Source organism: Paenibacillus sp. FSL R7-0189 (genome assembly GCF_037969925.1).
Classification (GTDB): Bacteria; Bacillota; Bacilli; order Paenibacillales; family Paenibacillaceae; genus Paenibacillus_AQ; species Paenibacillus_AQ odorifer.
In genome coordinates this window covers 5,305,776-5,363,446 of sequence record NZ_CP150223.1, presented here as the reverse complement: position 1 = coordinate 5,363,446, position 57,671 = coordinate 5,305,776, and the positions used below count along the sequence as shown (strand labels likewise).

52 protein-coding genes (2 of these 52 cut by a window edge) are annotated in these 57,671 nt (G+C 43.5%); 6 read left to right on the top strand and 46 right to left on the bottom strand.

All coding sequences use genetic code 11. The features are described 5' to 3' along the window. The 11 genes from MKY63_RS23500 to MKY63_RS23450 all read right to left on the bottom strand — a co-directional run. A protein-coding gene (locus MKY63_RS23500; protein WP_339809920.1) for an LCP family protein crosses the window boundary here: on the bottom strand, positions 1-1,009 show its 5' portion. Its footprint begins 110 nt before the window's first position; 1,009 of the gene's 1,119 nt are visible here — the first part of the coding sequence; its start codon is at positions 1,007-1,009; its stop codon lies beyond the left edge, outside the window. A gap of 3 nt (positions 1,010-1,012) precedes the next feature. After that, on the bottom strand, positions 1,013-2,923 hold the full coding sequence (locus MKY63_RS23495) for a nucleoside-diphosphate sugar epimerase/dehydratase (RefSeq protein WP_076098954.1): 1,911 nt from the start codon (positions 2,921-2,923) through the stop codon (positions 1,013-1,015). A gap of 66 nt (positions 2,924-2,989) precedes the next feature. Continuing rightward, a complete protein-coding gene (locus tag MKY63_RS23490) occupies positions 2,990-4,300 on the bottom strand; it encodes a glycosyltransferase family 4 protein (RefSeq protein WP_081389304.1) in 1,311 nt (436 codons plus the stop codon). Continuing rightward, positions 4,248-5,474, bottom strand: a complete 1,227-nt coding sequence (locus MKY63_RS23485) for an O-antigen ligase family protein (RefSeq protein WP_076146451.1) — start codon at positions 5,472-5,474, stop codon at positions 4,248-4,250. Before MKY63_RS23485 ends, MKY63_RS23490 begins: the two co-directional genes overlap by 53 nt. A gap of 75 nt (positions 5,475-5,549) precedes the next feature. Then, entirely contained in the window at positions 5,550-6,785 is a 1,236-nt protein-coding gene (locus tag MKY63_RS23480) for an oligosaccharide flippase family protein (protein WP_076106248.1), read from the bottom strand. A 5-nt stretch (positions 6,786-6,790) separates the two neighbouring features. Beyond that, positions 6,791-7,498, bottom strand: a complete 708-nt coding sequence (locus MKY63_RS23475; RefSeq protein ID WP_339809917.1) for a CpsD/CapB family tyrosine-protein kinase — start codon at positions 7,496-7,498, stop codon at positions 6,791-6,793. After that, positions 7,446-8,204, bottom strand: coding sequence for a Wzz/FepE/Etk N-terminal domain-containing protein (locus MKY63_RS23470; RefSeq protein WP_076098952.1), 759 nt, complete (start codon positions 8,202-8,204; stop codon positions 7,446-7,448). Before MKY63_RS23470 ends, MKY63_RS23475 begins: the two co-directional genes overlap by 53 nt. 250 nt (positions 8,205-8,454) lie before the next feature. Next, positions 8,455-8,820, bottom strand: a complete 366-nt coding sequence (locus MKY63_RS23465) for a hypothetical protein (RefSeq protein WP_339809915.1) — start codon at positions 8,818-8,820, stop codon at positions 8,455-8,457. Further along, a complete protein-coding gene (locus MKY63_RS23460) occupies positions 8,789-9,418 on the bottom strand; it encodes a permease prefix domain 1-containing protein (protein ID WP_339809913.1) in 630 nt (209 codons plus the stop codon). The genes MKY63_RS23465 and MKY63_RS23460 overlap by 32 nt, the downstream gene beginning before the upstream one ends. Before the next feature lie 6 nt (positions 9,419-9,424). Continuing rightward, positions 9,425-9,751, bottom strand: a complete 327-nt coding sequence (locus tag MKY63_RS23455; RefSeq protein WP_036688249.1) for a PadR family transcriptional regulator — start codon at positions 9,749-9,751, stop codon at positions 9,425-9,427. A gap of 830 nt (positions 9,752-10,581) precedes the next feature. Continuing rightward, positions 10,582-11,367 carry an SDR family oxidoreductase gene (locus MKY63_RS23450; protein WP_339809911.1) on the bottom strand — a complete coding sequence of 262 codons (786 nt, stop codon included), beginning with the start codon at positions 11,365-11,367 and terminating at the stop codon, positions 10,582-10,584. 197 nt (positions 11,368-11,564) lie between these two features. Between MKY63_RS23450 and MKY63_RS23445 the strand changes: the two genes are divergently transcribed. Next, positions 11,565-12,218 (top strand): TetR/AcrR family transcriptional regulator, encoded by a 654-nt coding sequence (locus MKY63_RS23445; RefSeq protein WP_036688255.1) that lies wholly within the window; start codon positions 11,565-11,567, stop codon positions 12,216-12,218. A 133-nt stretch (positions 12,219-12,351) separates the two neighbouring features. Here MKY63_RS23445 and MKY63_RS23440 read toward each other — a convergent pair whose 3' ends face one another. The 24 genes from MKY63_RS23440 to MKY63_RS23325 all read right to left on the bottom strand — a co-directional run bounded on the left by MKY63_RS23440 (position 12,352) and on the right by MKY63_RS23325 (position 42,835). Beyond that, positions 12,352-13,167: an ABC transporter permease gene (locus tag MKY63_RS23440; RefSeq protein ID WP_036689061.1), complete on the bottom strand. Its 816-nt coding sequence runs from the start codon at positions 13,165-13,167 to the stop codon at positions 12,352-12,354. A gap of 2 nt (positions 13,168-13,169) precedes the next feature. Then, a complete protein-coding gene (locus MKY63_RS23435) occupies positions 13,170-14,201 on the bottom strand; it encodes an ATP-binding cassette domain-containing protein (RefSeq protein WP_076098950.1) in 1,032 nt (343 codons plus the stop codon). 109 nt (positions 14,202-14,310) lie between these two features. Next, on the bottom strand, positions 14,311-14,643 hold the full coding sequence (locus tag MKY63_RS23430; RefSeq protein ID WP_036688259.1) for a metalloregulator ArsR/SmtB family transcription factor: 333 nt from the start codon (positions 14,641-14,643) through the stop codon (positions 14,311-14,313). A 1-nt stretch (position 14,644) separates the two neighbouring features. Continuing rightward, entirely contained in the window at positions 14,645-15,067 is a 423-nt protein-coding gene (locus tag MKY63_RS23425; protein ID WP_036688260.1) for an SRPBCC domain-containing protein, read from the bottom strand. Between the two features lie 193 nt (positions 15,068-15,260). Beyond that, positions 15,261-20,780 (bottom strand): discoidin domain-containing protein, encoded by a 5,520-nt coding sequence (locus MKY63_RS23420; protein WP_339809909.1) that lies wholly within the window; start codon positions 20,778-20,780, stop codon positions 15,261-15,263. Between the two features lie 31 nt (positions 20,781-20,811). After that, positions 20,812-21,048 carry a hypothetical protein gene (locus MKY63_RS23415; RefSeq protein ID WP_339809908.1) on the bottom strand — a complete coding sequence of 79 codons (237 nt, stop codon included), beginning with the start codon at positions 21,046-21,048 and terminating at the stop codon, positions 20,812-20,814. A gap of 23 nt (positions 21,049-21,071) precedes the next feature. Next, the gene (locus MKY63_RS23410) at positions 21,072-22,247 is read right to left on the bottom strand and encodes a glycosyl hydrolase family 28 protein (protein ID WP_339809907.1); all 1,176 of its coding nucleotides are present in this window, start codon (positions 22,245-22,247) and stop codon (positions 21,072-21,074) included. Positions 22,248-22,353: 106 nt separating this feature from the next. Further along, positions 22,354-23,940 carry an extracellular solute-binding protein gene (locus MKY63_RS23405; protein ID WP_339809905.1) on the bottom strand — a complete coding sequence of 529 codons (1,587 nt, stop codon included), beginning with the start codon at positions 23,938-23,940 and terminating at the stop codon, positions 22,354-22,356. A gap of 87 nt (positions 23,941-24,027) precedes the next feature. Beyond that, positions 24,028-24,891: a carbohydrate ABC transporter permease gene (locus MKY63_RS23400; protein WP_076146465.1), complete on the bottom strand. Its 864-nt coding sequence runs from the start codon at positions 24,889-24,891 to the stop codon at positions 24,028-24,030. Positions 24,892-24,921: 30 nt separating this feature from the next. Further along, positions 24,922-25,896 carry an ABC transporter permease subunit gene (locus MKY63_RS23395; RefSeq protein ID WP_036688267.1) on the bottom strand — a complete coding sequence of 325 codons (975 nt, stop codon included), beginning with the start codon at positions 25,894-25,896 and terminating at the stop codon, positions 24,922-24,924. Between the two features lie 195 nt (positions 25,897-26,091). Next, on the bottom strand, positions 26,092-28,323 hold the full coding sequence (locus MKY63_RS23390) for a helix-turn-helix domain-containing protein (RefSeq protein WP_339809901.1): 2,232 nt from the start codon (positions 28,321-28,323) through the stop codon (positions 26,092-26,094). Between the two features lie 208 nt (positions 28,324-28,531). Beyond that, on the bottom strand, positions 28,532-29,149 hold the full coding sequence (locus tag MKY63_RS23385) for a glycerol-3-phosphate acyltransferase (RefSeq protein ID WP_339809900.1): 618 nt from the start codon (positions 29,147-29,149) through the stop codon (positions 28,532-28,534). Further along, the gene (locus MKY63_RS23380) at positions 29,149-30,240 is read right to left on the bottom strand and encodes a glycosyltransferase family 2 protein (RefSeq protein ID WP_339809899.1); all 1,092 of its coding nucleotides are present in this window, start codon (positions 30,238-30,240) and stop codon (positions 29,149-29,151) included. The genes MKY63_RS23385 and MKY63_RS23380 overlap by 1 nt, the downstream gene beginning before the upstream one ends. Positions 30,241-30,305: 65 nt before the next feature. Next, positions 30,306-31,508 carry an MFS transporter gene (locus tag MKY63_RS23375; protein ID WP_111504491.1) on the bottom strand — a complete coding sequence of 401 codons (1,203 nt, stop codon included), beginning with the start codon at positions 31,506-31,508 and terminating at the stop codon, positions 30,306-30,308. A gap of 10 nt (positions 31,509-31,518) precedes the next feature. Continuing rightward, the gene (locus MKY63_RS23370) at positions 31,519-32,556 is read right to left on the bottom strand and encodes an ROK family protein (RefSeq protein ID WP_111504493.1); all 1,038 of its coding nucleotides are present in this window, start codon (positions 32,554-32,556) and stop codon (positions 31,519-31,521) included. Positions 32,557-32,742: 186 nt separating this feature from the next. Next, a complete protein-coding gene (locus MKY63_RS23365; protein WP_339813601.1) occupies positions 32,743-33,258 on the bottom strand; it encodes a GNAT family N-acetyltransferase in 516 nt (171 codons plus the stop codon). A 2-nt stretch (positions 33,259-33,260) separates the two neighbouring features. Next, positions 33,261-34,463 carry a Gfo/Idh/MocA family oxidoreductase gene (locus MKY63_RS23360; protein ID WP_076182471.1) on the bottom strand — a complete coding sequence of 401 codons (1,203 nt, stop codon included), beginning with the start codon at positions 34,461-34,463 and terminating at the stop codon, positions 33,261-33,263. After that, complete coding sequence (locus MKY63_RS23355; RefSeq protein ID WP_339809898.1) at positions 34,460-35,320, bottom strand: metallophosphoesterase family protein; 861 nt, start codon at positions 35,318-35,320, stop codon at positions 34,460-34,462. Before MKY63_RS23355 ends, MKY63_RS23360 begins: the two co-directional genes overlap by 4 nt. Before the next feature lie 12 nt (positions 35,321-35,332). Further along, entirely contained in the window at positions 35,333-36,241 is a 909-nt protein-coding gene (locus MKY63_RS23350; protein WP_232061393.1) for a carbohydrate ABC transporter permease, read from the bottom strand. Between the two features lie 12 nt (positions 36,242-36,253). After that, positions 36,254-37,144: a sugar ABC transporter permease gene (locus tag MKY63_RS23345; RefSeq protein WP_111504501.1), complete on the bottom strand. Its 891-nt coding sequence runs from the start codon at positions 37,142-37,144 to the stop codon at positions 36,254-36,256. 103 nt (positions 37,145-37,247) lie between these two features. Further along, positions 37,248-38,624, bottom strand: a complete 1,377-nt coding sequence (locus MKY63_RS23340) for an ABC transporter substrate-binding protein (RefSeq protein WP_339809895.1) — start codon at positions 38,622-38,624, stop codon at positions 37,248-37,250. Positions 38,625-38,657: 33 nt separating this feature from the next. After that, a complete protein-coding gene (locus MKY63_RS23335) occupies positions 38,658-39,545 on the bottom strand; it encodes a hypothetical protein (RefSeq protein ID WP_076201791.1) in 888 nt (295 codons plus the stop codon). 138 nt (positions 39,546-39,683) lie between these two features. Next, positions 39,684-40,538: an AraC family transcriptional regulator gene (locus tag MKY63_RS23330; RefSeq protein WP_076138525.1), complete on the bottom strand. Its 855-nt coding sequence runs from the start codon at positions 40,536-40,538 to the stop codon at positions 39,684-39,686. Between the two features lie 185 nt (positions 40,539-40,723). After that, the gene (locus MKY63_RS23325; protein ID WP_339809891.1) at positions 40,724-42,835 is read right to left on the bottom strand and encodes a glycoside hydrolase family 52 protein; all 2,112 of its coding nucleotides are present in this window, start codon (positions 42,833-42,835) and stop codon (positions 40,724-40,726) included. Between the two features lie 173 nt (positions 42,836-43,008). On the opposite strand from MKY63_RS23325, the gene MKY63_RS23320 reads away from it, so the two are divergent. Next, entirely contained in the window at positions 43,009-43,923 is a 915-nt protein-coding gene (locus tag MKY63_RS23320) for a helix-turn-helix domain-containing protein (RefSeq protein WP_076274957.1), read from the top strand. Between the two features lie 76 nt (positions 43,924-43,999). On the opposite strand, the gene MKY63_RS23315 is transcribed toward MKY63_RS23320, so the two are convergent. The 5 genes from MKY63_RS23315 to MKY63_RS23295 all read right to left on the bottom strand — a co-directional run bounded on the left by MKY63_RS23315 (position 44,000) and on the right by MKY63_RS23295 (position 50,828). Continuing rightward, positions 44,000-44,836 (bottom strand): carbohydrate ABC transporter permease, encoded by an 837-nt coding sequence (locus MKY63_RS23315; RefSeq protein WP_170914270.1) that lies wholly within the window; start codon positions 44,834-44,836, stop codon positions 44,000-44,002. Between the two features lies 1 nt (position 44,837). Then, a complete protein-coding gene (locus MKY63_RS23310; protein WP_076098942.1) occupies positions 44,838-45,776 on the bottom strand; it encodes a sugar ABC transporter permease in 939 nt (312 codons plus the stop codon). Positions 45,777-45,859: 83 nt separating this feature from the next. Beyond that, complete coding sequence (locus tag MKY63_RS23305) at positions 45,860-47,209, bottom strand: extracellular solute-binding protein (RefSeq protein ID WP_076190970.1); 1,350 nt, start codon at positions 47,207-47,209, stop codon at positions 45,860-45,862. A 203-nt stretch (positions 47,210-47,412) separates the two neighbouring features. Then, a complete protein-coding gene (locus tag MKY63_RS23300) occupies positions 47,413-49,194 on the bottom strand; it encodes a sensor histidine kinase (RefSeq protein ID WP_339809888.1) in 1,782 nt (593 codons plus the stop codon). Positions 49,195-49,226: 32 nt separating this feature from the next. Continuing rightward, entirely contained in the window at positions 49,227-50,828 is a 1,602-nt protein-coding gene (locus tag MKY63_RS23295) for a response regulator (protein WP_076098939.1), read from the bottom strand. Between the two features lie 324 nt (positions 50,829-51,152). Here MKY63_RS23295 and MKY63_RS23290 point away from each other — a divergent pair, with 324 nt between their 5' ends. From MKY63_RS23290 to MKY63_RS23280, 3 genes are all read left to right on the top strand, one after another. Next, positions 51,153-51,635 carry a MarR family transcriptional regulator gene (locus MKY63_RS23290; RefSeq protein WP_076304451.1) on the top strand — a complete coding sequence of 161 codons (483 nt, stop codon included), beginning with the start codon at positions 51,153-51,155 and terminating at the stop codon, positions 51,633-51,635. Between the two features lie 156 nt (positions 51,636-51,791). Next, the gene (locus tag MKY63_RS23285; RefSeq protein WP_339809886.1) at positions 51,792-53,027 is read left to right on the top strand and encodes an MFS transporter; all 1,236 of its coding nucleotides are present in this window, start codon (positions 51,792-51,794) and stop codon (positions 53,025-53,027) included. 61 nt (positions 53,028-53,088) lie between these two features. Continuing rightward, the gene (locus MKY63_RS23280; RefSeq protein ID WP_339809885.1) at positions 53,089-53,841 is read left to right on the top strand and encodes a YdcF family protein; all 753 of its coding nucleotides are present in this window, start codon (positions 53,089-53,091) and stop codon (positions 53,839-53,841) included. On the opposite strand, the gene ybaK is transcribed toward MKY63_RS23280, so the two are convergent. The 5 genes from ybaK to MKY63_RS23255 all read right to left on the bottom strand — a co-directional run bounded on the left by ybaK (position 53,830) and on the right by MKY63_RS23255 (position 56,699). Then, on the bottom strand, positions 53,830-54,303 hold the full coding sequence (ybaK, locus tag MKY63_RS23275; RefSeq protein WP_111504515.1) for a Cys-tRNA(Pro) deacylase: 474 nt from the start codon (positions 54,301-54,303) through the stop codon (positions 53,830-53,832). The two genes, MKY63_RS23280 and ybaK, sit on opposite strands and share 12 nt — an antisense overlap. A gap of 100 nt (positions 54,304-54,403) precedes the next feature. Further along, positions 54,404-54,655 carry a YolD-like family protein gene (locus MKY63_RS23270; RefSeq protein ID WP_036688306.1) on the bottom strand — a complete coding sequence of 84 codons (252 nt, stop codon included), beginning with the start codon at positions 54,653-54,655 and terminating at the stop codon, positions 54,404-54,406. Positions 54,656-54,740: 85 nt separating this feature from the next. Then, entirely contained in the window at positions 54,741-55,559 is an 819-nt protein-coding gene (locus MKY63_RS23265; protein ID WP_339809883.1) for a radical SAM protein, read from the bottom strand. Then, entirely contained in the window at positions 55,556-56,089 is a 534-nt protein-coding gene (locus MKY63_RS23260; protein WP_111504519.1) for a methylated-DNA--[protein]-cysteine S-methyltransferase, read from the bottom strand. Before MKY63_RS23260 ends, MKY63_RS23265 begins: the two co-directional genes overlap by 4 nt. Further along, the gene (locus MKY63_RS23255) at positions 56,079-56,699 is read right to left on the bottom strand and encodes a bifunctional transcriptional activator/DNA repair enzyme AdaA (protein ID WP_339809881.1); all 621 of its coding nucleotides are present in this window, start codon (positions 56,697-56,699) and stop codon (positions 56,079-56,081) included. Before MKY63_RS23255 ends, MKY63_RS23260 begins: the two co-directional genes overlap by 11 nt. 213 nt (positions 56,700-56,912) lie before the next feature. Here MKY63_RS23255 and MKY63_RS23250 point away from each other — a divergent pair, with 213 nt between their 5' ends. Beyond that, positions 56,913-57,455, top strand: coding sequence for a MerR family transcriptional regulator (locus MKY63_RS23250; RefSeq protein WP_339809880.1), 543 nt, complete (start codon positions 56,913-56,915; stop codon positions 57,453-57,455). Positions 57,456-57,602: 147 nt separating this feature from the next. Here MKY63_RS23250 and aspA read toward each other — a convergent pair whose 3' ends face one another. Further along, positions 57,603-57,671: the end of an aspartate ammonia-lyase gene (aspA, locus tag MKY63_RS23245; RefSeq protein WP_094903409.1), read on the bottom strand. Its footprint extends 1,362 nt past the window's final position; only the last 69 of its 1,431 coding nucleotides appear in the window; its start codon lies off the right edge, out of view; it ends in the stop codon at positions 57,603-57,605.

The window sequence follows — 57,671 nt, the reverse complement described above, 5'->3', positions numbered from 1 at the left end:
GAATCTGTTCGTAAGCAAAATCCGCGGAATCCATTCCCTTGAATAGCCAAGCTAAGCTCATCAAATCACTGTCACTAAAACTCGTATCAATAATGTCTTTCTTTTCACGCAGTAGCAGTCCAGCTAGATCAGGAATATGCTCCGGACTTAATAGCTTTTTGGCTACAGCCCGAACGATATTGAATTGCTCCCGTTGGCGGCTAAAGTCACCCTCCGGAGTCGAGTAGCGCTCCCTTGCTAAATAAAGCGTGTGGGCACCATCCAGATGCTGCTCACCTTTCTTGATGGTGATCTCCGGAGTGATGGTCACATCCTGATCAATTAGCATATCGATCCCGCCAATCGAATCGATGAAATCACGAACACCGGAGAAGTTCGTCTTGATGTAGTAATGAATAGGAATATTCATAAAATCACTAACGGCTTGAATCAGTGTCAGCGTACCCTGCTGATTCCCACCCTTTGTCTCACCAACGATATGTGCATGATTGATCTTGGTATAACCGACATTCTGCACATAAACCCGCGTGTCCCGCGGCACAGATACGATATTCACCTTCCGTTGATCCGGCATCACATGGGCAACCATGATCGTATCTGCCCGCGAGCTTTCTCCGCCCCAAGTGTCTGTTCCAATTAGCACTACATTAAAGGATGAGCTTTTCTTGTCTGCTGGGGATATCGCCGCAACTGGAGTTTGTGTAGGCGTTGTTAGGATAAGCTCATCCGTTTGCGCTTGTGGGGCTGGTGTGCTGAGCGACTGTACCATCTCTTCATTGTCCGTAACCACATTAGAGCTAGGGATCGTCAAGGGGTTAAGAATCGCCTTGTTAAAACGATGCTCTGGATTCAATATCCCTCCAATCCAGATCCCCCCTACTACAACCACAACAAGAATAACAATCAGGCTGTATCGTCCCACCCGCCGCATGCGTGAACGTTTACCTGTAATTGGCTTGTCGCGCTTGCCCCATAATCTTGTCCTCCATGAATGCTTAGTCGACTTCATAGGTCAGATTCCCGCATGAACTTCGGATTTAATGCGTTCAAGATCATGTGTGCCCACCTGCGTTTCTTCCTGAAAACCCGAATAGCTTGGAATTAGCTGCTTTAGCAGTTTTTTGATCTGATGACTGCTTGGCATCAGTTCATACCGTTTGCACAAGTTCTCCAGAACCCCCAACACCAAATTCAGTTCAGATCTGGAGACACTTTGCGGGCGGCTAATCATAATACGGTAGTTGTTAGTGACCAATAACCCTTCTTCTTCAGTCAAAAGCTCCTCAAACAATTTTTCTCCAGGACGAATGCCAGTGACCACAATGGGAATATCTTTGTCAGGCTCGAGACCCGACAAGCGGATTAAATCCCTCGCTAGATCGTATATACGAACTGGCTTACCCATATCCAGCACAAACACTTCTCCCCCTTGTGCCAGCACACTTGCTTGAATAACCAACTGTACCGCTTCGGGTATCGTCATGAAGTAACGCACCATATCCATATGTGTAACCGTCACCGGGCCGCCGTTTTCGATTTGTCTTTTGAATAACGGAATGACACTTCCCCTACTGCCCAGCACATTACCAAAACGTACAGCAGCAAAAACCGTCTTGCTTAAGGAATTCTGATCATTAATGATCATTTCCGCGGCTCGTTTCGTGGCACCCATAACACTGGTAGGATTAACCGCCTTATCCGATGAGATGAGGATGAACCGTTTAGCGCCATATTTAGCACTCGCTTCCGCTACATTCCTTGTGCCGATCACATTATTTTTAACTGCCTCTACTGGATTCATCTCCATAAGAGGAACATGCTTGTGAGCAGCGGCATGATACACAATGGAGGGGCGGAATTTTTGAAAAACGTTATCAATCCGCGATACATCCTGAATGTCCGCTATAATGGGATGAATGATCTGATCGGGATATAACTGCCGCAATTCTTGTTCAATAAGATAAATGCTATTTTCTCCATGCCCCAAAAGCAGCATTTCCTTCGGACGGTACGCAGCCAATTGCCGGCATAACTCCGAACCAATTGAACCGCCTGCACCGGTGATGAGAATACACTCGCTTCCCAAATTCTCACGAATCTCTTCCGTATTAATTTCTATTGGGCTTCTCCCCAGCAAATCATTTACGGATACTTCACGGATCATGTTAATGGCCATTTTCCCGTCCAAAATATCGGTCATACTGGGCATTAACTTGATCTGAGCTTTGGTAGATTTGCAGATTTCGATGATCTCCAGTAATTCCTTTTGTGGAGCCGTAGGCAAAGCGATGATAATGAACGAAATATCCAGCTGCTCGACTGCCTGGGGAATGAAGTTACGGTTACCGACAATCGGCAACCCCATAAGCTCCAGCTTGCGCTTTGAGATATCATCATCTATGAAGGCGACTGGGTTCATGAATTTAAATCTTGAATGCTTGATATCTTTGGTAACGAGGATGCCTGCTTTCCCTGCCCCTACGATTAGCAGATTGCCTTCGGATGAACCCTTTGCCCCCGCTGTTTCAAATCTATCGTTGATGAGACGGTTTACTAAACGTAAGCCGGCAATGCCGAGAAATACGTATCCCGCTGCAAAATAAATCGAAATCGGCAATCGATAAGAAGGGACGAATACATGCGTAGATACATTGACAGCGACCACTCCACAGAGTGTTAAAGCACTCACTTTTAGCAGCTGCAATAACTCACCTATACCGGTGTATCGCCAGATATTGTTATACACCTTGAATCCAAATGAGAACGCTGCGTACACCATAATGTGAATGAGTATCGCCCACGGAAGCATCCACATGTACTGCTCAGGGATTTGAAAATCAAACCGAAGTAAAAACACAAGCCACACTGAAGCCGCTATAATTCCCGCATCCAACATGACTAAACGTACGATCCGCATTTTCATCACTTCTTTCTCCCTAATTAACTAATTATTCGTTTATTCGTATGTTGTCTTATATGCGAGAATGAATTATCTATCTGCTGTCAGACCCGGTTGTAATTCAGACGGAAATGGCTTTATCCCTGGTTCATTCAGCGCTTCTATATAAATCGAGTCCATTTCACAAAGCACCGCAGGCAATCCATAGCGAATAATCCTGTCCTTATTCGCTTTCCCCATTGCTGCGGTCAAAGCTGCGTCCGCTCGCAGTTGAACCAGTGCTTTTGCCGTAGCAGCAATATCATCTACTGGAACCAACATGCCCGTTGACTCATGCTCAATCAAATCGCGAATGCCCCGAATATGTGTGCCGATCACGGGTTTACCTGCTGCCATCGCCTCCATAATCGCCCGGGGTAACCCCTCGCGATAGGACACGAGTGCCGCAACATCACACGCTTGTAGCAAATCCGGTATATCTCTTCGAAACCCCAGAAAATGCACCTGATCCCTAACCCCTAACCGAGTAGCAAGTTCTACAAGAGTTTGCTCGAAAGGACCTGTACCTGCGAATGCTAGATGAATATCGCTTGCTTGATCACCCAAATGATGTAGTGCTTGGATCAACTGTTTTTGGTTCTTGTTAGCATTTAACTCAGCGACGCAGAGAACAACGAATGAAGGATTATCATTGTATCTCTTAGGTAAATCAAATAGCTGGCGACGACTTTCCCCCTTCATTTTTGCAACTTCATTATCCCTCTCACCGCTACCGTATACCTGAAGATCAAGCCCGACTCCACTCACATAAGTTACTTTTTTTCGGACAGGGAATTTTTGAGCGCGCTCATAATCTTCACTATTGATAGTGATCAGCACATCCGTCCAACGGGCCATCAAATACTCCAACGGATAATAAAGCATCCAGTTCAGAAGAGGAGCACCTTTAAAAAAATGAAAACCATGAGCTGTATACAATAGGCTGGGGACACCTGTTCTATGGGCTGCAATCCGTCCGAGAATCGAAGCCACTGGTGTATGTACATGGACGAACTGAAATTTTTCCGCTTGGAAGCTTTTAGTTAAGATCCGCAGAGCCGTCCAATTCTTCAACTGTAAAGGACTTCGTTGTATAGGTACGTCGTGACATACAATTCCCCGCTGTTCCAAGCGCTGTCTGGCTTCGCCCGGCTGAGCGTAAGCATGGACTTCACACCCTTTTTGCTGTAATAACGCCATGTAAGGTAAATGAAAACTCTCGAAATGCCCATATATGGAGGCTACAAAAGCAACCTTTGCTTGTAAGCCTTCCTCAGCTGGAACACTCCCGATGTCCTTACTTGAGCTTTTATTGAGGTTGCTCTGCTCGTTGTCGAAGCTTGCGCCCAGTTGGCCTTTCAACGTGTTGGGTTCGATAGGGCATCTCTCCTTTCAGGTTTTTGTCTGTTAACCGGATGCAAGCTCCGTTCATCGCCATCATGAACCACCAATACCGCTGGAATAACGCCTCAATGCCCATCGATAACCCAATCATCGCCGCATGGGACAGCAGCAATGCCATAATAATTGGTCTATGAATCGGATCTGCTGCACGATAAGAACGGATACCCACAATGAAGAACCAAATCATAAATCCGCCATATACAATCAAGCCCAATAAGCCGAATTCAGTCAAAAACCATATAGGGGTGTTGTGGATAATAATGCGCAGTTCGTAATTATAGGAACCAAGCCCAATGCCTAATAACGGACTTTGTGCGATCCAATCCACCGCTTTGTCAATGATGTCAAGACGCGACTGAATCTGCGAAGGTCTGCTGGACATAGACTCCAGCACATTTAGATAAGCGGTGCCTTTATACAGCAGCAGAGCTATAAAAGCCACCCCAAACCCCATACCGATCTTGATCAGTCTGGACGGTTTGGTAATCAGAAGTGTAAGTAATACTAGGAACAGACCAATCCAAGACGAGCGCGAGAAGGTCATTATAATGCCCCCGGCTAAGCTTATCGTCGCTAGTACGCTGACCCATCCCCGCAGCAGCTTTATCTTCTCCCCACTCGTCATGATATGAATGGCAAAAGCCGTCACCAGCAATCCCCCGTATGCATTGGGATCAATTAACATGCCGGACAACCGCCCGTCTTGCACCATGAACGGAACCTTTACTCCGCTGAAAAAAGCGAATAGGGCAACACCATTTAAGAGCAGCACACTGATCAGGAAAAATCGGAGCATTTTATATAACCGTTCCCAGCTATCTGCTGCTTGCACAAGCATGATGTAGGTCAACAAAAGGAGAATAAATCCAATATCTTTTTGCAGCAGGGCGTATTGAGTAATGAAGCCGTTGCGCCAAATGGATACAAAGGAAGCTAAAACAAAAATGAACAGCATGCCCCAATGCCATGAACTGAATATCCTCCGGTCCAATTTGAGATGGAATCCAGCGGCAAATAAACCTAACATTAAGAAGAGATCCGACGGGGCGATACGGAAGGCTCCCCCAAAATCAATCTGCGCCGGAAGGCATATGATGTACCCCATGACCGCAAACAGAAATAAATTGTGCATGGTGTAGGGCTTCCCTACAACAGATACAGATGTCATACAAGTCCCTACTTTCCTACTTTCCTATAAAACAAGAACTTATGCTGCCGCTTCCGACTGTTCCCGATTTCTTGCCTTTCCGATGACACGATACAGCACAACTACACTGCCAATCATCTGTACAAATAACGACGAACTTGCCCCCATTGCAGCACCTACTACCCCGTAATGAGGTACGAAGATCAGACAACACAAGCCATTAGTGAATGCTGTGCACAGAAACAATGGAATCTGAGCTTTGTACCTTCCGGTAGCCGTTATGGCGTACCACAGGTAGGATGAAATAAATACCAGCATGGTGGACGCCAGCAGCCAATGAAACAACCCTAACTCTCCTGCCACGTCTGAACTGAATAATACGGTTAACAGCTTGTGGCCAAACAACCACCCTATCAAACAAGCGACCGCACTAAACCCCAAACCCATCGCTATCATTCGGCTGAGTAAAGTGACAAACTCCTTGTGTCTCCCGCCTGCGTGCCACCTGGCAAGACGTGGTGTTATGGCTTCACCAAGTGCGGTGACGACAACATTGCAGGCAACAATCATATATGAGAGTGAAGCATAAATACCTAAGTCATGCTCCCCTTTAAAATAGGAAATCGCATATAATGGGATATTCGTATTTAACGACATCAACGCCAATACCACGCCTAGCGGTGAACTGACGATCAGTAAACTCCATAGGCTTCTTTTGTTGAAGAGTGGCCTGAGAGAAGTGTATATTCTCGCTTTACGAGCATCATATCCAATCGTTATCGCTAACCATCCGATTATCATGACTAACAAGGCAAGAACAAGGCTCTGTGTAGGGATAAATACGAGGATGAAGATTAGAATGGAGAATAACCCTTTTGCCATTCTGGAGATTGAGATTTGATCTAATCTCTCCTCCTTTTGAACGATGCCTAATAAAATATCACTGATTGATTCAACGATTCTATACAGACCGATGAAGAAAATAACCAATACTGTATTCCAATCCAAACCACTTATTATGCAAAAACCTGCGGTAATCGTAAACGCAAGGGCGGTTGTTATCAGCCGTAAGCCCAGAAAGTCTCCAAAACTGTATTTCCCCGATGAATCAACGATTAATACGGAACGAAGATGTAGATGCGACAGCATAAAGATCGGAGCAGTAACTGCAAGCCCTAGCGAATATTGCCCCACGATTGCCGATGACCCGAATTTATTCAGCAGGATCACAATCACAAACTGAGCACCAGCGTAAGTGATATTCCCGAGCAAATAACGAAGAGAAGCAAATGACATAGACGTCAGACCATTCCAGAAGAAGAGGCCCACTCGGCAAAATCTTCACCACGAATCTTGGAACGCCTGCTCTTTTTCCGATAATTCAATACGGCTCCCAGCAAATGTGCTCCCTGCTGCTCTAGCAAGTGCTTGGCAGAACTCGTGTGCTTTAAGAGCACTTTTCCGGATTTCACAACTAGCAATACCCTCTCAGTCATCGTTGCCAAAATAAGGGCATCCGAAAATGGCATTAATACAGAGGATGAGTCGATAACAATCGTATCAAAACGCACGCTCAGCTCTGCAAACAATCGCTTCATTCCTTCAGAGCCTAGTAATTCAGCGGGATTTGGTGAAATCGGACCAGAGGTCAATACAGACAAACCTTCTGCTTCCTCAATAGAAATAATGCAATCCTCTAAGCGGGTATGATCCACTAAGATACTGCTAAGCCCGATCCAATTAGGCAGATCAAATGCCTTATGCACCGTTGGCGTACGTAGATCCCCATCAATGAGTAGAACTGTCTTACCAGCTTCCGCCATGGCAATCGCCAGGTTTATGGCTACCGTTGATTTTCCTTCATCCGGAAGCGAGCTTGTGACTAATAAAGAGCGGATCTCTCCACCAACGCGGGTATAACGAATATTGGAGCGTATGCTTCGGAATTGATCTCCGCTAGATGACTTCGGTTGTTCCAGGCAATATAATTTTGGCGTTTTCTTCTTCATAACTGATGGCTCCTTCTGCTGATTTGGTTTTCGCTTTATTCCGCCGTTTGCGTGGCTTTAATTTGCCCACGGTTCCCAGAAGCGGAAGCTGCAAATCAAGCTGAATATCTTTGGCACTTCTCACGGGTTTCTCCATCAATTCCCGGAGGATAGAGATTGCAATCCCGGTAATCAGCGCCAATCCGAAGGCAACAGCCATATTGAAGACGGGCTTAGGTGAGACAGGATCAGAAGGAACCTTGGCACGGTCGAGAAATACAACATTCTCCACTCCCATAATCGATTGAATATTCGCATTAAAGGCCTCTCCGAAGCCATTCGCGATATCTGTTGCCCGTTGAGCTTTTGAATCAGTCACAATTACCGTTGTTACGAGTGACTCGCTATTGGTTCTTGTCTTAACATTTTTGAGTAACTCTTCTGCTGTCATTTTTAGCTGCAGCTTTCTGACGACCTCTTCCGCTATCCTGCTGCTTCGAATGATCTCCCCGTAAGTAGTGACCAGCTTTTGTCCGGCCATAATGTCATTAATTGCTTTCTGCTGCCTGTCCCCTTGAATAAGTATAGAAGCTGTCGCTTCGTATTTCGGCTGTAAAACGTAATAGCTAACACTACCAGCGAGCCCGACTGCAGCGATACATAATACAATAATGAACAGCAGCCTACGTTTTACTAGTTTCAAAATGCTGCCCAGTTCGAATTCCATCGATCATTTCTCCTAACTAGTTAATGTATTGTCGCCTCTTTAACAAGATTATTGTTGTATATTCATATTCTCTTTCTCTCAACATATGTCCAAGTCCGTACTTAAAATTTAAATGTCAAAATATTAAAGAGCTCATTTAGCTCACCTGTTAAAATCCAACAAAAAAAGGTATTCTCCAGCCAAATCTACTGGTAGAATACCTTACATATAATCTATCTAGTTCAGGAATGTACAAGTGTAGTCAACACCATCAGGAGATATCTTTACGGTTCAGAACATGATTAACATTGCTTAACATGCCGGACAGGATACCCGCAATTGGGAATACTGCCCAATTGATGTCCCAGCGCCCACAGACAAAACCCGTGAACAGAAAAATCGCCGTCGCCAAAGGCCATAACACAGCCCCAACAACTCCAACAAATCGGTTCTCTTCCTGCTTCTCTGCAATGATATTCGGCTCCTCCAGCAACTTCGTATAAGTACCCTGGATATTCCCGTAATAGATGAACAGAAACACCGCTACAGCCGCAATAAACAGAAAAGCAGCGACTCCATAGGGAGCATAGTCATCGTTGACATAGCTAGTGGTGAAGATAAAAGCCGGCGACAGCACACACAGGCAGACTCCTGTAATCAGAGAAAGACGGTAAGTCGGAGCATAAAGACTTTGGCTCCGTTGAGAGCGCCATCTTTAGAGCGTAAGGCAGCTGAAAACCTTGCTCCAGACTCTTAAAGCGATCAAGCTTCATTCCGCTGTGTATAAACATCCCGACCGCGATAGCGACCAGCACGAACATTCCGACCAGCCCCAGCATAGAACCTTTATCACTCATAACAGCCTTATTTTCAAATATTGTATCCAGGGTGATCAAAAACGCCACTCCGCATGCGCAGAGAAAAACGCCGATACCCGTCCATAATCCAGCGCTTCGTCTGGCCGCCGCATAAGCGTAAACCTCTTCTTCCGTCAGCACCGGAATAGCCTGTTCCGGCGCAACTGGATCGATGCCAAGCTCCGCTGTCAGCTCTTCAATATTGCCGAATTCCGATATGACGATACCAATCGCCTCATTCTCCGACTTGCCAGCAAGCTTCAGCTCTAGGTACTTCTCCTCCATCCCGGATAGCAGCTCTTGCTTCAGATGTTCCAGTTCCTGAGTCTTTGGCAGACCCGCAAACATATTATCCAGATATACTATGATCGTCTCCATGCTCTATCACCACTCCTTGATAAATTGGTTTACAACTTGCTGCGTAACCTTCCATTCCTCACATTTTTCTCGGTAATAGGCGAGACCCAACGAGGTAATCCGGTAATACGTACGCCGCTTGCCAAGACTCTCATCCAGATAAAAGGATTCTATATATCCGTTTTTCTCCAGTCGGGTGAAGGCAGAATATAACGTTGTCTCCTTCATGACATATTTCTCCTGCGTTAACTGCCTGATATTTTTGGAAATCTCGTACCCGTAAGATTCCCCGTCCAGCAGCATGTAGAGGATCATCGTATCATTGTAGCCGCGTATAACATCACTGCTGATCAAGAATATCCCCCCATGATTACTTCATCTGTCGTAGTAGTTGCAGTATAACATAATTACTACGACAGATGAAGTAGTTGATGGAAAAATAGGCCAAAATAATTTTAGGACCGAACCTTCTTTGATTAAATCCAATTGCTTTCTGCGCATGACGTAGCTTCCAATACGGAGTTACGTGTACGAAGGTTCATGCCAGTAGTGTGTTTGCAACGTCGATGGTGTTTACTAGTAGGTTGTTTGCGAGGACGGGGGTGTTTACCTCCCCTTACTTTGGCGGACGAGGTACTATCGGACTCAGTTGACCTTATTCGCAGAAATTCCCCACTTTTCTGATCCTATCGGACCTCAATGCACCTATTGGCGCACAAAACATCATATTTAGAACCCTTTCTAGGGAATAACTGCACTGGAGTCCGAAACTACGCTGGAACTGCGAAAAACATACTAATAACACCATTGGGGTCCGTACCACAGTGGACAATTATGAGTCGGCGATGTGATTTAGAAGTCGATTGGTAATTTTGTTGATGTTGTTGTTGTAGATGTTGATGATGTTGGTGATGTTGATGTTGATGGTGACGTTGATGTTGACGTTGACGTTGATGGTGATGTTGATGGTGACGTTGACGTTGATGTTGTTGTTGGTGTTGGTGTTGGTGTTGGTGATGTTAGTGATGTTGATGTAAATTCAAGCGAACGGAGTCAAAGTCAGCAAGTCAAAACACAAAACAGCGGTTCTCCCATATTGGGGAGAACCGCTGTTTTGTTGTTTTTTTATAATTAAAATAGTTAATCATTGCTAAGGAATACACCAGCTTGAATACGTTGACCCATTAATGTCGCGTACGGAGCATCCGTCCAACAAAATAAAGCATTTGTTTACGTGTGAAAAAACGTGACATTTGAGCTGAAATATAGTTTGTAAATCCTGGGACAGCAAACACTTTTTTTGCCTGAAGCGACCGAAGAGCCACTTGAACGACATTTTCTGGCGTGTCTCGTTTCCCTACCGAAGCTTCATCGGCTCCCACGACATTAAAAAATTCTGTTTCCGTAGACCCCGGACATAACGCAAGAAATTGTACGCCCCGTTTCCGATTTTCCTCCCATAGCGCTTGTGTAAATGATAATACAAAAGCTTTTGTCGCTCCATATACAGCCATATTAGGAAGAGGTTGAAATGCTGCTGTTGATGCAACGTTTATAATCACTCCGCTTTTTCTTTTTAACATCTCTGGCAAAAACAAATGGGTCAGATCTACAACCGCCAATACATTTAGCATCACTTCTTCATGTTGTCTCGAACCAGATAGTTGTTCAAAAAGCCCATGCGTAGCAAAACCTGCATTATTAATAAGAATATCAACGTTCAAGCCACGTTCTACACATTGTTGATAGAGCCTGTCAGGGGAACCTTCTTGAGATAAATCAGCAACTAGAACCTCCGCTTGAATTTGAAATTCTCGTTGTAATTTTCCCGCTAAAGCAATCAATTTATCTTCAGAACGGGCGACTAAAATTAAGTGACTTCCTTTGGCTGCAAGTTCTCGAGCAAACGCTTCACCTATACCCGAAGAAGCTCCGGTAATCAACGCCCATTTATTTTGAATTGTAATCATTGCTATCATCTCTCCCTTTAATGACCATCTAGAAACACTGTTTCAATATGAATCATTGTATCCAAGTGAGGTTGCGTTGTCAAATAAAGTTCTACACATTTAATTATTGGCTATTTCTCTTCTACATCAGTAAAATAAGGTTTAGAAATAACGGCTATCTAAAAAGCTAAAGTAAAGTTCTAAGGAAGTGAAACTACATGCAAAAATCGTCCGAAATATCTTCTATAGATGCTCAATCTGTTACAACCTACCCAAAAGCAAAACAACAGCATGCGGAAACATTAAGACTGAACATTATCGAAGCCGCTGCGGCCATCATGCATGAATCCGGACCCGAAGGTGTAACTATTCGCAAGGTTGCTGAAAAAATGGAATGTCCCACAAAGATCATTTATAACTTGTTTGGAAACAAGGAAGGTTTAGCGAAGGAGCTTTTTTTGCAAGGGTGTAAATTATTAGCTGCTGCCTTTCAAGCGGTTCCAAAACAAGATAATCTAAATTTATATCTTCGCGAGCTTGGACAAGCTTATTGGGATTTCTCACGGAATCATACCAGCTATTATATGGTTATGTTCGGAGGGGCCTTTAGTGAATTCAAACCGGAGGAGGAAAGCTTACATGCTATCTTTACGGCACTACAACAAGTGATAGCCCTTATTACAGAAGCGATCGAACAAGGGTTTATTAATGAGAAAGACCCTCTCCTTGTTGTTAACCTGGTATGGGCGTCATTGCATGGCGTCATTCATCTGCATTTGGGTGGACATATTCAAAATGAGGAAACTGCTAAAATATTGTATGATAGATCGGTCTCCAATTTAATTCATACCTTCTTTAAAAAAGATAAGTAATTCTAAAAAGCCTCTTTGCAAGTCCCTCCTCAACAAATTTAAGCCGTAATCTTGGGATATCCTTTGATCACGGCTTTTTCAACATAATAAAAAACACAAAAAAACGGCATTTCTGCCGTTTCTTCATCTCTAATTATGTCCGGCGCATATATGCACGCACAGTAATAGGTGCAAAAATCGCAACAATCACAGCGGCTCCGATAAGTGAGATAGCGAAATCCCAGCCTACGGTTCCAGAGTTAGCAAGCTGCCGGACAGCTGACACAAGATGCGAGATTGGATTTACTTTGACAAACCATTGCAGCCAGTTAGGCATCGTATCTACAGGCACGAAGGCGTTGGATAGAAAAGTGAGTGGGAACAGCACAATCATTGATATCCCTTGTACGCTGGAAGCGGTTCGGGCAATCACACCAAAGAAAGCGAAAATCCAGCTAATCGACCAGGAGCAGACGATAACCAAAAGCGCAGCAATTGCGACATGCTCCAGACCGCCATCAGGTCGGTAACCCATAATATAGCCCATGACAAAAGTAAGCACAGTTGCGATCGTATATCGAATTGTATCTGCCAACAAAGCTCCGGCTAATGGGGCTATTCGGGCAATCGGCAATGACTTAAAGCGGTCAAACACCCCTTTATCCATGTCTTCCCGCAGTTGGACCCCAGTGACGATGGAGGTCGTGATTACAGTCTGCACTAGAATACCAGGAATAATAACGGGCAAATAGCTCACTACATCTCCTGATATGGCTCCACCAAAAATATAAGTAAACATTAGTGTGAAAATAATTGGCTGCAGCGTTACGTCGAACAATTGCTCGGGTGTGCGACGGATTTTCAATATCCCGCGATATGCCATCGTTAACGAGTTACGAACAGATTGTTTGAAGCTCGTATGGTTTTTCAATTGTCGGGTCGCACCTGGACTAATAGTAGAAGTTCTCATACTCATGCTCTTGCTGCCTCCTTATTAATTGATTCTTGTGACGCTTGGGACGCCTCATCCGTAACTCCATGGCCAGTGATCGTCAAAAACACTTCATCAAGCGTCGGTTTCTGCACACTCATCTCCGCAAGTGGAATCCCCGCTTCGCGGAGTGCAATAAGCAAATCAGTGACTAAATCAGCGTTCGCCATCGGTGCAGTAATTTTCCCAGCCTCATTCGGCACAATAGACTGGATATGCAGCACATGTTCCACAATCCGGCGCGCTTGAGCGATATCTTTAAGATTTTGGACTTTTAAGTGCAGCGAGGTGGTGCCCACTGAAGCTTTTAGCTCATCCACGGTGCCTTCTGCAACGACATGGCCATGATCAATAACTGCAATGCGATCTGCCAGCTGATCGGCTTCTTCAAGATACTGTGTAGTTAACAGCACTGTTGATCCTGTGTTCACCAACCGACGAATGGTATCCCACATTTGCGAACGTGTCCGTGGGTCCAGGCCTGTTGTTGGTTCATCCAAAAAGATAAGCGGAGGCTGGGCAATCAGACTCGCTGCAAGATCCAGACGTCGGCGCATACCGCCAGAGAAATTTCGAAGTGGCCGTTTCGCCGCCTCCGTCAGACCAAACTCTTCTAACAACTCCGCTGCCTTTTGCCGCGCCTCTACCCGCCCTAACCCTAAAAGACGTGAAAAGATAATCAGATTCTCTGTAGCACTAAGTGACTCATCCACAGAAGCATATTGTCCCGTAACCCCTATCAATTGCCGAACAATCTGCGACTCCTTTACCACATCATGCCCGAAGATTCGCGCCGACCCCGCATCCGGACGAAGTAACGTTGCCAGCATCCGAATTACCGTCGTCTTTCCAGCCCCATTGGGACCAAGAACACCGTAAATTGTGCCTGCCTTAACGTTTAGATTTACTTCATCAACTGCGCGATTGTCACCAAACGTTTTGACGAGCCCACGCGCTTCGACGGCCCAATCTCCAGGGTTGGGCTCAATTATTTTTTTGCGTTCATTTACCATTACAATTCCTCCAACGTTTTAGTTTGTATTGTGATGGTAACTCCCTTTTATAAACTGAATTTAAACAACACAAAAAACCGGGGAGCGCGATCTCACGCCTCCCGGTTTATTACTTCTCCTCTGAGTCAGCCTCAACATATTCTTTAAGCGCAAACAATTTATTAGCCCAATAACCTTCAAAAAAGGCAAGCCAATCTTGCAGCTCCAGCAAAGGTTCTGGCTGAAGCTTATACCGGGTCTCCCGTCCGACTTTCTGACTGCTAACAAGCTGCGCATCGGACAATACCTGTAAATGCTTATTAACAGCGGTTCGGCTGATCGGGTAGCAATCCGTAATAGATGCTATAGACATTTCCTTATTAGCGAGCAGCTTTAGCAGACTGCGGCGGGTAGGATCTGCTATCGCCTGAAATACATCATGTCCTGCTTCAGCAACCGGCATATTAAGCCTCGATATAAGCAGGAAGTTTTTCTTGGACGATTTTTTCCCAGCCGCTGTTCATAAAGCCGCGTACGATTGGATGTGGTTGTCCAAATTCAGTAACTTTTTCAGGGTCCCATCCAGAATGAATCAAGGTAAATTCAGTTTTCCCTTCGATTTCTTTCAGTTCAAAAGCAAGATGCCAATCCTTCCCCCAATTAAAACCAACACGATTCGGAGGATCAACTTCGGTTACTTTACAAGGAGAATCTCCGAATTGTCCAGCATGCAGGATGAATTCATGCCCAACAACAGGCTCGAATGTACTAGGCATCCACCAGGCTGCCATTCCTTCTGCCGTGGCAACAGCTTTCCAAACCTTTTCTATTGGCGCATCTAGTAAAATCGTTTGACGAATTTCTTGTAAGGGTTCTTGAGTTTGCATAATAAATAGCCTCCAGCATTCAATTAATATAACACCTTTTGGGTTCATTTTTGATTATAACACCTATAGGTGTTATGTCAATTTACAGAATTCCCTAATTCTCCGTTCGTTATTCAACGTCTCAATCCCTCTAAAAAAGCCCCTCCCTCGGTCATCCCGAAGAAAGGGCCTTCCTATTTCATCAGCTCTATGATCAGTTTCTTGGCTTGACAGTTACTGTGATTTTCTCACTAGATGTCTCGCCTGATGCATTGACTAATACTGCGTAATATTCATATACACCTGGTGCTTTATCTTTAAGTTTCGTAACTGTCATCTGAGCCGCAGGGGTAGCCGTGTTTAGTGTCTGGGTGTCGATCACTTCTCCATTCTCATACAAACGGTACTCAGTACCATTGGTTCCCCACCACATATTCATCATAACGTCATAAGTTCCATCCCCGCTCCAGTTGTCGTGGGATACTATAGGCTTACCCGGTGTTGCATCGGTAACAGTAAGGATAAGCGGATCGCAGGTTGTCGAACCGAAGCTGTTGACCAGCTCGCACGTGTACGTGTAGGTTCCATTTGATTTGCCCACAATATCCGTACTCATGGCTTGCGCATTCGGTGAGCTGTCCGTCAGCATCTGGTTACTGATCAGCACATCGTTTTCATAGAGCTTAAATTCGGTACCGTTGTTCCCCCACCAAAGATTCATGGTGACGGTATATCTGCCATCTCGAAGCCCGGTGTCGTGCCCATTATTGTCAGATAACACTGGCTTTCCAGGGGCTCCACCAGCAAGCGGAGTTGTATTCTGGAGCCATTGTGACCAACGGACTAGAACCTCTGCCTGCTCAGAAGTGAATACCTGATTACTCTGGAGGATCACTTCACTATTAAAAGCTTCCAGCAAGCTGTGAACTTCTGCGCCAGCATGCTGCTGAGCTTTTTCTTTGGCGTTAGCCAGCTGCTGCTTAAGTGAATTGGTTACATTTTCTAAATCTGGAGCATCTGTCTCAGCTGCAAAATTTTTGGTTAATGCCGACAAGCTGTCAAATGTCGCATATACACTATACGAATGTTTTGCCAACCCGACATTGCCCGCCGCATCCTCGGCTTTCGCAGTTACACTATGAGTTCCCGCTTCCAGCGTATACGCTTTAACATCTGCGAGCGTTGAATCACATGGCGAATAAGTGATGCCTGATACAGTATCAGCTGCACTACAGGTGATGTTTAATGTCTGCTCTATGGTATAGGAAATCTCTCCGTTAATTACCACCTGTGGTGCGGTCCGATCAATCTTCACCACAGCTGTCTTCTGCGGCTGTTCCACATTACCCTCTCTATCAACGCTCCAATAAACTAACTTATGTGTTCCTTCATTGGACAAAATAACTGAATTCCCGGTTTGCTGCTCGCCATCGTTTACAGTGAAATAGGTTGCCGCAACACCAGAGCCCGCATCTGTAGCTGTGAAGGTTACCAACGTATCCTTGTTGGTCCAACCTTGTGGTGCATCATCCATTGTCACCGGAGCTGTATGATCTGCCCCTTTCACTACACCATAAAAGCGTAATTCTGCCATGTTTCCAAACCAATTACTACTATTATAGATACGGATATAACGATAGGCTTCTGCGTTACTAATACTTAAGGTCTGCCAATCCATCGTTTTTCCTGCAGGAGAGGAGATTGTCGTCCAGCTTGTATTATCATTCGAACCCTGAACCACAGTCCCATTGATTCGTGTAAAATAATTATCTTGCCTGGAAAGCACCTCTGCCTTGAACAGCTGAACCCTATTCCCTTCTTTAAAATCAAACGTTATAAATCCTCCATATCCACTGCCATTTACCCGAAAATCCGTAATTGAGCCTGCATTTCCATCGAATAATAATCCCGCAACATTCCTGAGATCAGTTGGTGTTCTCCCACTGGAATCACTTAAATTAGTAATCGCAAGCACATTACTAATCAACTCGGTCTCATCGGGAATGTACAGAGATGAACCATCTGTAGTTGATGTTTTTTCCGGCCCCTCGATTCCCTCCTTTGACTTGTATTTAATACTAAAGTTCACAGGCCCAGGTTGTACGTTATTGCCCATGACCGCTTCAGCCGTCCAATTGATCTTATCGACAGTAGCAATGGTTGCGACTTGACCCTGAATATTGACATTCACTTGGTTAATTGCATCGCTTGCTTTAAAAGACAATTTCACCGTGTTCCCAGACACAATTCGTTTCTGGATACTTTGGTCGGAGCTAATGGATACCGCATCAAGCTTTGAATTGATTTTAACATCACCATACAAACGTAGTTCAGCCATGTTTCCATACCAGTTGTTTCCATTGGTGATGCGGATATAACGATAGGGTTCTGTGCTGTTAATCGTCAGCGTCTGCCATTCCGGCGTATTCCCGGCTGCATTAGAGATCGAAGTCCACGTCACATTATCGTTGGAGCCTTGCACCACTGTTCCATTAATTCTGCCCGCATAATTATCTTGCCTTCCGATTACTTCTACCCTAGACAGCAATGCCTGGCCGCCTTCTTTAAAGTCAAAGGTTAGATATGCACCATAACCACTGCCATTTAAACGAAAATCCGTGATAGAACCTAAATTATTATCAAATAAAACTTTTGCTGTTGCCAAAAGATCAGCCGGATTCCTTCCACTGGAATCGATTAGATTTGCTATCTCAAGCACATTAGCGACAAGCCCTGTCTGATCTGCAATGAATAAAGTAGAACCATCTGTTGTAAAAATAGTCTCTACAGCATCCTCTACAGCTGCCGTTTTATAATTGATTTTAAATTTCACAGTACCTGATGGAACATTTTCATTCACCACAAGCTTAGCTGTCCAGTTGATATTGTCCACAGAACTGACTGCAACAGGTTGACCCTGTATATTGGCCGTGACATTATGGATCATTTCTGTAGACTTAAAGGATAATTGAATCGTATCCCCTGGAATAATCCGATTTTTTAAGCTTTGATCTGAGTGAATGGACACGGACTCTAATTGATTTACTGTCTCATACCGCTGGCCAAAGATTCTAAATTCACCAATTTCCAGCATAGTACTCGAAGGCTTTATCATTTCCATTTTCAAAAATCGGAATTTTTCATGCTCCAGGCCTGCTTGAACCTCTAGTCTCTGCATATCTTCAGTAACTGTTGTCAAACCGGGGGTTAAGCGGGTCCAATTTTCTTTATCATTCGATCCGAACATTGCAACGCCGCCAATTCTCTCCGGAAAACTAGCTCTTACCTGAAGCTCAAAGCTTTCTGCTGATATTTGAAAATCCGGTCCTAAATCCATGTAATGCGCCCGATCCTGCGCTGTATAATACCCCACAAAACTATCATTTGTGTTGTCCAGCAGGTTCGGGACTGCATTACCAAAGGTTGAGCTAACAAACATATTCGTAAAATTAACACTTCCATCTTTCATTAATGGCGTCAATTCTTTAAGACTTTGCACTGCAAGATTCAGGTCTAATAACTTCTGATAGAAGACCTCATCAGTGGCATTAGTAATTACATCTATTACCTCAGCGTGCACTTGCTTATAGTGAGCTAACGTTGCCGAAATGTAAGACACATCAGCATGATAAGGAGAAATGACAGCGGTGACGGCAGAATGCCGATCATTCGCTACTACAACAGTAACATCCTTGGTTGTAACCGAAGTTCCGTCTGAGGCACTCACTACAAAGGAGTACGTTCCCGCATGTGCTCCAGACCAAGAGAAAACACCTGAAGTTTCATTGAACAGTGCGCCCTCAGGTAATTGATCCGCTTGATAGGCAACAACATCCGTTGCACCTGCATCTGTCGCAGAGAAATCAAATTGAATTGCAGCTGTAGATCCCTCATAGGTAAATAAAGATACTGGTGCTTTTCCTGATGTAAATACTGGAGGGGTAAGCTGTGCCCCAGCTTTTAAATTAATATGGTCAAAATCGACTGTTGTCCCATTTCCTTTTACATTAAAATAGACAAGATCGCTGAAGCCTTGGAACTCATTGAACGCATACTGGATATACCTCCATTGCCCCTTAGTATCAGGCAGCGTAACGGTATCGCCAAACACCTCCATGGTTGCTATGCCATTAGTCCGAATCTTAAAAGCAATGGTTCGTTCACCACTGCTTGCACCCACAAAAGCAATTTTACTGCCCTCATCTGTTGCGGTAATTTCAACGTAAGTAGTGTCTCCTTCTTGTTTTGTGGTGGAGTGACCATCAAGCTTCGTATACCGGTCTTCTAATTCTCTCAAATCTGGATTCGTTATCACCTTCGGCAAATTGAGCGTACCCTCGCCCTCAGCTTCTTTAGGAATGTACAGCCAATAATCCCCGCCTCCATCCGGAGACTCCCAATAGAAAGGCAATCGCTTAGCAAACATCTCGCTAAAATAAGGAGCTTCAACCTCCATATTTATTCCAGCTGTATATTTATAATAATAATAAAGGTCATAGACATTACCGCCAATTCTCCCCCTGTAACCGCCAGCCAAGTGTTTATAGATAATCGTTGGGTTTCCATTTACATCTGTATGTGCCGCCACTGGAATCCATGGTGTATCATGTCCAATCATATACTGCGCAAAGTAGTTGGCAGCTTTTAAAATCCGTTGATCTAAAAATTCATACGGCCCCACCGCATTTGGCGCACTAGAAACAGTACCCTCTACCGGATGAACCTTTGTTTCCTGAGCCAATAATAAACGTGATAAAATCTCTACATTCGTTATATCCCCAGCGCCATGCGCCTGATCTCTGCCCATTTCAACATGCTGAACTACGGGAGGGTTAACTTTTTCCCCTGTTACAATATTTGTGTCAACCCATCTGAATAAAGCTTTTATCGCACCATTTTGCCCCTGATCGACAGCGGTTTTATTGACGGTAAACCATTCAACTCCCTCATTGTATCTATCTTTATTTCCTGTAAAAATATAACCTGACATAGCTCCAAGCAGCGGATAAAGATGCTGGTTCATAAAACGATCATTTGTGTGTTGGAATGTTTCAATAACCGGATTAATAAGATTATTCGTAAAATCAGCGACATCTTGTTCCGTCCATTTCAGCTCTTCAGTTTGAGTACTTGTGTACCTTAAGATTTCCGCCGCAGTAACCATTCGATTAAGCGGAATTCCTGTATGAATATGTGCATCATTAAAATACACGTATTTCTCAGGGTCCATCTGTGACCAAATCCGGATAATATGCATGGCATTAGCTCTGTAAACCTCATCACCCGATATTACATACAATAGAGCTTGTGTATAAGCCTTCAACCCATCCGCTATAAATCTTGAATTAAAGCCTTGGCTATTAAAAGCATCGCTCGCTGGTTTCAACGGATCCGCACCACTTTGATTATTAGAAGTGACCGTCCTCGAAGCCGCCGGAGACAGGAGCATCTGATTGTAATAAGTGATCCAGGGTTCTTTTTGCGCCCGTACCTGTGTCCTAATATTCTCAAGAATATCCTTGGTCAGGCCAACACCCGGATGTTTGAATCCGCTTTCATCTATAACCTCATTAATGGCAGGTTGGTAATCCGTAATTATCGACAGCTCTGTCGATTCTGCTGCGGCTCCTTCTGCCGATAAAGGCACTAGCGTTACCAACAAACTTAAGGAAACTGTGATCCTAAAAATACGTTTAAGCGATTTTCCAAAGAGTAGCTGTTTAAATGAATTCATTGTTCTCCTCCATTCATTTACATCCTCTGATTTAATGCAAATAAATACCGCTGGCAAATTCATTCACTACAAAATGTTTGTTATTCAGGTCGACAATAACCTCTCCATTAATCTGGAGATTATAAAAATAAATGTCCTTCACACCTCTTTCCTCGTCATAGCCGAATATACCGGAAGGATTGGTATTCTTCCCATTGTAGGTGATATCGCTAAACTCTATATTTTCGATACAGCGTCCTGGCACCGGATTATAGGTTTTATTCCACACCACGCGGACATCAAACAGCTGACCTAGTTCGAAATCTCCACCCGGATATTTTTGAAAGTAACCTTACGAACGGTATTGTTGTCCCCTGCACAGATTGCCATAACCCCCCAATAATTTTCCTGCGGCTCGTGATGCTCAAGCACATCGATATTTTCAAACCAAATATTTTCTATAAAATCGCCATTATGTTGGTGATCACCATGAATACCGACATGCATGGCATGAGCAACGTCCGCCCAGAGTATGGAATCTTTAATCGTGATATGGCGTGAGTCTCCATAATACTCTCCACGGCTGCCGTAAATGGCAATGCAATCATCAGAAGTTCTCAAGAACACATCTTTAATATCCACATTTGAGCTAGCCATCATATCAATTCCATCACACCAGCCGCGTGTACTAAAAGCTTTGAAGTTATGAATGCGAATATGCTTAGACGCTCCGATATATATACTGTAATGCGGAGGATCAAGCGTGATGATCCCTTCGATCTCAATCTGTTCAGAATGCTGGATTTGAACGCCTCTTAAATAAGTGGTTTTCTCCATATCCGCCAAATACAGAACACCTCTGCCGCGAACAACAACATTCTCAGCATGGTCAATCATTATGGATCCGCAAAGGATCGCGCCTCCAGCAATATAAACGGTGGTCCCAGAAGGGATATGCAGCATTGGATTCTCGAATTGATGAAGCCCGGGCATAAAATATATCGTCTGACGCTCCCCATTAGCCCTTTCTGACAAACGCTGAACTTGTTCTGCGATAGCCGCAAATTGATGTATTCCTGGTTGGACAAGCACTACATTATCAGCGTCAAGTTTAGGTGGGGCTGTCTCCAAGGGGTTGGCAAAAAGATGCAAGTTACTAAAACGTTCTCCATTGATTTCAATGGAAAGCTTACACGGCTGCTCCAATGTGAACAAAAGGGTATTCTCTTCGATTTGAAAGGAGATTTGGGAGGCCAAAGGGCGAATAACCGCTTGTTCAATCTGTTGTTTTTTACAATGAACAGAGATCTCCACCGTGCCTTCCATATCAAAATAAACCATCGATGTCGACCGAACCTGATGCATATCCACCTTTGCTTCAAAAACAAAAAGAGATTGCCATACCCCACCAGGCTCTCGTACACTCACTGTAAAATCGTCTTTCCCCAGGGCTTCATTCGGCTGCTCATAAATAATTAATTCGCTCATTTCTACCTCCGTTATCTTAGAATCAACTCACTTAAGGGTTTAATAAATAGGCTGGAGCAAGCTTTTGCTCCAGCCTATCATCCAGTACTAATCAGCGGACCCGCTGCTATTTACGATCTGCCAGCACTTTATTTACCTCATCCGTTACTTCCTGACCTCCAGCTTTTAGCCAGCTATCCTTGAAATTATCAAAATCTTTCCCCGTGTTCGCTTCTCCTGTAATCGCCTTGATAACAAACGTATCTTGCAACGTCTTCAGATTGCCCCAATACTTAGGTTTGCTGGTCAATACCGCTGGGCCTAGTACATCAAGCAATGGTGTGACACCTGGAGTGATCTTGTCTCTCAAATCCAGCAATTCTTGTTTTACCGTATGTTTTTCCATTGAAGTGTCTGTGGAGCTAAGTGGATTATAGAAATTGCCCGCTCCCATCTTCGGAGCACTAACCTCTTCATCCGCTTTTGGAATGGCAAGGTCCCCTTCCATATCATAGCTCACCCCCAATTGACCGAAACCTGTCAGCAGAAAACCTTCGGAATCCGTAGACACATATTCGAGAATTTCCATAATCTTATGACGTTTCTTCTCATCCTTTTCGAGTTGAACACCAAACAATACTGGCGCCTGTCTTGCACCATACGCGAAAGAATAAGCAACGCCATCTGGAGCTGTAAACGGCTTGCCAGGCACGAATATTTGACCTTTCTCTAGACCAGGTTTTGCGACAAACCCAGATTCTTTATAAAAATTGCCCCACTTCCCGTTATCCACCATACCCACTTTTTGGTCAGCAAATTTAATATTGATTTCGTTATTATCACTAGTTATGAATTCAGGATCAATCAGACCTGCTTTGTACCATTTGCTCAATAACGCCAAAGCTGATCGCGTCTCTTCTGTAATGCCTCCATAAATAACGTTCCCGGAAGCATCCTTTTTGAACTGATAAGGGGAAACAGCAAATGCTGAGAAGACACTTGTGAACAATTGCTCTGGAAGCTTGCCGCGGCCGATTAAACCGTAAGTATCCTTTTTCCCATTTTTGTCCGGATCTTCATTAACAAATTTGGTGAGTACATCCTCAAGCTCTTCCAGTGTCTTGGGTGGTTCTGAGTAGCCAATATTTTTTAGCCAGGCTTCATTATAGCCCGGAATAAATCCATCAAGACCACCTGGCCAAATTTTCGGGATCCCCCAGTTCTTTTCGTTGTATAAGCCTACGCCCCATGCCCCGGAATCAACCGAATCCAATGCTGCTGCATATTTCGGCATCAGGGATTCAATTTCAGCCTTATCAATCGTCGCAATAATCCCTTGATCTGCCCATTGCACCATATCCGTTTCGTTTGCATCGACCGGAAAGATATCAGGAATATCTCCAGAAGCTAGAAGCACCGAAAATTGTTCTTTCCAAGTTCCACGTTCCAATTTAATATTTTTGATTGTTACATTAAATTTCTTCTCAAGCTCGGTTTGCACATAGTTACCGTCTTCTTCTGGCGTATTAAAGTTGTTCGCCCAAATAATTTCAATCGGAGCTTCAGCTGCTGATGTTCCCCCTTGACCTTGGTTCGTCGGCTTCGTTTCGTTAGTGTTATTATTCGCCGCATTCCCGCCGCAACCACTCATGACAAGTGAAGCCGATAGGGCTATCGCAGCAATTTCCAACCATTTCTTGGATGTATGCCTCATATTCTTTTATTTCCTCCCTTTTCTAGTTCATCTATATATTTAGACAGCTCGCGGATATAGCGGACTGTTTAAACCGTTCTGAGCCTTCTAACCCTTAAGTGATCCAACCATGATTCCTTTGACGAAGAAACGTTGCAGGAATGGATAGATCATTAATATAGGCAGCGCTGTAAACATAATAATCGCCGCTTTGACCATTTCAGGAGCCTGCTCATTGGTAGGAAGTGGTAACATCGGATCTCCTTCGGCTGAAATAACAAGCCGTCTTAAGAAGAGCTGCAGTACAATCTTTGATTGATCCTGCATATATAACATTGCATCAAACCAAGCGTTCCAGTGCCCTACTGCAGTCCATAGGGCTAATGTTGCTAGAACAGGCTTCGACAGCGGAATAACAATCGTAAATAAGATCCGCATATCATTAGCCCCATCTATTTTAGCTGAATCCTCCAGTTCCTCCGGTATACCCATAAAGAAATTTCGCAGGAGCAGAAGATTAAACGTGCTGAGCAGGCCGGGGACAATATAAACCCATAACGAATTTATAAGTCCCAGACTTTTGATTAGCAGATAGGTAGGGATAAGCCCACCGCCAAAAAACATTGTTACGACAATGAACATTGTATAAAATCCCCGGTGCGGCAAATATTTGCGAGACAGCGGATATGCTCCCAGTGACAGAAACACCAGTGTGAGAGCCGTTCCTACAACTGTGCGAAAAACCGTATTCCCCATCGTTTGCCAGACTGTATCTGTTGTCAGTACACGCTTCCAAGCAAAGAAGGAAACTTCTTTAGGATAGAAATGAATTCCCGGCCGAAGGGCTTCCGCAGGTGTGCTAAATGATATAGAGAGCACATGCAAGAAGGGATAAATCATCGTAATACAAAGAACGATTACAAATAGGATTAGAAAGACTTGGAATACTTTTTCACCAGTGGATAGCTTCAATTGTAGTTACTCCTTCCTTACATACCTTCATTAATAAAGACCTTCCTGCCCCATTTTTTTCGTTATGAAGTTAGCAAATAACACCAGGATAAGCCCCACCACATTTTTAAATAATCCTACAGCTGTCGTGAGACTGAACTGAAAGTTTTGCAGACCTATCCGGTACACATAAGTATCTAACGTATCCGCCACCCCATAAACAGCTGGTGAATAAAGTGTTAAGACTTGATCGAAGCCAGCATCCAGCACACTCCCTACCCGAAGAATAAGCAAAATAGCAATCACCGGCAGGATCGAAGGAATGGTGATAAATAACGTTTGTTTCCAGCGATTAGCACCGTCCAGAACTGCAGCTTCGTACATTTGGGAATCGATGCTTGCTAATGCAGCTAAGTATATAATCGTTCCCCAGCCGATTTCCTTCCATATTCCTGACATAACGAGCGTAAAGCGGAAATATTTCTCGCTGCCTAAAAAGTAAATGGGATCAAAGCCGAGCCACTGAATAATATAATTGACCACACCCGAATTCGGAGATAACAGAGTGATCAATATCCCCCCAATAACGATCCAGGATAAAAAATGGGGTAAATAGGATATCGTCTGTGCAACCTTCTTGAAGAAGGAAAACCTAAGTTCGTTAAATAACAGCGCCAATATAATCGGTGCAGGAAAACCAAAGATGATATGGTAAAAACTGATAATAAGCGTGTTCTTAATAATTTTCCAAAAGTCGGGTGAAGCTGTGAACAAATATTCGAAATGCTTAAAGCCGACCCAAGGACTTCCCCAAATTCCATCACGAATAAAATAATCTTTAAAAGCCAGTTGAATGCCATACATCGGGCCATAAGCAAATACGGTATACCAGATGATCACGGGAGCTAGTAATAAGAATAAATATTTGTTTTTTTTGTATTGGCGCCAAGTATGTGTCCACCTCGAGACTTTCGGCTTAAGATTCTCTCCCTGTTTTTGAATGCCAGCAGTGCTTGCCGGGTTCATAGTTGTTTTCTCCTTCCGAATACGATTTTGCGTTAAGACTGTGTCTGAACACCCCTTACGTTAGGGCATTGTAAGCGCTTTTTCTATTGTAAATTCATTAAAATCAGTAAATTATCTTCGTATTGGGGCTATAATTTTTCAAACAAAAGAAAAGACAATCGCGAGACGATTGCCTTTTCCACATGGATTGGAGAATTATGCACTTGAATGGCTCGAATGGTTTGCATTGCCTGCATTCCTATACTGGACCGGTGTAACTCCGTAACGTGTTTTGAATTTGTTGTGAAAATATTGCGGGTTACGATAACCCACCTGAGCAGAAATCTCAGCCACGGACAGCTGCTTTTTTTCTCTTAATAAATCAGCCGCCTTCTCCAACCGCACTCGGGTTACATATTCAGTGAATGATTCATTCATAACGGTTCCGAACAAGGTAGAAATATACGATGGCGCCAACGAAGCAACCTCAGATAATTTATTTAGCGATAAATCCTCTTGAATATTATCATCGATAAAGATTTTTAATTTATGAATGATCTCTGTATGTGCGTGATTACCTGACTCTTGAATATAAGCTGTAATTTGTGCTGATAAATCACGAATGGAATCAAGTGTTTCGGCCAACGTCTCCTTTTTGAACTCATCGAACAGACTGGAAGGCGAAACGATTTGTTGCAGATCAAGCTCAATAATGGTCTGATACAGGACCGTAACCAACTGAAGCAGGCCTAACTCAACCGTCTCCAATTGGACATCACCTTTCTCCATGACCCTCTGGAAATCATCCATAAACCTGTTCATCGTAACGTCATTGCCTGCCTTTAATGCATTTTTATAAAGATCAAAAGAGAATAAGTGTGGCGTAACATCGTTAAGCGGGATATGTGAATACAGCACAATAGCTTCCGAACCATAGATAAACCGATATCGATAGGCATGTAAGGCATTTTGATACGAAAAGGGGATTTCTTCAGGTGCCTGAACCTTCGATCCAAGCGCCGCTCCAAAGTGTAGTTGCTCGGGTAACCCATTTTTTATAAGCTCCAGCTCCTTCAATAATAAAAGCTCCAGCTCATCGTGATCCTTATTCAACTCACTGAAATAGATAAGCGCCGCTTCCTGGGTATTTAAGCTGACGAATTTATAAAAGCTATAGGCAGCATGCTGTTCATAAAAAGCCCTGAATTCCTCGCAATCTCCCTTGGTTATACGAATATAGCTAGTCATGTAATGGCATTGCAAAGGTAAATAATCGTAGTAATCCGAGCCAACGCCTGCACCTAATACCAGATTTTTTAGTTCATTCACTTTAGCTTTGGATTCTAAGGTTTCAATTTTTTGACCTAGCTTTGAGATTGTACTACCAATAATAGCGAACTCATTTTGCGAATAGTTTACGGTGCCTGGATGATAAAAGCTGCGAACATTGTTTACAAGCTTCTTCATCGGAACATATACACGTTTGGATATCAAATAAGCGAATAGAAGCCCAATTAACAATACCAGGATACAGCTGACAAATATTTGACTCTTCAGCTGCTTTGATGAGGATACAAATGAATTCATAGGCCGTATTAATACGTATTTCCATTGATTATTCGAGGTTTGGTCATTTTTAAAAGACAACACATATTTGTCTCGTTTATTATAATGAATTTCCTTATTATTCCCCGCTGACTCCATCCATTGCTTAGCAGTCTTAAGCCCCTCTTCGACGTTCGAGCCCGTATGGATAATAGGGCTGCCCTTTTCATCAAAAGCATACAGCTTTTCCATCGGCGAGCTCATCGTGCTGGAAATCATTTTATTGATGTATTCTAAGCTAACGTCAATATACATAGTGCCGGTTGATGTTTTTGATAAAGCACCATAGGGAAGGGCGATTGCGTAAGTCAATACCTCTTCTTCATCCGATAACGTTCTATAAGTCCAGCGGTTTAAGGCTGGTGCCACTGAAGTTTTCAAGAAGGAAGCATCTGGAGAATTGTCCAGCTTCGAATAAAACTGGCTGTTATCGATGATATAATTTCCTTTCTCGAAGTATGTGGATATTTTGTAAACGCCTTCATTAGTAAGCTTGAAAATTTCGAGATCCTTGCGAAAAGCTAATATTCTGCTCGTATTACCTTCCCATTCACTGTCCAGTAAATAATTCAGCATAGATTGATTCTCTAACGACAAGGTAGACACTGCCCGGTTGCGGATACTATTTTCGTATTTTTGCAGCAGCGTATTCTCCACAAAATCACTTGAAGTCATCAGTCGTTGCTTACTGTCTCTGGCAATCTCATCCACCATTAAGCGATTAGCCTGAACATACAGATAACTGCCCACAAGTCCGATTAAAACAACGGCTAATAATGTGAATGAAAAAATCAGATGGGTGAACCATGTGCCTCCATTTCTTAGTCTGCCGCCGATCTTCATCACAAGCCCCCCTTTAGTTCATAACCCTATCTCTGTAACTTTCTAAATTGAAAGCATTTATAATTAAAGATACTAAAATGCACCAACTTTAGCCATTATAAAATCTTCTGTTTAAAGATAACGCATCTTATATAACCGAAAAAAACAGGCTTCCCCGAAATTAATCGCTGGAAACCTGTTTTTTAACCTAAACGAGATAAAAGTAACTTCAATGCCTCCGCTCCCTTTTTAAATATTCCTTCACCCATGTAATCCATTCTAACCTGTGTGTATACACAAGGATCACAAAGCTCCCAAGCCATACCCACAGGATAGGAGCAGACCACTTACTGATGCACAAATAGACAAAAAGGAGCAGCATTCCGATAACCACTTGCACACCATCCGAGACAGGTGAATTTCCTCTGCTTTTGTACCCGCTGCCGAGCACTTTCAACACTGCCAGGATGACTGCTAACGCTAAAGAGGCTTTGAATCCTGTCAACGCACTCCATACCCCAAAGGTTACGGCGATCGCCTTCCCTCCTTTTCCTTTAAGAAATGGAGAGAAGGCATGACCGGCAATAGGAGCTAAGGCCAGCGGAATAATGAAATAACCCTGACTATAATGACTTTCCATTACCCATAAAAGAGGCAGATACCCTTTTAAAAAATCCAACAATACCCCAAAAATTCCGAATTTATAGCCAGATGACTTCCATAGATTCAAAGCCCCCGGATTACCGTCGCCTATGACCTTTAAATTCTTTTTACGCGCCAGCCCAAGCCAATAGGAAAACATAAGAGATCCCGACAAGAATAAACCCGCGACCCACAATATGATCATTAGTCCCTATGGCCTCCCACCTGGATATGCCTTCCTTTCCAGCTTACATGCCTCAGAAAAACGACCTGATATATCGAATAAAGCATAATCAGGATAAAGAAAAGAGTAGCAACCACGTGAAATACTGGAATGACGATGCCAAAACCCCCTACATATTTAATAAAATAAAAGAGCTGGAACATATAAAGGAGATAACCAATGAGTAACGGCAATCCCCAGGAAGTATTCGCAAAAATAAACACGGTTTCTGAGATGATGAGCCCGACCACCCAAAGTGCAATTGGAATAATCGTCCGCGGGCTTAACGTTGAGGTGCTTAAGACAGCCCCTTTACTGAAGCCTTCAATTTCACTTTTTATCCCCTTCGGATACATACGAAAAGATACTAAGCCATACCCGATAAAATTTCTAATGGGAACACCTGCCGCGATAAACTTCTCTCCTAAAGACAAATCATCCAGCACTTCAGATCTAATGCTTTGATGGCCATTAACTTTTTCGTAATCCTGCCTTAAAGCTAGAATACACGAACCGTATAATCCTTTTTTGGCGTTATTCTTTTCAAAAACAGAGGTGAATGTGAGGATCCCCAGCATATTCATGATTAAGGCAAGTTTCTCAAATAGCTTTTCTGTATGATGAAAAGGAACTACCGAAATGACACCTTTCGATAGCTCCCTTGCTTTTAATAATGAGGCCAGAGCGTTAGGCTTTAACCGGATATCTGCATCCAGAAAAGCAAAAATATCGCCCGAGGCTTGTAAATACCCATTCCATACTGCCCAGCTCTTGCCCGTCCATCCCTCAGGGAGACTACTGTTCGCAATAACCTTAACTCCATAGCTTTCGGCAATTTCCTTGGTCCGATCCTCCGAGAAGTCATCCACAACAATAATTTCATAGGGAGTAACGGTTTGGAGCTGGAGAGAGTCGAGCAGAAAACGCAAATTATATTCTTCATTTCTTGCGGGGATGATGATGGACAATTTCTCCGGTCCTTGAAAATGTTCGTGATCAGCGGCCAATATATTCTTTCTAAACAATATAAAACCGGAGAGACATCCAACACCTATAATAATTAACAACCACATTTACAGCTCCCCCATCCTATAGCTATATATATGAAGGGTTAGTCCGTAATATATTCAATTCAAATTTAACCGACATTTACTTTTGCTGAGTATTGATTAAGCTTTTCTGTACACAAGAGCATAACGATGGCGAAAAAAACGATCATCGCAGGAAAAATACCCAGCGTGAATTTCGAAGCTAATAAGCCGATAAAAGGCGGCATCAGCGTGGTGCCGGTATAAGCTGTTGCCATCTGAAAGCCCATAATCGACTGAGCATGTTTCTTCCCGAATCGTACAGGGGTTTCATGTAGCATACACGGAAAAATGGGGGCTAACCCTAAACCTATAATCATAAATCCTACAAGTGAAACTATAGTTGGAAGCGGCAATACTAACAGCACCGTACCGATTAAAGCAATGAGCTGACCATATCGAATTAGCTGTTTATTACTCATTTTAAAAGTAATGAAACCCGTCACCATTCTACCAAAGGTAATCCCTAGATAAAAAAACGATACCCATGTCGCTGCAGTTGATGCAGGAATGTCTTTAATGTTTACAAGAAAGCTGCTCCCCCATAACCCCATACTCGTTTCGATGGCAGAATAAAATAAAAAGGTTAACATTGCTAGCTTTACCCCTCTTAATTTCCATGGTTTTGTGTTTTCTGCGGCATGCTCTAGCTCCGGATGACTAAAATCAGGATCACTTTCAGCATTCGGGTGGTTATTACTCCCAGCCACTCTATCCCATAAAGGCAGTGTAACGAATAGAATAATAACTAAGCTCAATTGTATGTAAGCAACCGTAAGATAACCTTGCCGCCATAGACCTTCTCCAGAGATAAAAGAGCCCATAATAATAGGACCCAGCGTGGCGCCCACTCCCCAGAAGCAGTGTAACCAACTCATATGATGGGCTTTATAGTGCGTAGCCACATAACTATTTAATCCGGCATCTACAGATCCCGCACCTAAACCAAGTGGAATTGCAGCAATAATTAACCAGACTAACGAAGGTGACCATGCAAAACCAAGCAACGCTACAGCAGTCATGATACAGCTAATAAGAGTCACTTTCCCTGTACCAAAACGTTTAAGGATAACACCACTCATTAAACTGGAAACAATTGTCCCTACTGCAATAACCATCGAAAGAATTCCAGCAGTACCTAATGAAGCATTTAAGTCCATTCTCATCACTGGCCAAGCGGAGCCAAGCAATGAATCCGGCAATCCCAAGCTAATAAATGCTAAATAAATAATAATAAGAAAAAAAGTTGCCATAGTTATCTCCTTAATTGTTCTCATCTATTTGTTGTGAAACTAATAAGCCTAATCCAAGACTTTGTAATCCATTCAGATAATCACGTTTCAAGTTACTTACCGCTAACGCTGGAAGATGCTCCTTCGGAACGTATGTTGCACTTCGTTCGTAGATTTGATTAAGCATAGCTGGAGCTAATTCATCCTCACAAAAAATAATATAATGCGGATTCAAAATAGAAGTCATAGTAGCCACTAATCGACTAATCGCATCCACACTATGATTCGATTGCATATTTGATCCACCAGGATCTCCAGTTAATGCCTCTATGAAATTTTTATGATCATACTGTGGCAAAAATTGAACTTCTCCTGAAAAAAACGTCTTTCCTCGCACGATTTCACCATTGACCGCGATCCCAGCCCCCGGACCATTTTTCCCTAAATACAGATACATTAGAGATATATTCTCTTTCAAATTTCGTTGCGTCATATAGCCGATTACAGCAGCATTCATATCATTTTCCACGATTGTCGGAATAGATAGTTGATCTTCTATGTGTCTTTTCAAATCTAAATTCTGATATTTCTCATAACCCGGAATCAGAAAAATCTGCCCATGATTCACCGCACCTGGAACTCCAATAGCCACAGAATGGATTTTAGGATTGGCCTTTTTTTCATTTTCAATAAGCATGACCAGTTTACTAACATCTTCCTCAAGAATACTGGGCAAACTCCCTTCTTTGATTACCTCCCCAATGCAATTATAGATGGTATAATTGGTTTCATTTTTTTCCAAAAAAATAGCCATCCCTAACCGATAATTCGGATTATAGGTGTATCTTATTGCCCTTCTTCCCCCACTTGACTCATCCAGACCGCTGACCGTTATTTCCCCTGCCTCTTCCATCTGCATTAGAAATTTACTTATCGTTGGGAAACTGTATTGCAATTTATGGCTTAACTCTGCCTTCGTTGCTTTTCCTAGTTCTAATAATGCTGTTCGAATATTTCGGATAATTTCAGATTTCATTTGCTGTGAAGGAAGTCGTTTCTCACTGGCCATGGCTCTCCCACCCTCTCACCTATAGTCATACTGACTTATTAAACGCGTTTAATAAGTCAGTATGACTATAGCAGCAATTAAACCTACCGACAAGTTAATTCTTGAATCAAGTTTCTTCCGTAGGTGCCAGAATGAAATAAGGAGGCGTATAGCCCCCCTAATCCCTCGCATTAATCATTATCAAAATCAAAGCCTTTGCAGGATTCGCTCCCACCTTCCAGGATGACTATCGTCTAAGTACACCGGCTGAAATCCTAATTTCAAATAAATACGGATGGCGGGCAGTCTGAAATCATCGGTTTCTAAAGAGGCTGCCGCTCCACCTGATTCTCTTATTTTGTGCAAAACAGCAAGACTTACAGCATAACCGAGACCTTTGCCAGAATATTCCGGAAGCACTCCAACCATATGCAAGTACCAGCTCTTATGGTCTCCACTGCTTAATTCCCAGGCCGTAGCTGTCGCTACAGGCTGATCCCCGCGGCAAATGAACAACAAGCGATCAGAATAAAACGGCACATGATCACTGATTTTATCCGCAAATTTAACTTCTCTCGTAAAAGAATGACGGATAAGATCCTCCCAATTCCGCTCATCCTCCGGCTGGAAGGACGTAAGTCGATACCCAGCGGGGCAATGAAAAGCAGGCAAGTCGGACAGTATATCTTTTTTCATTACAAGTTTGGAAAGCGCCTGTTCCACCGTCAAATTCTCACCTTCGATCTAAAATCAGGAAAAGCTATAACTTTCCCACCCATCTCTACAGATTCCATAGATAATGTAAACACAGAGCTCCAAGTAACGGCATCATATACGTCCACTGAAGGGGTTCGATCCTCCTGAATCGCGGAAATGAATTCCTCAAGCACCATAAAATCACCTCCGCCATGTTTCGTCCCAGCAGCGTATTCGCCCCATTTTTTCCATGTTGGATGATCATAAAGTGGCTGATAGCTGCTTAGCGGCTCCCACAATTCCTCTCCATCCTCTATATTTTTGGGCGAAAGATTCCTGAACCAGATCAAATCTTCTTCTTGCTGATGGCGGCCCGTAATATACGCCCCTTCAGTTCCTTGCAGCAAATAATGAGTTTTATTATGAGGTCGTACAGAGCTCCAATCTACACGCAGCTCAATCAGTACACCCTTTTCCGTTTGGATGACCGCAACCGCACTGTCGCCTTGCCGCCAGAAACCTTCACGCGCTGCCGGATGATCTTTTCCATAATGCTCTCCAAAATAATATTGTAAGGATCTTGATTTAGAAACAAAAGTCGAGATGCTTTTTAATCGATCTCCATCAGGCTTATTGAGATTAATCCATTGGGCGACTGGACCTATAGAATGCGTCGGATAATTGATCCCGTTATACTGCTGATGTAATTGCCCCCGCCAAGTCAGAGATCCATCCGGATGATGAGTCAAGTGACGCAAATCATGGATGTATCCGCCTTCCAGATAAGTAATTTCACCGAACATGCCTTGATCCGCCATATGTTTAATCGTCAGATTGGAGCGCGAGAAGCAGTAATTTTCAGACATCATATATTTAAGTCCAGTTTGTTCAACAGTTTCGATAAGCTCCCAAGCTTCCTCTAAAGATTGGATCGAAATCACTTCGCTTAGGACATGCTTACCCGCTTTTAAAGCATCAATAGATTGTCTGGCATGCAAATGCATGGGGCTTAAGATAAACACCGCATCTATTGCCGAATCTTTTAACATTTCATGATAATCCCGATATGTTCGGATGTCCGGAAATTTCTCTTTCCATTGATTAAGAACCCACTCATTCAAGTCACAAGTGGCGGTCAGATGTATCCGATCCGATAGAGAGTATAGTGCATTCATAAAACTGGCCCCACGATTCCCGCCTACGATAGCTAATCTTACTGGCTGGCGATTCATTGCTGGTCCACCTGCTTTCTGTCCCTTTGAAGTCGATTGATGATTAGTTCCTGATCTCTCGCCTCCCCTTCAGCCTGCGGATATTTTTCATAATCAAAAATGCTGAACGTAAATAATGAAGACCATTTACTCAATTGCTCGCTCGCCAGACTCACCATCTCTAACCGGATCTCATCTTCAAGCACAGTGAGAATTCGAGCAGCAGGAATATCCAGAATGGAGGCCGTTTGAATGAAATGCCAGTTTTCTTGTCTAACGATGGAATGTACATGATTATGGCCGTTAAAATAAAAACCCACACCTTGCCACTGCTTCAATATCGGCCAAATATCCAAGCTGGGATCCAGTGACATCATCGGTTCGGTTGATCTAGCGGTCGTATTATACAGGGGATGATGGCCAAAGACGAATAGTGGCTTATCTGTAGTCCGCTTCATTTGTGCTTCGAGCCAGGCAAGCTGTTCATCATCGAGTGTTCCGCTCCAATCGTCACGATTTTCCCGTGCGGTATCCAGCAATATAATAATTGCATTGATCTCTTCGATAACACTATATCGCTGCTGCCGGGTGACGGAAAGGATTTCTTGCTTAGGATAAGTGTACGTATCATGATTGCCAAGAACATGTAGAAACCGCCTAGGATACTTGCTGTCCTTAATCTTACCCAGAATATAATTAAATTCGCTAAATTCTCCTGCATGCACCATATCTCCTACAGAAATATGATAATCGGCTGGGATGGACAAAAACAGATTCATAAATTGCTCGTAAAAAGCATCTCGTGCTTCTTTAATCAAAACCTTGTTGTTTAACAATTCGTCCGGATAATGTAAGTCTCCGATAATCGCCAGCCTCATAAATGCCTCCTTCTAACCTTTAATGCCAGAGCTCATAAAACTACCTATCACTTGCCGCTGGAACAATAAAAATCCAATCATTAACGGTGCCGAGACAATCAACGTAGCCGCGCAGACATCAGACCACTGTGCACCCGATTCCGTGGCTTTTGCGAACATCGCCAATCCTACAGTTAACAAGCGATTTTCTTCTGAATTGGTCACAATTAACGGCCACAAGAAATCATTCCAATGAAAGCTGACCGACACGATGGCAAAGGACACATAAATCGGGCGTGACAGTGGAACATAGATTCTGGAAAGAATATGCAGCCGTGAAGCGCCTTCCACCCGGGCAGCTTCATCGAGCTCATAGGGTAATTGCTTAAAGGATTGTCTTAAGAGAAACACTCCAAAGGAGGAAGCAAAGTAAGGCAGCATAATCCCCAGCTTGGTATCCAGCAGACCCATTTCATTCAACACCTGATAGTTCGAAAAGATAAGAACATCCGGCGGCACCATAATTTGCACCAAAAATAACAGGAATAGCAGCTCTTTTCCAAAGAAACGTACCCGTGCGAACGCATAAGCAGCCATCGTCATCGTAACGAGTTGCACAGCAAGTACAACACTGCACACCAGCAATGTATTCATTAAAAATCGTCCAAACGGTGCTCCATTCCAGACATGAATCAGATTCTCAAACGTCCAGCTCCAAGACCAGCCCGAACCGATAGCGACGTCTTTGGGTAAAAAGGCCGTTCTGACCACCCATAGGAAGGGAATGATCCAGGCCGCGGCAAAAGAAAATCCAGCCGCATGCCACAGTATCTGCCCGATTCGGCGCTTCGTTTTTTCTGAGTTCAACATGCGCTCCTCTTCTAAAGCTTTACGTGTATTCTGCCTTAATACTAAGGGCAGCTTTAATGGATTATCCTCCACGGATTCCACCTCCTATTCATAATGAATTTTCCGATCCCAGCCAAAAAACTGCAAAGAGGAAATCAGAAGCAACAGCACAATCATGATTACCGTCATCGATGCAGCCATTCCTTGATCGTAGAAATTAAAAGTGGACTCGTAGATATAATAAAGCAACAGGTTGCTTGCATTGTTCGGGCCGCCTTTTGTCATAATCCAGAGATGGTCAACCAGCTTAAAGGAATTCGTTATCGCCACAACAGCCACGAACAATGTAGTCGGCATCGTGAGTGGAATTGTGATTCTACGAATGGAAGTAAACGTACCGACTCCGCTTACAGCAGCCGCTTCATATAAATCCTTAGGAATCTGCTGCATTCCTGCTAAATAAAAAATCATAAAATATCCGGCTTCTTTCCAAATCATCATGATCACTAATGCGCCCATCACCGTATCAGGTGTTCCCAGTAAATTCACAGGCTGATCTGCGATCCAAGAAGCCAATCTGGCGAAAAGCCCAAAATGAGGGGTATACAGAAACAACCAAATGTTCGCCACCGCGATCATTGGGATCATATTCGGATAGAAAAAGGAAAGACGTGCCAGTCCCCGCCCTTTTATCGCCTTGTCGGCAAACAGTGCCATCAAGAAAGCCAAAACTATTGAGGTTGGTACTGTACCAAGGGCGAACCATATATTGTTACTGAACACCTTCAAAAAAACATGGTCATGCAATAGATTAGCGTAATTGTCAAAACCTACGAACAAAGGCTCAGGAGTCGCTAAGTTTTTCTCATAAAAGCTGAGCCAAAGGGATTTAAACATAGGGTAATAAGTAAACAAGCAAAGAAAGAGCAGCGAAGGCAACACAAGTCCCCAGCCGAATCCGTTTCGTCTAAGCCTCTCAGTCCATCCGGCATTCATACCATTCAATCCTTCCCTGTTAAAGGTTGTTACGATTATTGAATAAAGGAATGACGCCAGAACAAGTTACCAGTCTATTCTGGCGTAACCTATACCTTAATAATTACTTATTGAAGGGAGCTAGTGCCTGATCTGCTTCTGCTTGCGCTTTTTTGAGCGCACCCGCTGCATCAATCTCTCCTGCCAATGCCGCTTGAATCTGATTCGTTATTGCCGTCGATACTTTACCATGATTATGAGTGGATAATTCCCGGAAAGCATATTCCAGCTGATCTCTTGCAACCAATGCTTGCGGGAAATTCGCCGTATATTTCTTCATTGCATCTGTATCATAAGCGGACTTTCTTACGCCAACATAACCGGATGAGCTGCTAAAAAGGGCTGCCTGTTCCGAAGCCGTCATGTATTTGGCGAATTCCCAAGCTGCAGCTTGTTTTTCAGGAGATGTGTCCTTGAAAATATACAGATTGCCGCCACCAGTGGGTGATCCAAATTTCTTTTGTGCAGGTGGGAACGCTACACCGAATTCGAATTTCGCATTATTTTTTACGTTGGTTAAGTTGCCGCTTGTATGCATCATCATGGCTGTTTTACCTTGAATGAAATCCGTTGGAACCGTGGCCCAATCAATAACACCTTCCGGCATCGCCTTATATTTATGGGACAAATCCAACCAGAATTGCAATGCCTCCACATTCTCCGGTGTATCAAACATCGCTTTTTTGCCATCGGAGGACATTATGTTTTGCTTCGGATCAGACGCATTTTGCCGAGCAAGCATTTGAAACATCCAATACGAATCATCATTGCCCGGAATTTCCAGCCCCACGTGACCGTCTTTGTTCAGCTTCTCAGCATAAGTTACAAGCTCATCCCATGTAGTAGGTGGTTTCTCTGGATCAAGTCCTGCGGCTTTGAACATTTCTTTGTTGTAATACGTAACAATCGTGCTTCGCTGAAAGGGCAGGCTGTACGTTTTACCTTCAGACTGAGTATCCTCCACAAAGGCGGGATAAAAGTCTTCCATTTGAATGTCCTTGTCCTTCGCAATATAATCATCCAGCGGAACAATCGCATTCATATCGAGCATGCTGTATAGCTCTGTTGACATCATGACCGCGACATCCGGTGGCTGCTTAGCTTGTACACCCGCTTGGATTTTTACGGTATTATCACCGTAATTGCCTGTGTACACGGGATTAACTTTAATCTCTGGGTGCTGTTCCATGAATGCATTAGCCATCCCATCGATTACTTTAGTAAGAGGACCACCCACATTAACCGGATAATAAAATGTGATCTCCACCGGCTTAGCGGCTGGAGTCTCTGTGGATTCAGGAGTTGCTGCGATTGCTGTAGGCTGAGCGTTATTAGCATTCGCTTTGGCTTCAACTGTACTGTTATTGGCTTGACCGCAGCCCGCTACTGCCAGCATGGAAATGGATAATAACGTTAGAATGGTTTTGGATTGCTTTAGCATTTCTGTTAGCCCCTTTTTTCGCTTGGATTTGAATTAGAATGCATAATGGCGAAAGTTCACACTAATACGATTTGAGCCTACATCAAGAATATGAAGCTGTGCACCATCAGCGGTGGGCAATACAGCAATTCCTTGAGCTTCAGTACCACTAGGCAGATTGCGATCAAAGGCCACAGATACGTTTCCAGTCTCCGGATCAATCTGATAAACCGTTTGGGTAGCGTTATCCGTAGAGGCATATAGAACACCGTTGTACACTTCGGCACCTTGAATTCGATCAATGCTTTGGGAAAGTGGAACGGTTGTGATTACATGCATATCGTCGAGGCTAAGCACATTCAAGACGCTTGCATTACTCCACTGAGCTGTATAAACCTGACCGCGAGCGGCATCCACCGCTACCCATGGTACACCGCCAATATGCAAATTCAGCGGCAAAGCATAGGATGTGCCTGTATATTTCAAAGTGTTCACATCATAAAGAGCGATGTAAGGATGCTGATAGTTTTTACCGTCTTCAATAGGAGCGTATATTTTACCGTTGTAGTAGGAAATATCACCGATATGGTCTCCACCTTGGGAAGCAATCTCCAGAGGAATTGCCAATTCATTCCGTGCTTTTACGGATTTGCCATCAAGTCCAGTCCGCAAGAGTCCGTACGAGGAACTAAAGATCCAAGAATTTCCGTCTGTAGCCACCCCTTGTCCTCTTTCAAGAGCATCAAGTAACCAAAAGGTTTGCTTGGATACTTCATGCCATCCAGCAGTGATCCCTGAAGCTGAAGTTGACTCTGCACTGGATTCTACCTCGGTGTTTACTAGGTTATCCGGTCCGACAGGTGTGGCAGATGCTACTAAAGATAAAGAACTGGTCGTAAGTACCCCCGCGCAAATCAGACTGAATAATCTTTTTAATCTCATGTTTTTTCTCCTCCTAATAAGGTTGTAGTTCGGCATTTGTACGCCTTACTTCAACCTTATTATAGGAGCTGGCTCCAGCTCTCTAATTGAACAAAACACTTCATTCCTTGAATAAAACTCTCATTTACAAGATTAAAATTAATAAACCATATGATTAGGCTTGGAGGAGCTTTGATTCGCATACAGCTTTGGGGTTAGGCCGGTTTCTCGTTTGAACAGTCTAGTAAAATGTCCTTGATCGGCGAAACCCACCTGAGACGCAATTTCCTTCAACCCAATTTTCCCGGAACGAATAAGAAATTTAGAGCGTTCAATTCGCAGCCGGATTAAATAGTTATGGGGGGTATATCCTGTCTGTTGTTTAAAAATCCGAATAAAATGTGATTGGCTCATATTAGCCATAGTTGCGAGATCAGTCAGTTGAATCTCATCTTCCAACCGCTCACGCATAAATTGAATGACCTGAAATATCTCTTGGTTGGCGGGCGTTTTACTGTTTGAGTGCTGGGGGATCACAGAAGAATAGTGTTGTAACAAATGAATAATTAACATATTTGATAAAGAGTCGCTGTATATTTTCCCTTTGGCACCGCCATTCTGCAATTCCTCCAGCATCCAAAGCCCTAATTGCAGCAGCTTGGAATCCTTGACATGAAATTTGCGGTCCAATTGGATATGGCCTTCCTTCAGATAACCTGATTCACGAGCAATCTCTTCGATGACCGCTGGTGTAATTTCAATTTTCAAAAAATAGAGCGAGGTTCTGCCCCAAGGGCAAAGAAGGCTCTCATTACAAGGGGTAATATGAATGGTGTAATAGTTTTCGTAGTAGGCTGTGCAGTGAATCCCAATTAAATATTTTGACTCCGAGGACGGGGTGAAAGCTTGCTGCGGGCTATACCATTGTGAAACCTGAAGCTTATCCCAACCATAAGTATCGCTTGCAAGAACAGGCTGGGTAGCGGTAAAGGACGATTCTTCCATTTCTCTCATATTTCATCCCCCTTTTCCCCTCAATATAACAAGCCTATATACGCTCCGCGTCAATGAGCTGTAAAAGCTATATTAATTTCCTCTCAGAATCGAAAGTTTTATACGTCGAAACAGCAAAAAAGAGGGGTAGCCCCCCTCTTAGTATTTTTGCATATTCCGTTTCTACGTATTGAAACTATCTACTCTTATTTCTCATCTAACCACAAAATCGCTGTAACGCCACGCGGATAATATTTACTGCCCGTGATCTCACCGGAAATAATCTGATCGCTCCAGCTCCAAATCGACAACTCCGGATGGGTAAGCCAAGCTACGTGAGCACGATCCGCTGCCGCTCCCCGTTCCTCCCATTCCAATCCCAGAATGCTGCGGGCGATGAACTGGGAGAGATAGATTTTACTGAGCCAGCTATTATTGCTGGTTGAAGAGATTTTCCAGCCTCCGTCTTCGAATAAACACACTCCCGGCTGTAACACCGCATGCAGGTGCTTGTCGAGTGCACCAATATAGGCGGCGAACCGTCCATTACGATCAAGTGCTTCCTTGCAGCCTGTAAAGTAAGGGAACACAAGACCTTCGATAGCCGGAATGATCTTAGAGTCATTGCCTTCTCCAATGACAGCCGGAATATACCCGTCTGCTGTAACACTTGCCACCATTGTTGCGGCGCATTTTTCAGCCTGAGCACCTGCTGTTTTGGACTGTTCCGCACGCCCATGCTCTGCAAATATTTTCTCCATAGCCAAGTAAGCAGCCCAGCATTTTCCTGCCAGATAAATATTGTTACGAGCCTGACCTAAAGACACATCCAGACTGTCATACGTAGTAATTTCTGCTCCGCCCATCGTACGTGAGCTATCAAGCCCCATGACACCATTTCTTTGTTCAGGATCTGGATGATCGCGATTTACCATGCTATCCAGGCATTTCTCCATAATACTGAGATTACGTTCCATCCAGCTCCGGTCGCCTGTATGCTCTACATAAGTTGCTGCACTCAGCACCCAGTTAACCAATTGTTCATGTGTCATATGTGAGAAACAACCATCAATGCCATAGACCTCATAAGCAGAATATCCCGGACGTGAAACTACGTTGGCTACACCCATATCATGTGTGAAGCTAATTCCACCTGGATACTCTGTATCATCACCCGGGAAACGCACCGTATCTTCGTAGCTGAATCTTTCCACGAACATATCCAGTTCATTACGTACAGTCCAAGGATTCAAACGCAGCTCATAAAATAACTGATCGACGGTAAGATCGAAGGTATTCATCATCCGGTATTCGCCTTCGTTGACGATCCAAAATGGCTTATTCTTGTAGTCCAGCAATTGCGTGGAGCCATAATAACTACGAATCGCATGCGCTAACATAAAGGTTTGATCTGCGGATAGGTCATCATGAGTAAATCTATCGTTAGCTTGCTCCGCTTCTTGCTTAAGGATATCAAATCTAGCTAATGCATATGCAGCCACTGCCTCTATATTGTTGAAAAAATGATTATAATAATAGGAAGCATCAATTCCTGAGGTGACATAACCTGAACGGTGAAAACAGATAGCAAAGCGGTAAGTTTCTTTTACTCTGGCTGGAACATCCATGATCAAAGCACCGACTCGTCCCAGCCCAAAGGTCCAATTCTCCTGCAGCTCCTCCGTTAGAATATCCTCCATTGTGAAGTGCAGTGCGGACTTTGCAGTTCCTTTTTCCGCAGCAATTGCAATAAATCTTCCTTGGCCAACGCCAGTAATCTCCGATGATACATCATCCAGTCTTCTCATTCCGCTATACACATCTGTTCCCTGAAAACCAAAGAATGCACGGCGCGAGGTTGCGGATGAGGTGTTGTCCACTTCGAGTTCAACCAGCACTGCAGGCAGCAGTACATCCTTCATTTCTTCTATAGAGGCAGTTTCTGGATCGGGTACAGAACGAACGGGGGACAGAATCCGGAAGGTCAAATCACCCGCACTCCAGCTGTCTGTGGCTACATGAAAATCTCTGGAAATCTCACGCTCTTGAAAAGGGAACAGAATATTCTCCTTGTCAGGATTAGGATCCGGATTCTCGATATCATAGCGTTTGCTCTCGTCCTCTCCTCCGATCTCATGAAATGGCAGTGTGTCATATCCCTTCCCATCAGCACGTTCTAATCCTATGAATATATTTTGTCTAGGTGGTTTTCCAATCTCCAGATCGAAACCTCCACTAGCTCCTTTGAATCCTAAAGTGAAACTCGCAAATGCACCGATCGGTGAATGATGGGCATTAAAAAATTGATTATGCGACATTAATAATAACACTCCTTCCAGCATGGTCCCGGATACTACCGGGCTATATCTCCATGTTATCGATCTTTCCGGAAGTGCAACAGGGTTAAAGCCTTCTATTATTTGGGCAAATCAAACATCAACAAAAACCTATGTTATAATGAAGCCAAACTTTACAGTAAAAGAGGATTGAAATGATCTCGAATGATCCCGCTTTTCATAATTCTATTGATGGCCAGATGGCTCCAGACATTCAAGCGGCTTTCCATATCTTCGCCGCGCATTGGAGAAAAGTAAATCCGGATTGGCAATATCCCGTACACACTCATCCTATGTTTGAGATTAACGTTGTACTGCAGGGTGAGCAACATATGACGGTCGGCAATAAATCTTTTATCCAGCAAAGCGGTGATATTTTGTTCATTCGTCCTGGTGTAGAACATAGCAGTCTCGGTTCGAATGCTAGTCGTGACATGACTTATTACTGCCTGCATTTTGATATTGATGATCTGATTTTACGGCGAGCTTTACTAACAGCAGACGCTGTTAGTCTAAGTGGGAATACCCCGGAGCTGCGAGCCATTCGTTCCGCTCTAGATGTCATCATAAATTCTTCCATCCTGTCAGAGTCAAAGGACACACACAGAAATCGCCTGATTACATTGCATGCTTCGCTGCAACTTCTAACCGCGCTCAGCGGCTGGGTACTTTCGGAGATGCCCCTCCTGGCAGATACAGAAGCTACGGAAAATACCGTCGCCTTAGCTAACGCCATCGAAGGATTGCTGCAAGAATCTGTCTCCTCCGCTGCAAGCACAGGCGAAAGAGGTGGCGGTATTGAGCACATTGCGGCAAAGCTTGGATACAGTACAACTCACTGCAATCGTGTTTTCCACCAAATTTATGGCATGTCGCCAAGACAATATTTATCCCGCTTGATCATTCGTCACGCCAAACTGCTGCTAATGGATAATAGCCTATCTGTCGAATCGGTCGCCCACCGGCTGGGGTACCGGGATGTGTCCCATTTCAGCAAGCAATTCAAACGCTGGACAGGTCTCCCGCCAATGGGCTACCGCCGTTTAACCGCGAATCCAAATACGCTTTAGTGATTGTTTCGCTTACAAAAAAAGGGATGTACCCCGCAGCCCACTAAGTGGTTACAGGATATATCCCTTTTATGAATTAACCCTTCGTTGCACCAGACGCAATCCCCTTAACAAAATACTTCTGCAAGGCGATAAACACAATCAGCACAGGTACAACCGACATTGCTGTTCCTGCAAAAATCATATCCCAACGTGAGGAGAATTCTCCGATATAACGGTAAATTTCCACGACCATAGTTTTAGCCTGTCCTGAAGGCAATACCAGCATCGGCATCAGGAAATCATTCCAGATTCCAAGTCCGTTTAAGACCACCATACTGGCTGTGACGGGTCCTAGCAGCGGGAAAACAATTTTCCAGAATATCGCATAACGAGAACATCCGTCGATCTCCGCCGCTTCTTCAATTTCTCTAGGAATGCCTTTGACAAAGCTTGTATACAGCAGGCATCCAAAGCCCACCGCACCGGCTACATAAATTAGAATTGGACCGGCAAGGCTGCCGTATAACCCCAGCATTCTAAGCTCTTTAAACAGAGGAATCATATACGCCTGAAAAGGGATCATCATTCCTGCTAAAAAGTAAACGAACATGAACCGAGTCCATCTGGCATTTCTGCGTTCAATTGCGTAGCCGGCCATCGGAATAATCAAGACCTGTGCCGCAATAGAAACTGCTGTCAAAATCAGACTATTCAGAATAGCCCGTGGAAACTCTGTTTCGGTTAACAGATATTTAAAGCTGTCCAGATAAAGGGTTTTCGGAAAAGCGATTGCATCCTTCATAATCTCTGCATTACTCTTGAAGGCTGACATTAAATTAAAGAAAATAGGAAAGAAAAAGATAATAGCCACTAATAATGTAACAATGAAAAGTGCGATTTGCCCAACTCTTTTGCGTGTCTGCATCGTCATCTTAGAGCTGCACCTCCCGCTTCTGGAGAACCTTCACTTGGAAGACTGTAATGATGAGTATGATTAAGAACAAGACCATCGCCAGTGCAGTACCAAAACCTTGTCTTAATTCACCAAACCCGACTTTATAAATAATATAAGTTAATGTCTCCGTCTCAAAGCCCGGACCACCATCGGTCATGACGGCAATCTGATCAAAAATCTTCAAGGCGCTGATCATGGATAATACCATACATACAGTCATTGACCCCGCAAGCAGCGGAAAGGTAATATGCCGGAACTGTTGCCAGCCCCCTGCCCCATCAATACTGGCCGCCTCATTTAATTCCTGCGGAATGCCTTGCAATCCAGCGAGGTAAATGATCATATAATAACCCGCGCCTTTCCAAACGGTAGACAAAATAATCGACAGCATCGCATATTTAGGATTGCCCAACCAATCCACAATCCAGCTTCCGAGTCCAACAGACTCCAGGATCTGATTAAATACACCAAAGTTGTAATTCAGGATCATCGCCCAAACGAAACCCATTACGATCCCACTAAGCAACGTAGGGAAATAAAATACACTTCTGAATAAATTCCGGAACCAGCGTACCTTATCGACCATCATAGCCATTGCAATTGCTGCAATATTCTCTAGAACAACAAGTGAAATGGTCATGATCATCGTATTTTTCAGTGCGTTATGCACCCTTGGACTATTCCAAATTTCCACAAAGTTAGCGAAGCCGATATACCTTACGTTGTCGCTAATGCCATCCCATGAGGTGAAGCTTAAATAGACACTCCCTACCGTAGGGACGATAACGAACAAGGTGTACAAAATAAATGATGGCAATATGAACAGCAGAGCGTAGGACTGCCATTTTTTCTTTTTCTTTTTCTGCTGCTCAGTGCCTATCAATGACTTGTCAGCATTTACTGCGGATGTAGCCATGGCTACTCTCCCTCCCTTAAAGACCGCGCTTGTTAAAAAGAGAACCTCTGCAGCAGCAGAGGTTGCTCGATCAGGCGCTGCTCTTACATCTGATTAGCTTTCACTTGGTTGTCATACTCTGTATCCGCATCTTTCATGTACTTCGCTACATCTCCATCTTTTACCACGAGATCCTGCAACAGTTTGTAGTACCAGTTACGGAACTGTGGAGGGATTAGATTGTCTCCCCACCAGTTATTGATCGCCAAGGATTTCACTACATTAGGGTCAGCAATAAGATCCAAAGCCACCTGCATTTGTTCACTTGTGTCATAGGTTACTTTCTCTTTTGTTGAAGGAATCGCATTTATGGTTGCTAAATAGTTCGAATACTGTTCTGGGGCGAAGAAGAAACGGATAAAGTCTTTGATGGCTTCTGTTTTGTCTGCATCCTTAGCGGCTTCAGCCGATAAAGACCAGCCTGCAGGTGACGGAAGACCAATGACATTGATTTTCCCTTCACGGTCAGGAAGAGCATAGAAGCCAAATTCAAAGTTCGGGTCCGCTTCAGCGATTTGTGTAAACATCCACGTACCGGAGTACAATTGTGCTGCTTTGCCAGAAACAAGAATCGAAGCGGTCTGATTGTCGCCCGTGCTGAGCCAACCTTTATCTACATAATTCTTGAACAATTCTTTGAAGTCCGTTATGCCTTGAACTACATTAGCATCTGTGAAGCTGACCGTTTTAGCGGTACGTTTGGAATTCCAATCTGCATCTTTCGAGTAGACCTCATCAATCAGGAATTTGTTAACCCAGAAACCCATATGGAAAATATCTTTTCCGCCTACTACAATCGGAGTAATGCCCGATGTTTTCAATTTTTCTTGGATGGCGATGAATTCGTCATAGGTTTTTGGAAGCTCGGTGATCCCTGCATCCGCATATGCTTTTTTGCTGTAGATAATCCCTTGGGGAGCGTTCACTTGCAGCGGTGCGTTCCACACCTTACCATCCACTTGTGGTGGGGCTTCGAACAAATCTAGCAGATCGGAAGGCAGCTCTACAATCTTACCCGCATCGGCAAAAACTTCTGTATCACGCATTTCCACCAGGTCCGGGAATTCACCCACAGCATCCTTTGTTTTAAGCCAATCAAGATAGGCAGCGGATGAAGTTTCGCTCAAATCTTTAATAGTGACATTCGGATTAGCTGCTGTAAACTTTTTGACCGTATCTGAGATTGCTTTTTTGGTGGCCGGATCTCCGGAGGCGTAACCTATCGTAAAGCTAACCTCTTTTTTGGTCTCTTGCGGTGTATTTGAAGGCGTCTCGGATGCTGGCGTATTAGTTGCCTTACTTCCTGCATTATTATTATTTCCACCGCAAGCAGTCAAAACTGTTGTTGTGGCGAGTAACAATACGGATAGTTTCATCATTGTTTTTTTGTACATATCATAATAGCCTCCCCTTTTAGTGAACCGTGGAAACTGAAGCAAGATGTGCGCATCATCTCTCGAAAGCGTTTCCGTTGCTAATAGAATAGCATTCCTTATAAATAGTTAGAATGAACTTTTTTAAGCGGGATATGCGGTGAATTTAAGAAGTAAGTAAAAAAAGAACGAAAGACCGCAGTCTTCCGTTCATCGTCCATCCTTTACGCATTCTCCGAATCCGAGATTTTATACGGATCCTCTACAATCGGAAGCAACAATAGAATCGATGTCCCAATATGCTCCCGGCTGCTGATGGATAATCCGTATTCTGCACCGTACACTGTACGAATTCGTTCATGTACATTTTTTAGTCCAACATTTTTGCTAGGCGAACTAGGCTCTTCCAAGGTTTCAGTCAACTGCTGTACCTTTTCCTTGCTCATACCGATTCCATCATCATAGATCGTAACCAACAACATTTCATCTTTCTTTTCGATCGTCAATCCAACTGTCCCTCTGCCTTGACTGCGCAAGCCATGCTGGATAGCATTTTCAACTATCGGCTGAAGTGACAATTTCAGAATGTACCAGTTCAGATCCACTTCGGGTGAGAGATCGACTACAAGCTCAAATTTATTCTCATACCGCACAGAGATAATATAGAAATAATCCCGTAGATGCTCCAGCTCCTGTCGTATGCTTACCCTATCCTCTCCATAGTCGATTACATATTTCAACTGGTTAGAAAGCGATAAAATCATATCCGCGACCTCATCATTATCTTTATCCACCGCATTCATTCGAATGACTTCCAGAGTATTGTATAAATAATGCGGACGAATCTGGCTTTTCAGAGCATTTAACTCCGTTTGTTTCTGCTTGATCTGGGCAACGTAAGCTTCATCGATATAGGCTTGTAAACGCTCGACCATTCGGTTAAAACCATGGCTAAGTCTACCCATTTCATCATTGCTGTTCACGACCATCTGGGTATCCAAATTACCGGATTCTACGATAGCCATTTGCTTAATTAAGTTCCGAATCGGAGCAGCCAGCCGCCTTGAGAACCAGACGCCCATGATGATCATTGCAATCGCACAAATAAACATCGCTATAAACACCGTCGTACGGGCTGAAAAAAGCTGATCGAATAAATTCGCCCGATGAATTCTGGCAGTCACCGTGCCTTTAAGAAAAGGAATCTCTTCACTGAGAACGATCATCTCCTCGTCCTTTTTAGCCCGAAAAGATTCTCCATTCGCTGACCTTGTCTCATTCGTGAAATATACATTTCCGTCGTCATCCAGCAGAAATAATTCATCCTGTCCCCCCAGATTTAATTCTCTGAAGAACTGATTAAATAACGAAACATCCACGTCCATAAACAAGGTCCCTACTATCTTGGGATCTTTGGTGACACGCCCAGAAATATCAATTAAAGTACGGCCGATGGTGAACACACTGCGCTTTGAACCTGTATAATATTCTTCGGAATGAGTAGGGAAAATTGCCACTTGTGAAGGATTTGGAGCCATTTTAGTTAACCACTCTTGATAAGGCAGCAAATCAAAATTGACCCCTCTGTTTTCTTTTTCCTGATAGTAGAGCTTATCGTCTGACTCCCTATGAAAATAAACACTGGTGATGTAGGAATCACTGTAGAGAACTGTTTTTAGAAAGGTTTCAATAGGAATCGTATTAATCTGCTCCAGCTCATTTACATTATAGGTTTGATTCTGCGAATAACTCTCGATAAAACCTTCATATCGTCCCGTATACATCAGCTTAGAGACCTCATTGTACTGATTAAAGGCAGAATTCAGGTTATAGCTCATGTATAGCACCATTTGCTGCAAATTGCTTGTTGTGTAACGCTCGACATATCCGGAAAACGTCTGCACAGAAATGTAGCTAAGTGCAAAAAGCGGAATTAGGCCGACTAATAAAAAGGAAGCGGAGAATTTAACAAATATACTTTTGGATCTTCGGCCCCAGATAAACATGAATGAAGGCATCCCCTTTGCTATCCATCTGACTATTGGCTTTTGAAGGATTGCTTATATTCTTGTGGCAGCTTGCCATATTTCTTCTTAAACATATCGCTAAAATGCCGGGCATTGTTGTAGCCTACACTATCGGCAATCTCATAAACCATCATATCGCTTTGCAGCAATAAACGAAGGGCATGATTCATCCTCACCTCAGTGACATAATTCTTAAAGTTCTGTCCGGTATGTTTTTTGAAAAAGCTGCTGAAATAATAGGAATTCATAAACATCATCCCTGCCATAGATTCCAGTGTAATATTTTCTGGATAATGCTCCTCAATATAAGCCTTCACCTGGGAAAGCTGCTTCAGCTCCTTATTGCCCATGCGACTGGCAATTTGCCCAGACATTTTGCTCAAAAGCACACGGAAATCTTCCTCCACCTCTTGAAAGGTAGAATAATTAGCCAATCGTTCAAGAATCGGATTTGTATCCTGAAGTGAGGGCCCTGCCTCCACACCAAATTGAATAAGCTCCTGTTCAAGCTGCAAAAATGTATTGTATACGGTAGAAACGGCTTGGTTTCTATTTCCGTCTGCCATCTGCCGGATCGTCTGAAATAATCGCAGGCACTCCTGCTCAATTTGTTCTTTATGTTGTGATTTCATGGCAATCCCAAGGGCGGACTGGATTTCATGCAGCGGAGTTTGAATCAATGATTCACTCTCATACCTGCTCTCTTTAACAGAAATCACACGATTAGGCCCTGTAAAATATTTATAATTTAGCGCTTTCAAAGCTTGACGATAAGATTCATCAGCATCATCCATACCGTCAACAGGATTGCCTACTCCAAGGGTCACCTTTAATTTCAGAAAACTTGTGATTTTGTCATGGAGATCTAAGGCAATTCCCGCTGGTTCCTCAGCATGCTCATGCTGGAGCAGGATACAAAAACGTTCCCCTTTACGGAACATATAACTATTATCGCTTTGCTCCACGGTTTCTTTAATAATGTTAGACAGTGCAAAATCAATCAGCTTACGTTCGCGTTCTTCCCATCTGGAAGGCTGCCCCGACGATTCGTCCGTCTCTACCAAACAAATACTGACGTAGCGACTTAGCGCAATAATCCCCATATCAAGCAAGGTGTCTGCTGTCCCCTTATTGCCGTCCGTCAGCTTGTCGAGCAATTCTTCGATCGTTAATCTGCGGTTTCTCTGTTCATAATGGTTCAGCTTCTCTTTGTTGCGCTCGCCTTCTGTTTCTTGACGAATAAGGGAAACGGCTTTGCTCACAACCTGTTCCAGCTGGTTTTTGTTCACGGGCTTCACCAAATAATCCAGCGCACCATATTGCAGTGCTTGACGGGCATACGTAAACTCTTGATAAGCGCTTATAAAAATAACCTTCACCGCTCTGCCAGCTTCATGAATTTCACGGATGATATCAATCCCTGTATATCCTGGCATGCTTATATCACTAATAATCAGATCAGGATCACAATCCTCGATCTGTTGTTTCAGCTCTATTCCATCACTGGCCTCTCCAACAATGGTGAGTCCAAGCTTCTCCCATGAAATCAGTTTTTTTAGGCCTCGCAAAATCACCGGTTCATCATCGGCGAGCAGCACCCGGATACTCTTCATTATGCAGTCCTCCTACCTTCGAGAAATCATCCCACAGCTGTCCAATCATCTTAATCTTATGATAACAGACAAACAATCTTTGGTGCAGCTTCAAGCGGATGAACTTTCTTAAGAAGAAACCGCAGTTTCTTAAGATTATTTTATCTAAGCTTAAAAAGGTGGCGGGCGTAACTGCCGGGAATGTTTGGACTTCCGCCGTTACTGCTCACCTGTTATTTTTATCTAAAGTTCAATAAAACAAACTATCCTCTACTTTAATATTGTTGAAATAGAAACAAAAAATCAATATAATTTGTTAATGTAAGAGCGCTGGGAGGACAGGCCATGAACAAAGAAGATCAGGTCATGATGGGTTTCAGGGACGTATATAACAAGATGGTTTGGCTTAATAAGGATAAGATGGAAGACAGTCTTAAGGGTTATAAACCTTCTGAAGTACATTGCATCGAATACATTGAAAAAAATGCAGATTCCAACGTCACAAAACTTGCAGAGTCCTTTTATATGACTCGCGGTGCCATAAGTAAATTAACTAAGAAGCTCATCCAAAAGGGCCTCATCGAAAGCTACCAAAAATCGGATAACAAAAAAGAAATCTATTTTAAGCTTACTGAGCAAGGAAAAGTAATTTATAAAATCCATGAGGACCTGCACAAAGAGTTCCAAGAGCGGGATAAAGCCGTATTTGAGCAGGTAACTGAGGAGCAATTTGACAGTATGCTTAGCTTCGTAGAAAAGTATAGTAGGCATTTGGATGCAGAAATAAAGAAACAGGGTATAGATTTTAATCCGAATAAATTCGAATAATGAAAATGAAACTCCATGCAGCCGGGCTCTTATGAGAAAGGCTGCATTTTTATGTTCATTATTTTGTTGACACGGAAACAAAACCGTGATAAAAATGGTGATGTTTCAAATTTGTTTCCAAGGAATCAAAACATCAACTTTTGAGGAGAGAATTTAATGTTCAAATTCAGATCACATAATAAACAGAACACAGATCAAACCGTAGATAAACACGCTCTAATCTTTGGTTTGATCTCTGTGTTTCTTTGCGGAATAGGCTTCAGTATCATCATGCCCGTTGTCCCATTTTTAGTGCAGCCTTATATAAGCAATCCGGGAGAACAGGCTATAGTTGTCACGCTGCTAACCTCTGTTTATGCAGTCTGCGTATTTTTTGCAGCCCCTGCACTTGGAGCTTTGAGTGACAAATATGGGCGTCGTCCATTACTTTTGGTATGCCTTTTGGGTTCCGCAATTGGATACTTAGTTTTTGGGATAGGAGGAGCGTTATGGGTTCTCTTTGTTGGACGCATAATAGAAGGTATAACCGGCGGAAGCATAGGTACTATCTTCGCCTATTTTGCTGACATCATTCCTCCAGAACAGAGAACCAAATACTTTGGCTGGGTGAGTGCGGTTGTAGGTGTAGGCACCGTCATTGGTCCAACGCTTGGCGGTTTACTTGCCAAGTTTGGTTATTCTGTACCTATGTATTTTGGAGCAATAATAACCTTATTAAATGTTGTTTACGGATTCTTTTTTATGCCTGAGAGCCTTGACAAGAACAATAGACTGAAAGAGATTACCTTGGTAAGACTGAATCCATTTACACAGCTTGCAAGCTTATTGTCCATAAAAAACTTAAAAAGACTACTGGTCTCAGCATTCTTACTCTGGATACCCAACGGATCTTTACAGGCTGTTTTTTCACAATTCACAATGGATACTTTCAGCTGGAAGCCTGCACTAATCGGACTGATGTTTTCAATTATGGGCTTCCAAGACATCATTTCACAGGGTTTCATCATGCCTAAGCTTTTGCTGAAACTTAGTGATAAACAGATCGCAATTCTTGGAATGGTTTCGGAGATAATAGGCTACAGTCTTATTGCACTATCTGCTTTGTTCTCATACTATCCGCTTTTTATCGCTGGAATGTTTATATTTGGTTTTGGGGATTCGATCTTTGGGCCTTCATTCAATGGGATGCTTTCCAAGTCTGTCGATTCTAGTGAACAAGGGAGGATTCAAGGAGGTAGCCAATCTATTCAGGCTTTAGCAAGAATGATTGGGCCTGTCATTGGAGGTCAAATATATGTATCACTTGGCCATGCTGCACCCGCTTTTATGGGGATGATCCTGATAGCTGCGGCAATATCCGTTTTGTATAAGGATACGCATGTAAATATGTAATCTTGCAATCTCATGTTACAATACAACCTGAACTTATATTTTTAGAAGGCGGTTGATACTGTTGATTTACATCATCAAATTTGTATACAGCTTTGTGCTTCCTCCCGGCCTGTTTATCGTGCTTCTGCTAGGTTTAGTCATTTGGTTGTGGAAAAAAAACCGCCGGCCAGCACTAGTTCTACTCGGGGTTACACTATTAATGTATTTCTCCATGACACCCTTAGTCAGCGATGCGCTTATCGGCAGTCTAGAACGGAAATATCCGCAGCCGGATACTTTGCAAGGAGATGTCATCGTCGTACTCGGCGGGGGCGCCAGCTCTGGCACACCGGATATAGATGGCGAGGGCAATTTATACGGATCAGCAGCAAATCGCCTGCTTACTGCTGTTCGCCTCCATCGGCAGACAGGTCTGCCAATCTTATTTTCTGGCGGACAAGTATTCTCCGACAGTGGTAATGAAGCGGATATCGCGCAAAGACAACTACTGGGTCTCGGCATACCCGAAGAGGACATCCTGATCGAAAATCAATCCCTCAACACGGAGCAAAACGCTGTAAATACCGCTGCCATCCTGCAACAAACCGGACTTAAAAAACCTATATTAGTTACTTCAGGTTTTCATATGTCCCGTGCGATGTTGGACTTTAAGAATGCGGGGCTAACAGCGCAAGCCTATCCTACGGATTATATCGCCAGCGCTGATATTGCACTGCAGCCCGCCAAGTTCAGTCCCTCCCCAGGAGCGATCTCCACAACAGGGTTAGCATTGAAGGAATATTTAGGCCAGCTTGCTGCTCGGCTATTTGATTAGTTCTGTAAACTTCGCATGCACAACCTCAGCGAGTAACTCTGGGGCTACGTCCATTTGCTGGCCAATCTTCCCAGCGCTGACAGCCATCGTGTTCAGCCCTTCTGCACTGCTGTCAATGAACGTGGGGTACAGCTTTTTCATTCCAACAGGTGAACAACCCCCGCGGATATACCCTGTCCATTTCTGCAGATCCTTCACTGGCAGCATCTCAATTTTTTTCTCTCCGGCGGCTTTGGCCGCCTTTTTGAGATCCAGCTCTTCGGCAACTGGGATAACAAATACATAAAGATTTGCACCGCTATGAGCGACCAACGTTTTAAAAACCGTCTCTGCCGCCTTTCCAATCTTCTCAGCCACAGCCGTGCCATGGATTAGTCCATCTTCATTGTCATAAGCGAACACTTCATAGCCAACTTTTTTGGCATCCAGCATTCGCATCGCGTTGGTTTTGGTTACTTGCATTGTTGACCTACCTTTCTATATCCTCTATTCCTTACCTTTATGATCAAAGAGGCCCCAAAGCTATGATAGCTTTCAGGACCTCCTGTTGCTGCCGTGCCCATTAATCTCTGGGATAATTAACCTGCATGATATCCATAAAAGGAACTTTTATGATTTCTTCATGGTTACTAAGGTGTACTTTCCCGGTTCGCGAATCCATTTCCACGATCATGCCGCGTACCTCTTCTTCTTTTCCCCATACAGTCAATAAAATCTCAGAACCTTCTTGCTTAGCTTCAACTAACTGATTACCTAACTCCTCAAGCACAAATTCATCTCTTGTGGGCCGCTTGGCCACCTTTGCTTTTGCCACACTAATCCTCCAATAAGCTATTACGGATATTAAGTATATTAAATACTAAGTATGAATGCTCTCATTTATTATACCATGTTTCAGATTAAGGCTCGAACCCCTTCTGGCTCAAGAATAGCTCCTCTTCGGAAAAAACTTGCTGAAGTCCTTCATAAACTCTGCGATAGGCTGCAGGATCATACCAATCTTCCAGTTGCAGCTCTTCATATAGGGAATAAATCCCTAATCTCCGTGTGCGTTTACCGCCGCTGCCGTCGCCCATAAAATAGTCATCCACACAGACTCTATCCACCAAAGCCCTTAAGGTCGCTGGAAAAGTTGGACTGCTTGGCAGTACTGGCGCTATAGTAGCTTGAACAGGGATGCCAGCTTCACGTAGAAACTGTAACGTCTTCAGTCTTGCAGCAATGGGTGGAGCGCTTGGTGTGAATTTTTGGCGAATATCTTCACGGTCTGTTTCTACAGTTATACTTACACGAACCTTATCCTCTAAACGTAATAATAAATCTATATCTCTGCGAACCAGCGGACTACGCGTCTGCACGAATAGGAAATCGGGCGGATCTTGAACCATAACCTCCAGTAAAGATCTCGTCACCTTTTCCTTGTGCTCTACCGGTTGATAGGGATCTGTGCTTGACGACATAAAAATAGAGACGGGACCTTTCGCCTTCGCTTTGTGCAGTTCTTTTTGTAAAATTGTAGCCGCTTCTTGTTTAACATCTACCCAAGTCCCCCATTCCTCTTTGCGGAACAGCGAGACAGGCATCTGGCGCACATAACAATAGGAACAGCCATAAGTGCAGCCCGTATATGGATTTAAGGAATGACTGTAGCCTGACAGATAACCTGTTCCTTTATTCAGCAAGGTTTTTGGGGAGGTGTAATTGGACTCTATTTTCATATATCTGCTGTATACACTCCTCTCTCCAACTGAAGTAGCTTGGTCTTCATATCCAAACCCCCCCGGTATCCTGTTAATGTCCCATTCTTACCAATAACCCGGTGGCAGGGCACCGTAATCAGAATCGGATTCGCACCAATGGCAGTTCCTACCGCTCGCACCGCAGCTGGTTTTTGAATATGTGTAGCAATATCTGAATAGGACCAGGTTTGCCCATATGGAATTTCACATAACGCCTTCCATACCGCAAGCTGAAAAGGAGTACCCTGATAATCAAAAGGAATGCCGAAGCTCTGCCGGTTCCCTTGCAAATATTCACCAAGCTCCTTTACATAAGGCGCCATCTTTTCATCGTCCTGCACCAGTTCACTCCCCGGAAAACGACGTCTAACCCATTCGCTTAATTCCTCAAAGGGTTGCTGCTGCGAACCCACATAACTTAAACCCTTCTCTGTGGCTGCAATATAAAAACTCCAGTCCTTATCGGTTAATAATGTCCAGTATAGAATAGCATTTGTTTTATTCTCCATGATTCGGTCCCTCCAAAATAAAATCAGAAGCCAACGTTACTTTCTGTTTGTTAAGCTGACGAAACTGTGTGGGCGTATACCCCGTTTTTCTCTTATATAAAGTAATAAAATATGATGTATTGGGCAGACCCACGCGTAATGCAATCTCAGCAACTGCCTGCTCTGTAGTAAGCAAATACTCAGATGCCTTAGCGATTCTCTTTTGCTGTATATAATCCACAGGAGTGATACCTGTTACTTTTTTAAAGGTTCGATGTAAATGATAAGGACTGCCATGACATACCTCAGCTAACGTTTCAAGGGAGAGGGGGGCCATATAATTATGATCAATGTATTCAGTCATCACAGCTACCCATTCCTTATTAGGAAGACGCTCACCTGTCGGTTTACATCTTTTGCAAGGACGAAATCCGGCAGCCAGCGCTTGTTCAGCATTCTGAAAAACACACGCATTCTCCCGTTTGGGTGCTTTGGATTTGCAGGAGGGTCGACAAAAAATCCCTGTAGTCTTCACCGCATAAAAAAATATGTCGTTATAAGCAACATCGTTTTGCAAAATAGCCTGCCATTGCTCCTCAGTCATGTGTTCCTCATCTTCAATCTTGTTCATCGCCTTCACCTCTAATGCAATTATACCCCTGAGCAGGCTCATCTGTACTCAATTTGGAATGGAAAAGCAAGATAGTGAAATCCAAAAGGGTGAGATTGCTCGTAATTACACTTTGTTTAGCGAATACGCACTACCTTTGTCAACCGTGCAGGGAGCCGCTGCTGGACAACGAATATTACTCATAACATGACTACGTGAACTGGAGGAATCGAAATGGATATTTTAAAAACAAAAGATGCCGCAGAGCTGCTGTCAGTTAGTCTAACCACAATTAAACGTTGGGCTGCCATGTTCCCTGATTTTTTTCCAAAAGACCGATTTGGCCATTATGTGTTCTCAGAGCAGCAAATCGACCTGCTCAATCATATTAAAGACCGTATTAATCACGGAGAAGCCTTGGAATGTATACAACTTACACTCACGAATGAGCAGCAAATTTCCACATCACAACAGAAAAATCAACTACAGCACACAGATGCTGAGCCTATGAAGGATATCTTGTCTCGCATCAACAATGTTGAACGTGCACTCGATCAAAAAGCCGACGAAGTAGTATTGATACAACTGCTCCAGCAGCGTGAGGAGCTTGAGGATCTACGAATAATGATCAAGCAAATAGCGGCAACAATAGAACCGTTGCAAGTGTCTAACGGCAAACCGCTTACCTCTTATGAAAATCCCCAGTCCACTACCACTACCAGACTAACGGCTCCGCCAAGAAAACGCGGCCTGTTACGTTCTTTATTTTTCTTCTAAGCCTGAAATGTAAAAAAAGAACCTACTTCAGACAATCCCGAAGTAGATTCATATAAGTAAAAACATATTTAGGATCTCCCCCTGTCACCCTAAACGGTGGCGGGGGTTTGCTTTTTCCTAACAATAAGCTCGATCCTCCGGAACATTCTACTCTTTATGCAATAAAGCTGCTCCTGCAATCCCCGGATGTGTCATTTCGTAAGGATCCAGAATCAG

Coding starts and splice junctions, on each gene's coding strand:
- MKY63_RS23470 (WP_076098952.1), bottom strand. CDS start 8,204: ATGGAATTCGAACTGGGCAGCATTTTGAAACTAGTAAAACGTAGGCTG.
- MKY63_RS23440 (WP_036689061.1), bottom strand. CDS start 13,167: ATGAGAACTTCTACTATTAGTCCAGGTGCGACCCGACAATTGAAAAAC.
- MKY63_RS23420 (WP_339809909.1), bottom strand. CDS start 20,780: ATGAATTCATTTAAACAGCTACTCTTTGGAAAATCGCTTAAACGTATT.
- MKY63_RS23435 (WP_076098950.1), bottom strand. CDS start 14,201: ATGGTAAATGAACGCAAAAAAATAATTGAGCCCAACCCTGGAGATTGG.
- MKY63_RS23345 (WP_111504501.1), bottom strand. CDS start 37,144: ATGAATGCCGGATGGACTGAGAGGCTTAGACGAAACGGATTCGGCTGG.
- MKY63_RS23425 (WP_036688260.1), bottom strand. CDS start 15,067: ATGCAAACTCAAGAACCCTTACAAGAAATTCGTCAAACGATTTTACTA.
- MKY63_RS23260 (WP_111504519.1), bottom strand. CDS start 56,089: ATGGAGAATAAAACAAATGCTATTCTATACTGGACATTATTAACCGAT.
- MKY63_RS23300 (WP_339809888.1), bottom strand. CDS start 49,194: ATGTTTATCTGGGGCCGAAGATCCAAAAGTATATTTGTTAAATTCTCC.
- MKY63_RS23325 (WP_339809891.1), bottom strand. CDS start 42,835: ATGTCGCATAATCAATTTTTTAATGCCCATCATTCACCGATCGGTGCA.
- MKY63_RS23410 (WP_339809907.1), bottom strand. CDS start 22,247: ATGAGCGAATTAATTATTTATGAGCAGCCGAATGAAGCCCTGGGGAAA.
- MKY63_RS23450 (WP_339809911.1), bottom strand. CDS start 11,367: ATGATTACAATTCAAAATAAATGGGCGTTGATTACCGGAGCTTCTTCG.
- MKY63_RS23475 (WP_339809917.1), bottom strand. CDS start 7,498: ATGAAGAAGAAAACGCCAAAATTATATTGCCTGGAACAACCGAAGTCA.
- MKY63_RS23320 (WP_076274957.1), top strand. CDS start 43,009: ATGATCTCGAATGATCCCGCTTTTCATAATTCTATTGATGGCCAGATG.
- MKY63_RS23295 (WP_076098939.1), bottom strand. CDS start 50,828: ATGAAGAGTATCCGGGTGCTGCTCGCCGATGATGAACCGGTGATTTTG.
- MKY63_RS23330 (WP_076138525.1), bottom strand. CDS start 40,538: ATGAGAGAAATGGAAGAATCGTCCTTTACCGCTACCCAGCCTGTTCTT.
- MKY63_RS23375 (WP_111504491.1), bottom strand. CDS start 31,508: ATGGCAACTTTTTTTCTTATTATTATTTATTTAGCATTTATTAGCTTG.
- MKY63_RS23380 (WP_339809899.1), bottom strand. CDS start 30,240: ATGTGGTTGTTAATTATTATAGGTGTTGGATGTCTCTCCGGTTTTATA.
- MKY63_RS23305 (WP_076190970.1), bottom strand. CDS start 47,209: ATGTACAAAAAAACAATGATGAAACTATCCGTATTGTTACTCGCCACA.
- MKY63_RS23335 (WP_076201791.1), bottom strand. CDS start 39,545: ATGAGATTAAAAAGATTATTCAGTCTGATTTGCGCGGGGGTACTTACG.
- MKY63_RS23340 (WP_339809895.1), bottom strand. CDS start 38,624: ATGCTAAAGCAATCCAAAACCATTCTAACGTTATTATCCATTTCCATG.
- MKY63_RS23310 (WP_076098942.1), bottom strand. CDS start 45,776: ATGGCTACATCCGCAGTAAATGCTGACAAGTCATTGATAGGCACTGAG.
- MKY63_RS23445 (WP_036688255.1), top strand. CDS start 11,565: ATGCAAAAATCGTCCGAAATATCTTCTATAGATGCTCAATCTGTTACA.
- MKY63_RS23460 (WP_339809913.1), bottom strand. CDS start 9,418: ATGGAGACGATCATAGTATATCTGGATAATATGTTTGCGGGTCTGCCA.
- MKY63_RS23385 (WP_339809900.1), bottom strand. CDS start 29,149: ATGATCATATTGTGGGTCGCGGGTTTATTCTTGTCGGGATCTCTTATG.
- MKY63_RS23355 (WP_339809898.1), bottom strand. CDS start 35,320: ATGAGGCTGGCGATTATCGGAGACTTACATTATCCGGACGAATTGTTA.
- MKY63_RS23480 (WP_076106248.1), bottom strand. CDS start 6,785: ATGTCATTTGCTTCTCTTCGTTATTTGCTCGGGAATATCACTTACGCT.
- MKY63_RS23390 (WP_339809901.1), bottom strand. CDS start 28,323: ATGAAGATCGGCGGCAGACTAAGAAATGGAGGCACATGGTTCACCCAT.
- MKY63_RS23395 (WP_036688267.1), bottom strand. CDS start 25,896: ATGAACCCGGCAAGCACTGCTGGCATTCAAAAACAGGGAGAGAATCTT.
- MKY63_RS23315 (WP_170914270.1), bottom strand. CDS start 44,836: ATGACGATGCAGACACGCAAAAGAGTTGGGCAAATCGCACTTTTCATT.
- MKY63_RS23255 (WP_339809881.1), bottom strand. CDS start 56,699: ATGAACAAGATTGAAGATGAGGAACACATGACTGAGGAGCAATGGCAG.
- MKY63_RS23430 (WP_036688259.1), bottom strand. CDS start 14,643: ATGCCGGTTGCTGAAGCAGGACATGATGTATTTCAGGCGATAGCAGAT.
- MKY63_RS23495 (WP_076098954.1), bottom strand. CDS start 2,923: ATGAAAATGCGGATCGTACGTTTAGTCATGTTGGATGCGGGAATTATA.
- MKY63_RS23250 (WP_339809880.1), top strand. CDS start 56,913: ATGGATATTTTAAAAACAAAAGATGCCGCAGAGCTGCTGTCAGTTAGT.
- MKY63_RS23405 (WP_339809905.1), bottom strand. CDS start 23,940: ATGAGGCATACATCCAAGAAATGGTTGGAAATTGCTGCGATAGCCCTA.
- MKY63_RS23485 (WP_076146451.1), bottom strand. CDS start 5,474: ATGCACAATTTATTTCTGTTTGCGGTCATGGGGTACATCATATGCCTT.
- MKY63_RS23290 (WP_076304451.1), top strand. CDS start 51,153: ATGAACAAAGAAGATCAGGTCATGATGGGTTTCAGGGACGTATATAAC.
- MKY63_RS23360 (WP_076182471.1), bottom strand. CDS start 34,463: ATGAATCGCCAGCCAGTAAGATTAGCTATCGTAGGCGGGAATCGTGGG.
- MKY63_RS23285 (WP_339809886.1), top strand. CDS start 51,792: ATGTTCAAATTCAGATCACATAATAAACAGAACACAGATCAAACCGTA.
- ybaK (WP_111504515.1), bottom strand. CDS start 54,303: ATGCAAGTAACCAAAACCAACGCGATGCGAATGCTGGATGCCAAAAAA.
- MKY63_RS23265 (WP_339809883.1), bottom strand. CDS start 55,559: ATGAAAATAGAGTCCAATTACACCTCCCCAAAAACCTTGCTGAATAAA.
- MKY63_RS23370 (WP_111504493.1), bottom strand. CDS start 32,556: ATGGCCAGTGAGAAACGACTTCCTTCACAGCAAATGAAATCTGAAATT.